51 protein-coding genes, 1 tRNA gene, 2 pseudogenes and 1 riboswitch (1 of these 55 only partly in view) are annotated in these 57,031 nt (G+C 60.5%); of the genes and pseudogenes, 22 read left to right on the top strand and 32 right to left on the bottom strand.

Features of this window, described 5'->3' with window-relative positions; genetic code table 11:
• From IB244_RS04205 to tesB, 6 genes are all read right to left on the bottom strand, one after another.
• A protein-coding gene (locus IB244_RS04205) for an exodeoxyribonuclease III (protein WP_018855836.1) crosses the window boundary here: on the bottom strand, positions 1-463 show its 5' portion. It extends 341 nt beyond the left edge of the window; only the first 463 of its 804 coding nucleotides appear in the window; the start codon lies at positions 461-463; its stop codon lies off the left edge, out of view.
• Between the two features lie 126 nt (positions 464-589).
• On the bottom strand, positions 590-1,261 hold the full coding sequence (locus tag IB244_RS04200) for an outer membrane lipoprotein carrier protein LolA (RefSeq protein ID WP_025658123.1): 672 nt from the start codon (positions 1,259-1,261) through the stop codon (positions 590-592).
• Positions 1,262-1,397: 136 nt separating this feature from the next.
• Entirely contained in the window at positions 1,398-4,058 is a 2,661-nt protein-coding gene (locus IB244_RS04195; RefSeq protein WP_026371600.1) for an FtsK/SpoIIIE family DNA translocase, read from the bottom strand.
• A 241-nt stretch (positions 4,059-4,299) separates the two neighbouring features.
• A complete protein-coding gene (locus IB244_RS04190; RefSeq protein WP_192241916.1) occupies positions 4,300-5,733 on the bottom strand; it encodes an ammonium transporter in 1,434 nt (477 codons plus the stop codon).
• A 28-nt stretch (positions 5,734-5,761) separates the two neighbouring features.
• Positions 5,762-6,112: a P-II family nitrogen regulator gene (locus tag IB244_RS04185; RefSeq protein ID WP_018855840.1), complete on the bottom strand. Its 351-nt coding sequence runs from the start codon at positions 6,110-6,112 to the stop codon at positions 5,762-5,764.
• A gap of 211 nt (positions 6,113-6,323) precedes the next feature.
• Positions 6,324-7,208, bottom strand: coding sequence for an acyl-CoA thioesterase II (gene tesB, locus IB244_RS04180; protein WP_018855841.1), 885 nt, complete (start codon positions 7,206-7,208; stop codon positions 6,324-6,326).
• Positions 7,209-7,294: 86 nt separating this feature from the next.
• Here tesB and IB244_RS04175 point away from each other — a divergent pair, with 86 nt between their 5' ends.
• Positions 7,295-8,509 (top strand): ubiquinone biosynthesis hydroxylase, encoded by a 1,215-nt coding sequence (locus IB244_RS04175; protein ID WP_018855842.1) that lies wholly within the window; start codon positions 7,295-7,297, stop codon positions 8,507-8,509.
• Here the strand turns inward: IB244_RS04175 and IB244_RS04170 are convergent, their stop codons facing one another.
• The 4 genes from IB244_RS04170 to IB244_RS04155 all read right to left on the bottom strand — a co-directional run bounded on the left by IB244_RS04170 (position 8,510) and on the right by IB244_RS04155 (position 11,014).
• A complete protein-coding gene (locus IB244_RS04170; RefSeq protein ID WP_007794429.1) occupies positions 8,510-8,698 on the bottom strand; it encodes a Trm112 family protein in 189 nt (62 codons plus the stop codon).
• A 9-nt stretch (positions 8,699-8,707) separates the two neighbouring features.
• A complete protein-coding gene (locus IB244_RS04165) occupies positions 8,708-9,373 on the bottom strand; it encodes an LON peptidase substrate-binding domain-containing protein (RefSeq protein ID WP_018855843.1) in 666 nt (221 codons plus the stop codon).
• Between the two features lie 112 nt (positions 9,374-9,485).
• A complete protein-coding gene (trxA, locus tag IB244_RS04160; protein WP_018855844.1) occupies positions 9,486-10,451 on the bottom strand; it encodes a thioredoxin in 966 nt (321 codons plus the stop codon).
• 53 nt (positions 10,452-10,504) lie between these two features.
• Positions 10,505-11,014 (bottom strand): prolyl-tRNA synthetase associated domain-containing protein, encoded by a 510-nt coding sequence (locus tag IB244_RS04155; protein ID WP_026371601.1) that lies wholly within the window; start codon positions 11,012-11,014, stop codon positions 10,505-10,507.
• A gap of 253 nt (positions 11,015-11,267) precedes the next feature.
• Between IB244_RS04155 and IB244_RS04150 the strand changes: the two genes are divergently transcribed.
• Positions 11,268-11,342: transfer RNA gene (locus tag IB244_RS04150), tRNA-Gly, on the top strand.
• A 173-nt stretch (positions 11,343-11,515) separates the two neighbouring features.
• Here the strand turns inward: IB244_RS04150 and IB244_RS04145 are convergent.
• The 7 genes and pseudogenes from IB244_RS04145 to IB244_RS04115 form a co-directional block, all read right to left on the bottom strand.
• Positions 11,516-11,689, bottom strand: a complete 174-nt coding sequence (locus IB244_RS04145; protein ID WP_162745720.1) for a hypothetical protein — start codon at positions 11,687-11,689, stop codon at positions 11,516-11,518.
• 115 nt (positions 11,690-11,804) lie between these two features.
• The gene (locus IB244_RS04140; protein WP_192303216.1) at positions 11,805-12,854 is read right to left on the bottom strand and encodes an Ldh family oxidoreductase; all 1,050 of its coding nucleotides are present in this window, start codon (positions 12,852-12,854) and stop codon (positions 11,805-11,807) included.
• A 37-nt stretch (positions 12,855-12,891) separates the two neighbouring features.
• Positions 12,892-13,853, bottom strand: a pseudogene (locus IB244_RS04135) (hydroxyacid dehydrogenase).
• A 77-nt stretch (positions 13,854-13,930) separates the two neighbouring features.
• On the bottom strand, positions 13,931-14,920 hold the full coding sequence (pdxA, locus tag IB244_RS04130) for a 4-hydroxythreonine-4-phosphate dehydrogenase PdxA (protein WP_018855849.1): 990 nt from the start codon (positions 14,918-14,920) through the stop codon (positions 13,931-13,933).
• A 32-nt stretch (positions 14,921-14,952) separates the two neighbouring features.
• Positions 14,953-16,086: an iron-containing alcohol dehydrogenase gene (locus IB244_RS04125; protein WP_113469716.1), complete on the bottom strand. Its 1,134-nt coding sequence runs from the start codon at positions 16,084-16,086 to the stop codon at positions 14,953-14,955.
• A gap of 350 nt (positions 16,087-16,436) precedes the next feature.
• Positions 16,437-17,624: a sialidase family protein gene (locus IB244_RS04120; RefSeq protein ID WP_169683153.1), complete on the bottom strand. Its 1,188-nt coding sequence runs from the start codon at positions 17,622-17,624 to the stop codon at positions 16,437-16,439.
• A gap of 11 nt (positions 17,625-17,635) precedes the next feature.
• On the bottom strand, positions 17,636-18,541 hold the full coding sequence (locus IB244_RS04115; protein WP_192303214.1) for a dihydrodipicolinate synthase family protein: 906 nt from the start codon (positions 18,539-18,541) through the stop codon (positions 17,636-17,638).
• A 306-nt stretch (positions 18,542-18,847) separates the two neighbouring features.
• Here IB244_RS04115 and IB244_RS04110 point away from each other — a divergent pair, with 306 nt between their 5' ends.
• The 13 genes from IB244_RS04110 (at position 18,848) to IB244_RS04050 (ending at position 32,500) form a co-directional block, all read left to right on the top strand.
• Positions 18,848-20,497 carry an ABC transporter substrate-binding protein gene (locus IB244_RS04110; RefSeq protein WP_018855853.1) on the top strand — a complete coding sequence of 550 codons (1,650 nt, stop codon included), beginning with the start codon at positions 18,848-18,850 and terminating at the stop codon, positions 20,495-20,497.
• A 142-nt stretch (positions 20,498-20,639) separates the two neighbouring features.
• Positions 20,640-21,596: an ABC transporter permease gene (locus tag IB244_RS04105; RefSeq protein ID WP_192303293.1), complete on the top strand. Its 957-nt coding sequence runs from the start codon at positions 20,640-20,642 to the stop codon at positions 21,594-21,596.
• 2 nt (positions 21,597-21,598) lie between these two features.
• On the top strand, positions 21,599-22,558 hold the full coding sequence (locus IB244_RS04100; protein WP_192303212.1) for an ABC transporter permease: 960 nt from the start codon (positions 21,599-21,601) through the stop codon (positions 22,556-22,558).
• Positions 22,558-23,565, top strand: a complete 1,008-nt coding sequence (locus IB244_RS04095; RefSeq protein ID WP_018855856.1) for an ABC transporter ATP-binding protein — start codon at positions 22,558-22,560, stop codon at positions 23,563-23,565. Before IB244_RS04100 ends, IB244_RS04095 begins: the two co-directional genes overlap by 1 nt.
• A complete protein-coding gene (locus IB244_RS04090; protein WP_113469714.1) occupies positions 23,565-24,557 on the top strand; it encodes an ABC transporter ATP-binding protein in 993 nt (330 codons plus the stop codon). Before IB244_RS04095 ends, IB244_RS04090 begins: the two co-directional genes overlap by 1 nt.
• Complete coding sequence (locus tag IB244_RS04085; RefSeq protein WP_113469713.1) at positions 24,554-25,618, top strand: four-carbon acid sugar kinase family protein; 1,065 nt, start codon at positions 24,554-24,556, stop codon at positions 25,616-25,618. Before IB244_RS04090 ends, IB244_RS04085 begins: the two co-directional genes overlap by 4 nt.
• Before the next feature lie 24 nt (positions 25,619-25,642).
• Complete coding sequence (locus tag IB244_RS04080; RefSeq protein WP_018855859.1) at positions 25,643-26,407, top strand: FCD domain-containing protein; 765 nt, start codon at positions 25,643-25,645, stop codon at positions 26,405-26,407.
• 47 nt (positions 26,408-26,454) lie between these two features.
• A riboswitch (TPP riboswitch) is annotated at positions 26,455-26,566 on the top strand.
• A gap of 93 nt (positions 26,567-26,659) precedes the next feature.
• The gene (thiC, locus tag IB244_RS04075; RefSeq protein ID WP_113469712.1) at positions 26,660-28,486 is read left to right on the top strand and encodes a phosphomethylpyrimidine synthase ThiC; all 1,827 of its coding nucleotides are present in this window, start codon (positions 26,660-26,662) and stop codon (positions 28,484-28,486) included.
• Position 28,487: 1 nt separating this feature from the next.
• Entirely contained in the window at positions 28,488-29,462 is a 975-nt protein-coding gene (gene thiO / locus IB244_RS04070) for a glycine oxidase ThiO (RefSeq protein ID WP_018855861.1), read from the top strand.
• Positions 29,459-29,656 (top strand): sulfur carrier protein ThiS, encoded by a 198-nt coding sequence (thiS, locus tag IB244_RS04065; protein ID WP_018855862.1) that lies wholly within the window; start codon positions 29,459-29,461, stop codon positions 29,654-29,656. Before thiO ends, thiS begins: the two co-directional genes overlap by 4 nt.
• 2 nt (positions 29,657-29,658) lie before the next feature.
• Complete coding sequence (locus tag IB244_RS04060) at positions 29,659-30,432, top strand: thiazole synthase (protein WP_113469711.1); 774 nt, start codon at positions 29,659-29,661, stop codon at positions 30,430-30,432.
• Entirely contained in the window at positions 30,429-31,112 is a 684-nt protein-coding gene (locus tag IB244_RS04055; RefSeq protein ID WP_113469710.1) for a thiamine phosphate synthase, read from the top strand. The genes IB244_RS04060 and IB244_RS04055 overlap by 4 nt, the downstream gene beginning before the upstream one ends.
• 62 nt (positions 31,113-31,174) lie before the next feature.
• Positions 31,175-32,500 carry a glucoamylase family protein gene (locus IB244_RS04050; protein ID WP_113469709.1) on the top strand — a complete coding sequence of 442 codons (1,326 nt, stop codon included), beginning with the start codon at positions 31,175-31,177 and terminating at the stop codon, positions 32,498-32,500.
• Here IB244_RS04050 and IB244_RS04045 read toward each other — a convergent pair whose 3' ends face one another.
• From IB244_RS04045 to IB244_RS04020, 6 genes and pseudogenes are all read right to left on the bottom strand, one after another.
• Positions 32,501-33,541 (bottom strand): ABC transporter ATP-binding protein, encoded by a 1,041-nt coding sequence (locus IB244_RS04045; RefSeq protein WP_025658098.1) that lies wholly within the window; start codon positions 33,539-33,541, stop codon positions 32,501-32,503.
• Positions 33,538-35,155, bottom strand: a pseudogene (locus IB244_RS04040) (ABC transporter permease). Before IB244_RS04040 ends, IB244_RS04045 begins: the two are co-directional and overlap by 4 nt.
• A gap of 115 nt (positions 35,156-35,270) precedes the next feature.
• The gene (locus IB244_RS04035) at positions 35,271-36,299 is read right to left on the bottom strand and encodes an iron ABC transporter substrate-binding protein (protein WP_113469743.1); all 1,029 of its coding nucleotides are present in this window, start codon (positions 36,297-36,299) and stop codon (positions 35,271-35,273) included.
• Positions 36,300-36,431: 132 nt separating this feature from the next.
• Positions 36,432-37,421, bottom strand: a complete 990-nt coding sequence (locus IB244_RS04030) for an Ldh family oxidoreductase (protein ID WP_018855869.1) — start codon at positions 37,419-37,421, stop codon at positions 36,432-36,434.
• A 71-nt stretch (positions 37,422-37,492) separates the two neighbouring features.
• Positions 37,493-39,031, bottom strand: coding sequence for an aldehyde dehydrogenase family protein (locus IB244_RS04025; RefSeq protein WP_113469708.1), 1,539 nt, complete (start codon positions 39,029-39,031; stop codon positions 37,493-37,495).
• A gap of 17 nt (positions 39,032-39,048) precedes the next feature.
• Complete coding sequence (locus tag IB244_RS04020) at positions 39,049-40,332, bottom strand: NAD(P)/FAD-dependent oxidoreductase (protein WP_062374004.1); 1,284 nt, start codon at positions 40,330-40,332, stop codon at positions 39,049-39,051.
• A gap of 218 nt (positions 40,333-40,550) precedes the next feature.
• On the opposite strand from IB244_RS04020, the gene IB244_RS04015 reads away from it, so the two are divergent.
• Together IB244_RS04015 and IB244_RS04010 are read left to right on the top strand one after the other, a co-directional pair.
• Positions 40,551-41,441: a LysR family transcriptional regulator gene (locus IB244_RS04015; protein ID WP_113469707.1), complete on the top strand. Its 891-nt coding sequence runs from the start codon at positions 40,551-40,553 to the stop codon at positions 41,439-41,441.
• 67 nt (positions 41,442-41,508) lie between these two features.
• The gene (locus IB244_RS04010; RefSeq protein WP_007794587.1) at positions 41,509-41,745 is read left to right on the top strand and encodes an Lrp/AsnC ligand binding domain-containing protein; all 237 of its coding nucleotides are present in this window, start codon (positions 41,509-41,511) and stop codon (positions 41,743-41,745) included.
• A 42-nt stretch (positions 41,746-41,787) separates the two neighbouring features.
• Here IB244_RS04010 and IB244_RS04005 read toward each other — a convergent pair whose 3' ends face one another.
• From IB244_RS04005 to epmA, 7 genes are all read right to left on the bottom strand, one after another.
• Positions 41,788-44,262: a glycoside hydrolase family 2 protein gene (locus IB244_RS04005; RefSeq protein ID WP_018855873.1), complete on the bottom strand. Its 2,475-nt coding sequence runs from the start codon at positions 44,260-44,262 to the stop codon at positions 41,788-41,790.
• Positions 44,263-44,278: 16 nt separating this feature from the next.
• Positions 44,279-45,241 (bottom strand): DUF1839 family protein, encoded by a 963-nt coding sequence (locus IB244_RS04000; RefSeq protein ID WP_192241235.1) that lies wholly within the window; start codon positions 45,239-45,241, stop codon positions 44,279-44,281.
• A gap of 8 nt (positions 45,242-45,249) precedes the next feature.
• Positions 45,250-46,158: an amino acid--[acyl-carrier-protein] ligase gene (locus tag IB244_RS03995; RefSeq protein WP_018855875.1), complete on the bottom strand. Its 909-nt coding sequence runs from the start codon at positions 46,156-46,158 to the stop codon at positions 45,250-45,252.
• A gap of 4 nt (positions 46,159-46,162) precedes the next feature.
• Positions 46,163-47,344 (bottom strand): acyl-CoA dehydrogenase family protein, encoded by a 1,182-nt coding sequence (locus tag IB244_RS03990; protein WP_113469705.1) that lies wholly within the window; start codon positions 47,342-47,344, stop codon positions 46,163-46,165.
• Entirely contained in the window at positions 47,345-47,596 is a 252-nt protein-coding gene (locus IB244_RS03985) for an acyl carrier protein (RefSeq protein WP_018855877.1), read from the bottom strand.
• Between the two features lie 261 nt (positions 47,597-47,857).
• Positions 47,858-48,910, bottom strand: coding sequence for a lysine-2,3-aminomutase-like protein (locus IB244_RS03980; protein ID WP_113469704.1), 1,053 nt, complete (start codon positions 48,908-48,910; stop codon positions 47,858-47,860).
• Entirely contained in the window at positions 48,907-49,974 is a 1,068-nt protein-coding gene (gene epmA, locus IB244_RS03975) for an EF-P lysine aminoacylase EpmA (protein ID WP_018855879.1), read from the bottom strand. The genes IB244_RS03980 and epmA overlap by 4 nt, the downstream gene beginning before the upstream one ends.
• Before the next feature lie 150 nt (positions 49,975-50,124).
• On the opposite strand from epmA, the gene efp reads away from it, so the two are divergent.
• Positions 50,125-50,694: an elongation factor P gene (gene efp, locus IB244_RS03970; protein ID WP_018855880.1), complete on the top strand. Its 570-nt coding sequence runs from the start codon at positions 50,125-50,127 to the stop codon at positions 50,692-50,694.
• A gap of 150 nt (positions 50,695-50,844) precedes the next feature.
• Here the strand turns inward: efp and IB244_RS03965 are convergent, their stop codons facing one another.
• Together IB244_RS03965 and IB244_RS03960 are read right to left on the bottom strand one after the other, a co-directional pair.
• Entirely contained in the window at positions 50,845-51,108 is a 264-nt protein-coding gene (locus IB244_RS03965) for a YMGG-like glycine zipper-containing protein (RefSeq protein WP_018855881.1), read from the bottom strand.
• Between the two features lie 26 nt (positions 51,109-51,134).
• Positions 51,135-51,290 (bottom strand): DUF3309 family protein, encoded by a 156-nt coding sequence (locus IB244_RS03960; RefSeq protein ID WP_018855882.1) that lies wholly within the window; start codon positions 51,288-51,290, stop codon positions 51,135-51,137.
• Positions 51,291-51,802: 512 nt separating this feature from the next.
• Here IB244_RS03960 and IB244_RS03955 point away from each other — a divergent pair.
• From IB244_RS03955 to IB244_RS03940, 4 genes are all read left to right on the top strand, one after another.
• Positions 51,803-54,841 carry a helicase-related protein gene (locus IB244_RS03955; protein WP_113469703.1) on the top strand — a complete coding sequence of 1,013 codons (3,039 nt, stop codon included), beginning with the start codon at positions 51,803-51,805 and terminating at the stop codon, positions 54,839-54,841.
• A gap of 4 nt (positions 54,842-54,845) precedes the next feature.
• Positions 54,846-55,250 (top strand): RNA-binding S4 domain-containing protein, encoded by a 405-nt coding sequence (locus IB244_RS03950; protein WP_113469702.1) that lies wholly within the window; start codon positions 54,846-54,848, stop codon positions 55,248-55,250.
• A 194-nt stretch (positions 55,251-55,444) separates the two neighbouring features.
• Positions 55,445-55,783, top strand: a complete 339-nt coding sequence (gene fdxA / locus IB244_RS03945) for a ferredoxin FdxA (protein WP_025658085.1) — start codon at positions 55,445-55,447, stop codon at positions 55,781-55,783.
• Positions 55,784-56,181: 398 nt separating this feature from the next.
• The gene (locus IB244_RS03940) at positions 56,182-56,754 is read left to right on the top strand and encodes a CarD family transcriptional regulator (protein ID WP_007528356.1); all 573 of its coding nucleotides are present in this window, start codon (positions 56,182-56,184) and stop codon (positions 56,752-56,754) included.
• Positions 56,755-57,031 lie beyond the last annotated feature (277 nt).

Below are 57,031 nucleotides of genomic sequence, written 5' to 3'. Positions count from 1 at the left end.
GGTCGCCGACAAGGATTGAGGATGTATTCGCCTCGCCATTTGCCTTGAGCTGCTTCATTTCCTCGATGAAATCGAGCTTGTGGCCGAACTTCGGATTGATCTCCCGATCCGGTTCGTCGCCTCCGGCCGGCACGTAGAAGTTATGCAGGCGAATGCGCCGGCTACCGCGCTCGAAGATGGCCGAGATGTGCCGCGCGTCACCGACGTTGCAATAGTCCTGCCGGTGGTCCTCGACCAATGGAACGCGCGATGCAATCGCAACGCCATGATAGCCCTTCTGGCCGTGGATGATGATGTGTTCGTAGCCCATCGCGCGCAACGGCGAGGCAGGAAACAAGTCGTTCGGAACCTTCGTTTCCTGGAAGCAAAGGATGTCCGGCTTATGTTTGAGGACGAATTGCTCGACGATCGGCATGCGCAGCCGCAGAGAGTTGATATTCCACGTCGTAACCGAGAAGCTCATTCCATCTTTGCCTTTCAAAACCGGACGAACTGGCTTTAGAGCAAAGGCTTTGCCGATGGAACGGATACGCGCAAAGAAAAACGCCCCGCGAGATCGCGAGGCGTTCTTCTCATAAAACAGCTGAAATCAATCTCGGTAAGCGGCCGTTCCCGGGATCACTTCATAGGGCACCCTGAACACCTTGTCGTCGAACTGGACGCCCGTCTTGACGTTGAACACCATCACCGAGGTGTCCTTGCCTTGGTTGTCGGTAATCGTCCACTGGCGGAGATCGTAGGTCTTCGGGTCGAACATCATCGTAATTGTCGAGTTACCGAAGATCGTGTTGTTGCCAAGGGCGATCGTCGTCAGGTCGGACTCCTGCTTCACGCTCTTCACCGAGCCGGCCGAGAGATCGATCCGTTGCGCCAGCAGCAGGCTGAGCGGCGTCTTCGACAATGGGTAGAGATCCCACGTCTTGAGCTTCATATTTCCAACAGCAACGTTCTTGCCGTCCGCGATGACACGGATCGGTGACGGATTGTCATAGTTGAAGCGCAGTTTGCCGGGGCGCTGAATGTAGAACTTTCCGCCGGTCTGCTCGCCACGCGGGCCGAATTGAACGAATTCGCCCTGCATCGTAGCGACGCTCGAAAAGTGATCCGCGATCGCCTGCGCGGTGCTGGCACCTGAAGCAGCGGATGCCGCTTGCGCATAGGCAGCAATCGGAATCGCAGATGCCGCAGCGGCGGCCAGCGAGCCGAGAAGATGGCGCCGGCTCAGCGAGATGCGATCCAAGATGGAATCGGAGTTGTTCATCTATGTCTCCTTTATGCAATTCGAATGCTGCGGAAACGCGGCGCCTTCATGGCGTAGTTCGCAGACCTGCATAAACTAACGGTTTCAGCGCGATCAGGTTTCCGTGATCCCGGCATCATTTTGATCGCTGTCGACCTCAACGGTCGAGAATATCGTCTTCGGTCGGAACCAGGATCTCGCGTTTTCCAGCATGGTTGGCGGGACCGATGATGCCTTCCTGCTCCATCCGCTCGATCAGTGATGCGGCGCGGTTGTATCCAATGCCAAGTCTACGCTGAATATACGACGTTGACGCCTTTCCGTCACGCAGAACGATGGCGACAGCCTGGTCGTACGGATCGTCGGAATCGGAGAGATTGGACGTCCCTGCCGGACCGCCGCCGTAGTCGCCGTCTTCGTCGTCATCGGCGGTGATGGCGTCGAGATATTGCGGCGAGCCTTGAGTCTTCAGATAGGAAACGATCTCCTCCACTTCCATATCGGCAACGAACGGACCATGGACGCGCTGAATGCGCCCGCCGCCGGCCATATAGAGCATGTCGCCCATGCCGAGGAGTTGCTCGGCGCCCTGCTCTCCGAGGATGGTGCGGCTGTCGATCTTCGACGTCACCTGGAAGGAAATGCGCGTCGGGAAGTTTGCCTTGATCGTGCCCGTGATGACATCGACGGACGGACGCTGGGTCGCCATGATGACGTGGATGCCGGCCGCGCGTGCCATCTGCGCCAGGCGCTGCACAGCACCTTCGATATCCTTGCCGGCGACCATCATCAGGTCGGCCATCTCGTCGATAATGACGACGATGTAAGGCATGGGCTGCAGGTCGAACTCTTCCGTCTCGTACATCGCTTCGCCGGTATGGCGGTCGAAACCGGTCTGGACGGTGCGCGAGATCACCTCGCCCTTGGCAAGCGCCTGCTCGACGCGGCTGTTGAAGCCGTCGATATTGCGGACGCCGATCTTCGACATCTTCTTGTAGCGCTCTTCCATCTCGCGGACGGTCCACTTGAGCGCAACGACTGCCTTCTTCGGATCCGTCACAACAGGCGAGAGAAGGTGCGGAATGCCGTCGTAGACGGACAATTCGAGCATCTTCGGATCGATCATGATCAGGCGGCACTGCTCCGGCGTCATGCGGTAGAGCAGTGACAGGATCATGGTGTTGATGGCGACCGACTTACCGGAACCGGTCGTACCGGCAACCAGCAAGTGCGGCATCTTCGCCAGATCAGCAATCACGGCCTCGCCGCCGATCGTCTTGCCGAGCGCCATGGCAAGCTTGGCCTTGGAGCCCTCGAAGTCACGGGAAGCGATGAGTTCACGCAGATAGACGGTTTCGCGCGTGGAGTTCGGCAGTTCGATGCCGATCGCGTTGCGACCCGGCACGACGGCGACGCGGGCAGCGATCGCGCTCATCGAACGGGCAATATCGTCGGCAAGGCCGATGACGCGAGACGACTTGATGCCAGGCGCAGGTTCCAGTTCGTAAAGCGTGACGACCGGACCGGGACGAACGTGGATGATCTCGCCCTTGACGCCGAAATCCTCGAGCACGCCCTCGAGCATGCGCGCATTCTGTTCCAGCGCGTCGGCAGATAGTGTTGAATCTCGCACGACATTCTTCGGTTCCGCGAGAAGGTGCATCGACGGAAGCTGGAAGCCCTCGGGACGAATGAACGATCCCTGCTGCTCCCGTTCGAGACGCGCACCAGGTTTCGGCCGCGCCGGAGGCTGCACGACGCGCGGTTCCGCGCGCCCGGTCGCCTTGGCCGGAGCGCGAATCATCCAGTCATCGTCATCAGGCAGGATATCGGCCGGCCGCGGCGGCATGTCGTCGAACGGCAGATCGTCGTCATCGTCATCATTGTTCAACGAAATGGACGGCGTAGAAACAATGCGGCGCTGCGAGGCAGCGCGCGGCTCCATTGATGGCTCCATGCGATCGCCGCGCCCGGCCGGCGCCTTTGCGCGAACCGGTTCGTTCAGCTTGCCAAACTCGTCGTCGTTGAAGTCGTACGGCGACTCGAAATCATCCTGCCGGCGCTTGCGCGGACCCATGCCGAGCAGCCGGCGCATTCGGGCCTGGCTCATGTACCAGGCGTGCGTCAGCGCACCGAAGGCAAGCCAGCCGCCTTCATCGTCATCTTCATCTTCGTCGCCGACCGAGCGCAGCTTGGAGCGAGTGCTTGCGTAGGCTTCCTCGGCCTCCTCTTCATCGTCCTCGCTGCGACCGACGATGCCGGCAGCAAACAGCATCATCCAGACGGTCGGGACAGCGAACACGCAACCGACGGCGGTCGCAAAAGCGCCCGTCGGATAGGCACCGACGAACAAGGCAGGAAACCGCAGGATCATATCGCCAATAACGCCGCCGATGCCATTCGGGATCGGCCAGGTGAGTGGTGGCGGGAAGCAGCCAATAACGGCGGAGGAGAGCACGGAACCCAAGCCCCAAGCTGCGGCGCGCGCGGGAATGCGGCTGAAACGCCTGCCTGAGATCAGAGCGAGAGCCCAAGCGACAACCGGCAGAAGCGCCACGACACTGGCCAGGCCAAAGAATTGCATGGCGATGTCGGCGAACGCGGCGCCGCCATAACCCAGGATGTTCGTCGGTTGGTTCCCGGTCGCATAGGAATAGCTCGGGTCCGCGACGTTCCAGGTCGCGAGCGCTGCGACCGCCAATGCGAGCAGCAGGAAGATGGCGAAGCCAAAAAGGGTCTGCGCCTGCCGGAACATGAAACCCGAGAGGGAAAAACGGTCCGGCCGGCCATCCATTGCTGGCGATGTGCTTCTTGCCATGTGTGTACCCGTCCAATGCGTGAGAGCGTTCGAATCGCCAAGCGTCTGCGCTCAGTACCTTCGCCCCACCTAATCAGAGGACAGTTAAAGCGGTATTAACCATGCCGCCCCCACATCTTGCAGCGGAAAATAAAAAAGCCCGAACCTATGGAGGTCCGGGCCAAGAGCGGTCTATTCGGATGAATAGGCCGCGACGGGCTGTTCAGCGGCGCCGGCTTGCGCCAGCGCCGCAATGCCTTGATTACGCGTGGTAAGCGGCTTCGCCGTGGGTCGAAAGGTCGAGACCTTCGCGCTCGGCTTCAACAGAGACGCGCAGACCGATAACGACATCAACGATCTTGTAGAGGATCAGGGAACCGATACCCGACCATGCGATCGTTGTCAGGACGCCCTTCAGCTGAGCGAAGACCTGCGTCGCCGTGCCCGGATAGCCGGCGGCGAAATCGGCCGTCGAGTAATCGACAATGCCTGCGCCGCCGAGTGCCGGGTTGACCAGGATACCGGTGCCGATGGCGCCGAGGATACCACCGATGCAGTGAACACCGAAGACATCGAGCGAGTCGTCGTAGTTGAACTTGTTCTTCACGACGTCAACGAAGAAGTAGCAGACCGGCGAGACGATGAGGCCGAGAACGATCGAACCCATTGGGCCGGCGAAGCCAGCTGCCGGGGTAACGGCAACGAGACCAGCGACAGCGCCCGAAGCTGCACCGAGCATTGAAGCCTTGCCGCGGGTGAAGTTTTCAACGAGGCACCAGGACACAGCGGCAGCAGCCGTTGCGACAAAGGTGTTGATCATCGCGAGCGAGGCGTAGGCATTTGCTTCGAGGTTCGATCCGGCATTGAAGCCGAACCAGCCGACCCACAGAAGCGAAGCACCGACCATCGTGAGGGTCATGGAGTGCGGTGCCATGATTTCCTTCTTATAGCCCGTGCGCTTGCCGAGCATGATGGCGCCGATCAGACCGGCAATACCGGCATTGATGTGGACGACCGTGCCGCCGGCGAAGTCGAGCGCTCCGTAGGAGAAGATCAGGCCAGACGGCGAAGTGTAGGAGCTTGGGCCACCCCAGAACCAGACCATGTGTGCCATCGGAAAGTAGACGAAAGTGACCCACAGAACCACGAACAGCATGACGGCCGAGAACTTGATGCGCTCGGCAAAGGCGCCGACGATCAGGGCTGGCGTGATGCAGGCGAAGGTCATCTGGAAGCAAACGAAGGTCAGCTCGGGAATTGCAACGCCCTTCGTAAAGGTCTCTGACAGGGTGGTCGTGTCGACGCCTGCAAGGAATGCCTTCGAGAAGCCGCCGACGAAGCTGTTGAGCGAACCGCCGTCCGTAAAGGCCAGCGAATAGCCGTAGGTAACCCAGATGATCATGACCACGGCCGTGATCATGAAGACCTGCATGAGAACGGAAAGCATGTTCTTGGCGCGGACGAGGCCACCGTAGAACAGGGCGAGGCCCGGAATTGTCATCAGCAGGACAAGCACGGTGGAGATGAGCATCCACGTGTTGTCGCCCTTGTCGACCGTCATCGCAGGAGCAGCAGCGACGGCAGCAGGCGCAGCGGTCGTGGCGGCATCCTGCGCGAAGGCGGCAACCGGCGCGAGCAGCGCGGCAGGCGCAGCAGCAAGCCGCGCATATGTGGAGGAAAATTTCGAGATTGACATTGAAAGAGGCTCCCTTGCTCTGCCGCTCTTACAGCGCTTCTGTGTCGGTTTCGCCGGTGCGGATGCGCACGGCATGGTCGATCGAATAAACGAAGATCTTGCCATCGCCGATCTGGCCGGTCTTGGCGGATGACACGATGGCCTCAACGGCCTTGTCGACGAGTTCGGAAGCAACCGCGATTTCGATCTTGAGCTTCGGCAGGAAGCTCACCGCATATTCAGTGCCGCGATAAATCTCAGTATGCCCCTTCTGGCGCCCGTAGCCCTTCACTTCGGTCACGGTCAGGCCCTGGATGCCGATCGCCGTGAGGGCTTCGCGCACCTCGTCCAGCTTGAACGGCTTGATAATGGCCATCACAATTTTCATCTGGTTTCCCATCCTTCGTTATCCTCGGCGCGGAGCCGACTCTCCTTGCCGCTGACGTTCACGAACAGCGACCGGGGATATACATTCAAGGAGCGTGCCAGATTCCCACGAGGAAGCTAACCTATTGAAATATAATGGTTATATAAAGCGGCACTAATAAACAGGCAAATGACTGCCCGATAATCGCTCAAAAAATACCCAAATGAACAAATGTGCCTACAATTTATTCATTTGCCCTTTTACGAATCAGCCCCTCCTGCGCCACCGACGCAATCAGGGTACCGTCCCTCGTAAACAAGCTACCGCGAGTGAGGCCCCTCGCGCCGGAAGCCGAAGGACTGTCCTGCGTATAAAGAAGCCAATCGTCGAGTTTGGTTGGCCGATGGAACCACATCGAGTGATCGAGGCTCGCAACCTGGATCGTCTGATCGAAGATCGACGTTCCATGCGGATAAAGCGATGTATCGAGCAGGGTCATGTCGGAAAGATAAGCCAGGATCGCCGCCTGATAATAGCGATCGTCGGGAACCGGCCCCGTCGCCCGCACCCAGACATGCTGAACCGGATCGAGCTTCTCATCCGAGAAATAATGCGTCAGCGATATCGGCCGGATCTCGATCGGCCGTTCACGCTCCCAATATTTGCGAATCGGTGCCGGCGCGTTGGCAAGAAACTGTGCTGCGATCTGCCGTTCATCGAGCAGCTTCTCAGGAGCGGGAACATCCGGCATGAGGATCTGGTGGCCGAAGCCGGGCTCCTCGATCTGGAATGAGGCAGAGAGAGCGAATATCGCCTCTCCATGCTGGATGGCGACGGCGCGGCGTGTATTGAAACTCGACCCATCGCGAATCCGCTCGACCTGATAGACGATCGGCACCGAAGGATCGCCAGGGCGCATGAAATAGGCGTGCAGCGAATGTACAATGCGGTCGCGCGCCACCGTGCGCTGTGCTGCCATCAGCGCCTGCGCGATCACCTGACCGCCAAAAACACGCTGCCAACCAACCTGCGGGCTGCGTCCACGAAAGATGTCGACCTCGATCGGTTCAAGGTCCAGCGTGGAAAGCAGCGTCTCCATCGCAGTCGGTTTTTCGGTGTCACGCGTCATTTTGTTTAGCTCCGGACGGTAGGAAGTGCGGCAGCGATGATCTATATAGATCAATACGATATTCACAAGAAACGGAACGGAACTCCATGCGGGACATGCTGGTTGTAGGCGCGGGTTATGTCGGTCTTTCCGCGGCCGTAGCGGTCAAGCAGGCAGCACCTCATCTCGATATCGTGGTCGTCGAGGCAGCACCTGCGGGCGTCTGGCAGAAGGACATGCGTGCCTCGGCGATTATCGCCGCCGCCACCCGGATGCTCGAGGTTTTCGGCATCTGGGATGAGATCGAGCCCGAGGCGCAGCCGATCACCAAGATGATCGTTACCGATTCGAAAACCGCAGATCCCGTACGGCCGGTTTTCCTGACCTTCGATGGCGAAGTGGAGGATGGACGGCCCTTCGCGCACATGATTTCGAATGTCACGCTCGTCCGGGCGCTGCGGGGCGCATGCGAGCGCCTTGGCATCGAAATTCACCACGGCTTCAGCGCAACCGGTCTCTCCGTGGAAGATACGCACGCAACCGTCACCGCCTCGGATGGCAGCGTGTTGGAAGCCCGACTTGTTGTCGCCTGCGACGGCGTCCGCTCACACTTAAGGGATCTGGCAGGCATCAAGACCGTGTCCTGGGACTATGGTCAGTCGGGAATTGTCACAACAGTCGAGCATGAGCGTCCGCATCACGGCTGCGCCGAAGAGCATTTCCTTCCGTCTGGCCCGTTTGCGATCCTGCCGCTGAAAGGAAACCGCTCTTCGCTCGTCTGGACGGAGCCAACGCCGGAAGCAAACCGTCTGGTCACGTCCGACGATCTCATCTTTGAAGAGGAACTGGAGCGCCGCTTCGGTCACAAGCTTGGCACGTTGAGAACTGTCGGTGACAAGCGCGCCTTCCCGCTCGGATTGACGCTGGCGCGGGCATTCGTCGCTCCGCGTGTGGCGCTCGCCGGCGATGCGGCTCACGGCATCCATCCGATTTCCGGCCAGGGCCTGAACCTCGGCTTCAAGGATGTCGCAGCCCTTGCCGAAACCGTTGTCGAGGCCGACCGGCTTGGCCTTGATATCGGCTCGATCAACATTCTCGAGCGCTATCAGGCATGGCGCCGCTTTGACACCTTCCGTATGGGCGTCACGACCGACGTACTCAATCGGCTCTTCTCGAATGACCTGGCGCCGCTGCGCATCGCCCGCGATTTCGGCCTCGGCATCGTCGATCGGCTTCCCGGCCTGAAGTCGTTCTTCATCGGCCAGGCGGCCGGCACCACAGCCAAGGACAATCCTCGCCTGCTCGCAGGACAGACGATCTAGTCAGTCGTCCAGTCCACGGGCCTCCGAGACCAGCATGATCGGAATGCCATCACGGATCGGATAGGCGAGGCGCGCCTTCTCCGACACGAGTTCATTGTGCTCGCGGTCATATGTTAGCCGACCCTTTGTCAGGGGGCATACCAACAGTTCGAGAAGCTTCGGATCAACGCGGCTGAGTTTTTCGTCCATGAATCCGTTTTACTGCAGAACGGTGTCCGAGTCACCGAAGACACGCGCCAGCACGATCTCGGTGATCGCGATCAGCGTTTCCGCTCGTGTCTTTAGGTCGGGCGCCTCCAGGAGCGCCTGCTTCTCGGCAGGCCCGAAGGGTGACATCATTGCCAGCGAATTGACGAGCGTCAGGTTGCTGGCGCGCTCGACGCTTTCCCAATCGGCCTCGAGCTTGTTTGCATCGAGATAGGCCTTGAAAGCAGCCAGAAGCGCGGCGCGATCGACAGCGTCCTCCTCATCGCGTGCCGAGAGATCGGCAATGAACGGTGCTATGCGGAAGGTCCGGAACGGATTGTGCGTCTCGCGCTCCTCTAGAAGGCGAAAACGGCAGATGCCGGTGAGGGAAACGATGTAGCGACCATCCCCTGTTTCGGCGAAGGATGTAATGCGTCCAAGGCAGCCAACCGGGGCCAGAACCTCGCCCTGCCCTTCCTGGTCCCCCAACGCGGGCTGGACCATGCCGATCAGTCGATTTCCCGACAAAGCGGCGTCGAACATCGCGAGATAACGCGGCTCGAAGATATTGAGGGGTAGCTGGCCTGTGGGCAACAGAAGCGCACCGCCAAGCGGAAAGACAGCGATCGTGTCGGGCAGATCACCGGGCTTTAAGTATCGTGCATTCCCCACTTGCATAGAGACTGGTCCTGCGTCACCCGCGGGCGCGACAGGATGCGCCCGCACAATCGGGAATGTGGGGCCCGCCCCCGAAAACGCAAGGGCGGGCGATCGAAACTTGAAGCCCGAATTACGAAAATAGCATGGCCGAGAGCTTGCGCCGTGCCGAAACCGTCGCAGGATCCTTGAAGCCCCAGACGTCGAAGAACTGCAGCAGTTGCCGGCGAGCGCCATCGTCGTCGAAAGCGCGGTCCTTGCGCATGATATAAAGCAGATGCTCTGCCGATTCTTCGCGCCGACCCTCGACGTTGCGGATTTTGGCAAGCTTCAGGCGGGCCTCATGATCGTCGGGATTTCGCGCTAGGTCCTGCTCCAGAGCGACGGGATCACCAAGCTTGCGCGCCTCCTCGATCTGATCGAGCTTCGTCGATACAGCCTGGATCGCCGGGTCCTTCGCCATCTCCTCAGGCAGGTCAGTCAGCGCCTCGCGCGCACGCTCGTGCTGGTTTGCGGCAATCATGCATTCGGCCATTCCCGCCAAAGCCTTCGCATTCTCGGGATCGGCCTGCATGACGGCGCCGTAAAGCTGTGCGGCACCATTGATATCGCCCGATGCCAACAACTCGTTCGCCTCCTTGAGGACGCCTTCGATTTCGGCCGCCTGGTCGGCGCCGGCCGGACCGGCGATCCGATCGATGAACTGGTTGATCTGGCTCTCCGGCACAGCGCCCATGAAACCATCGGCGGGACGACCGCCGACGAAGGCGATTACGGCCGGAATCGACTGGATACCAAGCTGGCCTGCGATCGACGGATGGTCATCGATGTTCATCTTGACCAGCTTGACGCGCCCTTGCGCTTCATTGACGACCTTTTCCAGCACTGGGGTCAGCTGCTTGCAGGGACCACACCACGGTGCCCAGAAATCGACCAGAACCGGCTGGTTGCGAGATTCCTCGATGACATCCTTCGCGAAATTCGCGGTCGTCGTATCCTTGATGTAACCGCCCGCGCCCGCAGCCGGGGCCGCCCCATAATTCGCCGTTGCCGTCATCTGGCCAAAGGAATTGCTGTAAGGATTGTCGTTGCCGCTCATGGATATCTCCCGCCGTGCCGGTCAGCCGGCTTTTCTAGCGCTAAAATCGTATGTCAGGACGTCACTTTCAAGACAAGCGGCTTATGTCCCGTCGCTTCCATAAAGCGAATAAGATCTCCGCTTGCAATCGAAGTCGTTGCATCATTGGACAGTGGGTGGCAATTGATGATCTCGTCCTTCATCAGATCGGCATCGAGAACGAACGTCACATTTCCACCGGTGTCATTGATGGCCCCAAAGGCCGTGACCGAACCGGGCGCAACCCCAAGATACTCCATCAGCCTTTCCGGCTTTCCGAAGGAGACCTTGCTGGCGGCGCCGATCAGCGTGTGCACCGTCTTCAGATCTACAGTCGCATTTTCTTCAACCGTCAGCAGGAAGAACTGATCCTTTTTGTCTTTGACGAAGAGGTTTTTCGTGTGGCCGCCGGGGATCTCGTCACGCAGTGCGACCGATTCGGCAACCGTAAAGACAGGCGCATGGTTTTTGGTGCTGTGCTTGATATCCAAGCCATCAAGAAAGGCAAAAAGGTCGTCTCTCGTCTTCGGCGTCTCGTCGGTCATCGGAAAATCCATGCGGTCGGGAAAGTGGATGCATGCCTGATTACGTCCCGCCATCATCTTTTGCAACGCTCCCGGTCGACGCTTTGCCCTGCATTTGCGGCACTTCCGATGTCTCCGAACGAGGCAGGCAAATTTTTCTTCGAATTTCCGTCATTTCCCTGTTGCATTTGAAAATCGTTTGGGCGATATAGCGCCCGTCGCCGCAAGGTGGCGCCCACGGTCCTCACAACTACCCCGGACCGATGCGGATTGAGCGGGTGTAGCTCAGGGGTAGAGCACAACCTTGCCAAGGTTGGGGTCGAGGGTTCAAATCCCTTCGCCCGCTCCAAATTTCCTTCTAACAAGTGATCTTTTTTCAGGCTTTGGCCTGACGATCGCTTGTGTTTTCAAGACATTAGAAATGCGTGCTGGGGCTTGGCGAGATCGCCGGGCAGCAAAAACCCGACGTTCGGCCGCGCCAAAGTCGTCGGTTCTCGGATCTCGAAAAACGGCCAGCGGAATTTAGTTGCGAGGCGATGTCCAGGCATCCTCCGCGCCTTTCTTGGTTGGGGCGGTTTCGCGCTCGTCACCACGCTCGGCATTGCCGCGATCCGCTTCACCTTGCCGGTCGGCGATGTAGGGTGCGAGCATTTGCTCCAAATGAGCTGCGGTCAGACCTGCTGCAAAACTTCTCACCTCATCCCTCCGACTGTTTACGCTTTGTAAACACTTAGCGGCTGTGAGCGGTGATCGAAACGGCTCGATCGAACTCTCCACGTGCTTTTGTTCCAGATGAGCGTTGGCCCCGAAGCTAGGGCATTGCGACGCCGAGCCGCTCGGCATGGGACGCGAGCGATGCCATGATGTTGGAGTGCAGGGCGACCCCATCCGCCAGGGCAGAGCGTTTGCGCGCCAGGCCGTTTTCCCCGGGCAGCCGAACGCGGGCAACGCCGGGTCGCGGCGGATTGCTGCGACACGCATCGGCGAGCCAGCCGGTCTGCCGCAGAAAGGCATCGCGACCCCCAAATGCGTCAGGATCGAAAACCTGGACGGTGACAGCAGCATTGGTACCCTTCAGCCCGTCGACGCGGCCAAGCCCTGAAAGACCTTGGGTGAAGGCTTCGACATGAAGCGCCATGCCATAGCCCTTCTGGCCATGATCGAGCCCTCCGACCGGCATAAGCGTGCCACCGCGTTCGATCACTCGCGGATCACGGCTGGGCTCGCCGTTCTCGTCCATCAGCCACGCATGATCATATTGTCGGCCCTCGCGGACCAGACGTTGCGCCATGTTGACCGTCGTGATCGAGGCGCTGATATCGATCAGGATCGGATCGCCGGGCGTCGGAATGCCATGGGCGACGGGATTCGGCGTGTAGATGCCCTTTCGCCCGCCGAAGGGCGCGACCTGCGCCCCCGATGGACTGGAACTTGCGATGCTGACCATATAGCCGCGATCGGTCGCGATGGTGAGATATGCGGCAAGGCAACCGATGTGATGGCTGTCGGCGATTGCGATCGTCGCCGTGCCGTAGGTCGCCGCACGCTCGCAGGCAAGCTTCACCGCCTCCGATGTCAGCCAGGCACCGGGCAGGCGCTGCCCCTGCCACGCAATGGCCGGCCCGCGGTCGGAGACCACCTCCGGCAGACCTTCGCGCTTCATCACGCCATCGGCGATACTTTGGAGATACCAGCCGGCCAATGCCAAACCATGCGTCGTGTGTCCCATCAGATCGGCTTCGAGGAGATAGTGGGCGACGGCGGCCGCTTTCTCCTCCTCGAGCCCGGCAGCGGCAAACACCGCCCGTGCAAATTGGCGCAGCCTATCCGGCGCATAGCGGATGTCGGATGTCCCGCCCATGGCTTACTCCATTATTTGCCGGCACCGGGCCGCCGGGTCAGCGCGCCAGAAAGCGCGGGTGAAGCGTCACACCGTCGAGCGCGGCAAGCACGTTCTCGGCCGACATGATGGAAACGGCGCGTTTCGCGTCGAGCGTCACGCCCGCGACATGTGGCGTGACGAGCGTGTTCGAAAGCTCTAACAGGGGATTGTCGATGCCCGGCGGCTCGACGGCGAAACTGTCGAGACCGGCTCCGGCGAGGTGCCCATCTTCGAGGGCAGCGACCAATGCCTTCTCATCGACGACTTCGCCCCGCGCCGTGTTGATCAGGAACGCACCTTGTTTCATCAGGCCGATGCGGCGGGCGTCGATCAGGTCTTGCGTCTCAGGTGTCAACAGTGCAAACTGACGATATCGGAGTCCGCAAGAAGCGTATCGAGATCTGTTTCGCGGCTGACCTCATCGCCAAAGGCGCTGTCCGGCGCGTGCGGATCGAAGGCTGAGACGCTCATGCCGATCGCGCCGGCCATTTTCGCCAGCGTCTGGCCGATGAAGCCGAAACCGACGAGGCCAAGCCGCTGGCCGCGCAGCTCGCGTCCCTTGTACTGGTTCTTGTCCCAGATGCCGTCCCGGATCAGCGCGTCCTGGCGCGGCAGATCCTTGACCAGCGCCATGATCAGCGCGAGCGCATGCTCGGCAACGGAGTGCCCGTTGCTGCCCGTAGCCATCGACACCGGAATGCCGAGCGCAGTGGCTGCCTTCACATCGATGTCATTCGTCCCGACGCCGTGCTTGGCGATGTGCCGGAGCTTTCCGCCCGCCTGCATTTCCTCCGAACTAAGAAGATCGGCCAGCAATCGCACGATGACGGCATCCGGTCGGTGGGCCTTCATTGTTTCGATAACGGCTTGCCGGTCGATATAGGGCGGTGTGGCAATGACGCTTGCTCCGGCCTCTTCCAGAAGCGAGCGACCTTCCGGCGCCAGTTCGCCACCGAGAATGACAACAGTCTTTTCCATCGCTCATTTCCTCCAACGAGCAAAGCGGCAGGCGGCGCAACGCTGCGCCGCTGACAATGCAACAAGCACCCGAAGCGTTAAGCCGCCCGTCGGCGTGGAGACCGCGCCATCAGCCGCGCATAGGCAATGGCCGAGAGCATATTCACGTGGTTGGCCTTGCCCGTTCCGGCAATATCGAAGGCCGTCCCGTGGTCGACCGACACGCGATCGATCGGCAAGCCGAGCGAGACGTTGACCGCCGTGTCGAAGGCAATGAGCTTGATCGGGATATGGCCTTGATCGTGATACTGCGCGATGACGAGATCGAAGGCGCCGTTATAGGCACGGGCAAAGACCGTATCCGCCGAGATCGGACCAACGACATCGATCCCCTTCGCCTGCGCCAGCTCGACGGCCGGGGCCAGGAACTCGGTATCCTCGGTGCCAAACAGACCGTTTTCGCCGCAGTGCGGATTGAGGCCCGCGACCGCAATGCGCGCCTTCTTGCCAAGGCGCATGAAGTGGTTGTGGCCTGCCTCGATCGTCGCCAGCACGCGCTCGGTCCTCGCGCGCTCGATCGCGCCCTTCAGCGAAATATGGGTCGAGACATGGATGGTGTTCAGCCGCTCCGAGGCGAGCAGCATGAACGAGCTCTTGGAGCCCGTCAGGTGCGCCAGCAGGCCGGTGTGACCATCATAGTGGTGGCCAGCAAGGTTCATTGCTTCCTTATTGATCGGCGCGGTGACGATGACATCGGCGTCGCCCGACATCGCAAGATCGACCGCGCGGCTGATGTAGCGAACCGAGGCATCGCCCGCCACGGGGCTCACCTTGCCGATCTCCGGTAACGGTGCGCCGAGGTCCACCTCGTCGACGGCAATCTTGCCGGCGACCGCTGCATCCGCCGGCGCAAAGGAAAGTCCGGTTGCTGCCGTTCGATTGGCGCGCTCGAGCGCCTCCGTGTTACCGACGATGACGAAATCGCGCCGCTCCTGTTCCGGCATCGTGGCGAGCGCCTTGACGATCACCTCGGGGCCGACGCCCGCCGGATCGCCGAGCGTCACGGCGACTTTCGCATTTCTGTCCATCACTCACGGTCCTCTTTGAATGGAAGCGCGCCTTAGAAGGCGGCTTCGTAGATCGAGCGGATATCGGCGCGCGACAGGTCGCGCGGATTATTGTCGAGCAGGCGGCGGATGGCAAAGGCATCCTCGGCCATCGCATCCAGATCGCTTTCCGGAACGCCGAGGCAGGAGAGTTTCATCTCAATCCCGAGTTCGGCGCAGAAGGAGTAGGCGGCATCGAACACCGACGCGATCTCGTCGGAGGTCTCGCGACCAAGCGCGTCCATGACGGCACGGGTCTTTGCGGGCACGGCCGGGGTGTTGAATGCGAGAACATGCGGAAAGATCAGGGCGTTTGCCGCGCCATGCGCGACATGCCAGCGTGTACCGAGCGGATAGGCGAGTGCATGGCCGCCAGCCGTATTGACCGGGCCAAGACAGAAGCCGCCATAGAGCGAGGCAAGCGACAGGCCCGCACGCGCCTCGGCGTCGGATCCGTCCTTGACCGCCCGCGCGAGATACTTTCCGACCAACCGCGTACCCTCGATGGCGTAGAGATCAATCATCGGATGCGCCTTGCGATTGGTGAATGCCTCGACACAATGTGCCATGGCATCGACGCCCGTCGCTGCGGTCGTGCGCGCAGGCACGCTGAAGGTAAGCGCCGGGTCGACAACCGCGATATCGGCCAACATGTGCATGCTTTCGACGGCGAGCTTCGCCATCGTCTTCGGGTCTGTGACCAGAGCTCTGATGCCGGCCTCGCTTCCCGTGCCTGATGTGGTCGGCACCTGCGCCAGAGCAACGCGGCGCGGTCCGTGGACCTTGTTCGGTCCTACGACGTCATGAAGCGTTTGCGATGAGCCGGCGAGAACAGCTGCGAGCTTGGCAAGATCCATGGCGCTCCCGCCGCCGAAGCCGACCACAAGCTGCGCATCCGCCGCGTTCGCCGCCGCCAGCACCTTGTCGAGATTGGTAATGTCGGGCTCGGGCGTCACATCGGCAAACACCGTGACCTCACCCTTGAGGGCAAGCGCATCGACCCGCGTCGCATTGAAGGCGTCGGAAATGACGAGAGTCCGGCGATAACCCTTCTCGCCGGCCCACTTGCCGAGCCGCTCCGCCGTACCGACACCGAACTCGATCAGATGCGGCCGAACGATTGTGATAGGCGAATCCAAGCTAACCACCGGACCAGTCCTCCCCTGCAAGTGCTAGCGACACATCAGGTCGCAAAAGATGTAAATTTGTTATACAATGATCGTGTATTTGGCAAGCGACACATTCGATAGTGTCGAAATAAATCGCATTTCTCCTCGAAACCATCGCAGGAAAGAAGATACATTGCATAAGCTAACATATTGAAATTGATTATAACACTCATGCGATCCGTTGTTTGGCGGCGCCGAGAGAGCCAGCACCGAATCGTCGGAAGTAGGGCGCAAAAGTTGTCAAAAAAAACACGCAATCCAACGCGTTTCATGCTCTGATGAAGCCGGGTCGGATCGATGAGGTTCACAACTGACAACCTGTGAAGGCGTCAGGCAATCATATCCGCCGAAAGCCGGACGTATTTGATGGCTCGGCGATAGTAGGTATAGGCGATGTGCACGGCGCCATCTGGTCCCTGGACAATCGAAGGGTAGGAAAACTCGCGATTCACCGAGTCCTTCGAGTTGTTGCTCAGGCAATATCCATCGCCGGTATCGAGGTCGATACGACGTGGGAAGCTTGCGCCGCCGTCGTTGGAGAAGGCGAGACTGAGCGGGGCGCGGGGAACGCCCCAGACGGCCTTGCGGCGCTCGATCGCCGGTGCCGACGCCGCCTTGATCTCATCGTCACCTTCGATCTCATCGTAGAGCGAAAGGCGCCGAGCGTCCGACATCGACGCATTGGAATGGTTATAAACCATTGCTATCACGCCGTTTTTGAGCTTTGTCGCCTGAATTGACGAGTTGTTGTTCGGCAGATCGATCGGCTGCGGCACACTCCAGTGCTCGCCGCCATCACTCGAGCGACTGCACAAGACGGATTCGGCGAACCGATTTCGATAGAAGGCGACAAGGTTGCCATCGTCTGTCGGAACGATGTTCATATGGACCGCCCCAATGCTATCAGGGACCTCGGTCATAGCCCAACTCTCACCTTGGTCGCGGGAGATCAGCACGCCTGCCGTGTCCACGTCGCCAGTCCAGCGCTCGCCGGGCAATCCGATGCAGCGAAAGACCGGCAGGAGCCAAGCGCCGGCCTTGTTGACGATGATCGGCTGGCGAACAAAGGTGCCTGGGATGTCGCAGAGAAGGCGGACCTCTCCGAAGGTTTTGCCGCCATCCTCGGAGGTCCGACATTTGACAACAGAACCATCCTGATTCCCCGAGGTCTGCGAGGTGTAAAGCAGCCAGACTTTTCGATCTGGAGCCGTGAAAATCAGCGGATTCTGCTCGGATTTGGTCGGGTCGTCGGACATTTTCTCCGGCTGCGACCAAACATTGGCATCCGGGGCAAGCCGCGACATGTAAATGGAAATGTCGCCCATCCCCTCCATCGTGCCGCCAAACCAAACGCAGGTGAGCGTCCCGCCAGGCAGAAAGGCGAGGTTGGCGGCATGGTTCTGGATGCAAGGGGAGGGCAGATAGGCATCTGCGCGCCCCCTTTCGTTCGCGTTCGCGACGATCTCTCCGGTCATCAGCGCCGGAACGGCCTCGGCTGGCAAAGCTGTGGAACTCATGGTCGCGCTCCCTACGGCAGCTTGGCGTAGGCTTCGGAAAGCGCGACGTAGTCGGCATCGCTGATCGGCATCAGCGGCGCACGCGTGCGCTTCCAGGCAGCGTTGCCGGTCTTCAGCCCGACCATGGCCTTGATGGTCGGGATCTGCACGTAGGAATTGGAAAGCGTTCTATAGGCGTTGATGCGAGCCTGGGCGGCCTCGACGGCGCCGGCCTGCGTCTCGTCATGCACCTTGTCGTATACGGTTCGCAGCGAATTCGCGACGAGATTGGAGGTTGCCGTGATGCAGCCCGCACCTCCGGCCTTCAGCAGCGGCAAGAGCAGCGGATCGGCGCCCGCCAACACGGAGAAGCCCGGATAAGCTCCGATGATCGCCTGCATGTTATTGAAATCGCCGGCCGATTCCTTGATCCCGACGACAGTGTCGGGGAAGGCTTCTATCAATCGCCCGATCAGCGGAATCGAAAGCGGAACGCCCGAAACCTGCGGGATGTGGTAGAGAATGACCTGCAGCCGGGCGTCGGCGATCTTTTCCAGGACCTGCGAGTAGGCGGCGAATAATCCGTCGTCGGAGACTCCCTTGTAGTAGAAGGGCGGCAGCATCACGACCTTCGTCACGCCGAGCGAAAGGGCGTGCTTGGTCAATTCGACGGTTTCAGGAATGGCAACGACACCCGTCCCCGGGAGCAGCTTGTCGGCCGGCACGCCCGCCTTGAGCGCTGCCTCGAGAATTGCACGGCGCTCGCTCGAGGAGAAAGAGTTTGCTTCCCCCGTCGTGCCCAGCAGGGCGATGCCGTGGCACCCTTCCTGCAACAGTCGCTGGCAGTGCTCGGTGAAAAGGCTGAGATCCGGGGTGCCATCCGCATTGAGTGGCGTCGCGGCCGCGCTAAATACGCCTGTAATCTTGTGATTGCTCATATCGTCCTCCTCGGATGAACGCCGCGAAAAAAGCGGCAGCGACCGGAAATCCGGCCCGCAAGATGGCGTTTTCTTCATCCCCTGAAGCTTTGTTGTCAATATGACAATACAGAGAGCGTCAGTTGTGATTTTTTAACATGTTGAAAAAACTAAAGAAAATATTTCGTTCGTTTTGCCGAGAGCGCCATCGATTAATTTATGTTGACATATTTACATTATCGAGCGAGTGTCTGCGCCATGTCGTGACGCACTTTCGGGAACAGAGTGAAAGTGGTGCCGTCACTGATTTTGTCATGGGAGGACACGATGACTGATCGGAATGAAGGGAATATTGCGCAGAAAGCGCAGATGTCGCGTCGCGACGCGTTGAAGCTTGGCCTCGCCGCCGGCGTCGGCCTCACAATCTTCGGCATGAATGCTCGCATCGTGCTGGCCGATGACGGTCAGGTGTTGAAGGTTGCCAATCCGGCCTTCAACCAGGATTGGTCGCCGTTGCGCGGTGGCGGCGTTCCGTTCCGCTGGAACTCGATCTGGTGGGCCTCGCCGATGTATTTCGACAGCGAAGGCAAGATCAAGCCATACGTCTTCACCAGCTGGGAGTCGCCAGACAACAAGGTCTGGACCTTTAAGATCGATCCCAAGGCTGTCTTCTCGGATGGCAGCAAGATCACCTCGGCTGATGTCAAGGGATCCTGGGAAGTGGCCTCCATGCCCAACACCAAGAGCCAGCGTGCCGACCAGGTACTGAGCAAGGTTCAGGGTTACAAGGAAATCGGCGCCGGTTCCGGCAACGAACTGACGGGCGTCGCCACGCCTGACGAAGGCACCGTCGTTGTGACGCTGGCGGAAGCCGACCCGATCTTCTTCATGCGCCTTGCCAACCATATCGCACCGATCACCAAGGCCGCGCAGTCTCGTGGTAGTGACGGCGAGGAAGTGGCGGACTGGTACAAGCCCGACAGCAGCGCCGTCTATTCCGGCCCGTTCAAGCTGACGAGCATCGACATCGACGCCGGCAAGCTGGTGTTCGAGCCGAACGAGAACTTCTTCGGGCCTAAGCCGAAGCTCGCGCGCATCGAAATCACCTCGATCGAAGACAACGTCACCGCGACGTCGCTCATCAAGTCCGGCGAGTTCAACGCACATACGGAACTGGTCACCTCGACGATTATCCAGGACCTCGGCCCCGAATTCTCCGCCGGTCCGCTGATCCCGACCAGCCAGCACTTCTGGTTCAACGTCACCCGCGCACCGATGGACGATCCGAAGGTTCGCCAGGCATTGATCATGGCGATCGATCGCGACGGCCTCTTCAAGGCTTCCTATCCTGACGGTCCGCACAAGAAGGCCGACCAGATCCTGAATTCCGTTCCCGGCGCCGAAAATTCCGGCTTCGAGCCCTATCCGTACGATCCGGCCGCGGCAAAGAAGCTGCTTGCCGAATCGACCTACGGTGGTCCGGAGCGCCTGCCGAAGATCCTCTTCGTCGGCATTTCCGCCCCGGCTATCGAGGCTGCGGCCCAGTTCATTGCCGAGCAGTGGCGCCAGAACCTCGGCATCACGGCCGTCGACATGAAGCCGCAGCAGGACTCCTATGCCGGTCCGGACCAGAACGCCGTCCAGATCTTCCGCGACGACGTCGGCACTCGTGTTCCCGATGCCGTTTCCTATCTCGCCGGCTGCATCGCCTCGACCTCGTCGAACGCGCAGAACAAGCTTGGCGGCTACAAGAACGACAAGGTCGATGCGGCACTTGCCGAAGCGGCAACGAAAGCCGTCGATGATCCGCAGCGCGTCAAGCTCGCCCAGGATGCCCAGAAGGCATTCCGCGACGATTGGGCATTCATTCCGTGGTATTCTCAGGCGATGTCCCGCTGGGCCACCAAAGAGGTCAAGGGAATGGAGAAGAACCTCGACTGGCAGGTCGTGGCGCCCTGGGACATTTCGATCGGCTGAGCCGGCACGAAACTCTGAAACAGATAGCCCTCTGGCATATTAGCAACCGCGCGAAGACCGCAAGGCCTTCGCGCAAGTTTCAAGAAGACATCGCATGTCCGCCTTGACGCGGAAGGTGTCTGCCAACCGGTGGGAGATGACCTTGCTACGCTACGTGCTGACCCGGTTTGCCATCTGGATTCCGTCCGTGCTGATCGTGATGCTGGCCGTCTACGCGCTGGCTTTCTACGGCGCCGGCGATCCAATCAAGTTGATCTTTCTGCGCGCACCCGGCGATGTCGCCTACAATCCGCAGCGCATCGAAGCCATCCGCGAAAGTGCCGGCCTGAACAGGCCCTTCATCGAACAGTTCGCCCTTTACATCTGGAACCTGCTGCATGGCCAGTTCGGCAATTCGCTGACATCAGGCCGCTCGGTCTGGGCGATGGTGTCGGCTGCAGCCCCCGTTTCTTTCAAGCTTGCGCTCTGTTCCATCATCCTGACGACTGTTATCGCCATTCCGCTTGGCATGATCGCCGCGATGAACCAGAACAGCCGCCTCGATTATACGATCCTCGGCAGCGCGCTCTTTCTGTGGGCGATCCCGGCCTATGTCGCCGGCCCGCTGCTGATGGTCGGCCTTATCGCGCTGCTGCCGATGGTCAAGGTGCCGTATGGCTGGGGTGGTGTTTTCGATGTGCGCATCCTGTTGCCGCTCATCGTGCTCTCATTTCAACCAATCGCGCTGATCGTCCGCCAAACGCGCGCCGCCGTCATCGAGGTGCTGTCTGAAGATTTCGTCCGCACCGCCCGCGCCAAGGGCGTGCCAGAGATGGTCGTAGCGCTGCGCCATATCCTGCGCCCGGTGCTGACGCCCGTCGTGACACAGCTCGGCCTGATCATGATCACCATTGTCAACGGCGCGATCTTCGTTGAGCTCGTCTTCGGTCTTCCCGGCCTCGGTCGCCTGACCGTGCAGGCGCTGACCAATTCCGACTACCCCGTCATTCTGGCGATCACGCTCATCGGATCCTTCCTGGTGATGATCTCGAACCTTCTGGTCGACGTTCTCTATCCGCTGCTTGATCCGCGTGCCAACGATGCAAGAAGGAGCCGCTGACCATGTCCGCCATCCCTCTCTCTCCCGTCGCAGCTCAGGAAGAAGCACCCGTCAGCCTGTGGCGCGACGCCTGGTATCGCCTGAAGCGCAACAAGCTTGCCGTCTTCGGCCTGATCGTCGTGGCAATCCTCGCCTTCACCGCGATCTTTGGCCCGTATCTGACGCCCTATGACTACCTGAGCCAGAATCTGCAGGCCCGCAACGCCGTTCCATCGCTGCAACATCTCTTCGGTACCGACGACCTCGGCCGCGATGTGTTCAGCCGTGTCGTCTTCGGCACCCGCACGGCCTTCCTGGTCGCGGTCATCGTCACAGTCATCGCCGTATTTATCGGCACGATCCTTGGCGCGATCGCTGGCTTCTTCGGCAATCCGTTCGACCGCGTCATCATGTGGCTGACGGACATGACCATGTCGGTGCCGAACCTGCTCCTCGTCGTCGTCATCAATGCATCGCTGAAGTCCCCCATCACCAAATGGATGGAGGCGCAGTATCTGGCGACGCTCAATCCCTTCTATCGCCAGACCATCTGGGTCGACTTCATTCTGGTCTTCGGCTCGATGGCGTTGATCTCCTGGCCGCCCTATGCGCGTCTCGTTCGCGCCCAGGTGCTGTCGATCCGCAGCCGGCCCTACATCACGGCCGCGCAGGCGCTCGGCCTTTCGAACTGGATCATCATGAAGCGCTACGTCGTTCCGAATGCGCTTGGCCCGTTGATCGTCTCCGTCAGCGCCGGCCTTGGCACCGCGATGGTTCTGGAAAGCGCCTTCAGCTTCCTCGGCATCGGCGTCAACCCGCCGACCCCAAGCTGGGGCAACATGATCTCGGACGGTCTGCGCGTCTGGCAGCACTATCCGCATCTGCTGGCCGCCCCGGCAGCCGTTCTCGGCCTTGCCTCGGTCGCCTTCAGCTTCCTCGGCGATGGCCTCAACGACGCACTCAATCCGCGGGGTTCGAAGTGATGAACACCACCCGATCCAACGAAAAACTCCTCGATGTCCGCGGCCTGACGGTCGAAATCGATGGCAGAAACGGCCCGGCGGTCGTGGTCGATGGCATCGATCTGCACGTCAACAAGGGCGAGACGCTTGGCGTCGTCGGCGAATCCGGCTGCGGCAAGAGTCTGACCATGCTGAGCCTGATGCGGCTTCTACCCAACAAGATCAAGGTCACCAAGGGATCCGCGAGCTTCGACGGCCACGACCTGCAAAAGATGTCGAACAAGGAACTGCGCAAGGTGCGCGGCGGCGACATCGGCTTCGTCTTCCAGGATCCGATGACCTCGCTCAACCCGGTGATGCGCATTGGCGACCAGATCTGCGAGCCCTTGATCTATCACCGTGGAATGAAGAAGGCCGATGCGCGAGTCCGCGCTGTCGAACTGTTGCGCCTCGTCGGCATTCCCGGGCCGGAAGAGCGCCTGCAAGCTTATCCGCATGAACTCTCCGGCGGCATGCGCCAACGCGTGATGATCGCGATCGGCCTTGCCTGCAATCCGAAACTGCTGATCGCTGACGAACCGACGACGGCGCTCGACGTCACCATTCAGGCGCAGATCGTCGATCTGGTGAAGGATCTGCGCGCCAAGCTCGGCATGTCGGTTGTCTGGATTACCCATGACCTGGCGCTGATTGCCGGTCTCGTCGATCGTGTCGCCGTGCTTTATGCCGGAACCGTCGTCGAGGATGCCCCGGTTGACGAGCTTTATGCCCGCCCAAGCCATCCCTATACGCGCGGTCTGCTCGCCTCGATTCCGAAGCTCTCGGATGCGCCCGCAAGCCGGCTCTCGTCCATCGGCGGTACGCCGCCGGAGCCGGGTCGCCGCCCCAAAGGCTGCCCCTTTGCCCCACGCTGTCCGCTGGCGGAAGCCATTTGCCACGAGCGCGTACCGAAACTCGAACCGCTGTCAGGCGCCGGAAACCACCGTACGGCCTGCTTCGTCGTCCAGAAAATGCAGGAGGCAGCGTGATGGGTGCACAACCGCTGCTCAAGGTCGAAAACCTCGTCAAGCATTTCCACGTCAAGCTCGGCGCCTTCGGCGAGCGTTCGGCGACCGTCTATGCGCTGGACAACGTCAATCTCGACATCATGGAAGGCGAAACCCTCTCGCTCGTCGGCGAATCCGGCTGCGGAAAGTCCACCACCGGCTTCACCATCCTCAACCTCTACAAGGCGACATCAGGCAAGGTCGTCTACAAGGGCCAGGACCTGGCGACCCTTGATGAAAAGCAGATGCGGCCGTTCCGCCGCGACCTGCAGATCGTCTTTCAGGATCCCTATTCGACGCTCAACCCTCGCATGACGATCGGTGAGGCAGTCGGCGAACCGATCCTCTTCCACAAGCTCTGCACCAAGGCGGAGCTCAAGGACAAGATCGCCAACCTGCTGACCGACGTCGGCCTGCCGACGCGCTTTGCGCAGCGCTATCCGCATGAACTCTCCGGCGGCCAGCGACAGCGCGTCGTCATCGCTCGCGCACTTGCCTGCCAGCCTAAATTCATCGTCTGCGACGAAGCGATCTCGGCGCTCGACGTCTCGATACAGGCGCAGATTATTAATCTCCTGCTCGATCTGCAGGAGAAGTATGGCCTGACTTACCTCTTCATCGCCCACGACCTGGCTGTTGTCCGACATATCAGTACCCGCGTCGGCGTCATGTATCTCGGCCGCCTGGCGGAACTTGCGACGCGCGAGGAGCTGTTCGAGAACCCGCTGCACCCCTACACCAAGGCACTGCTGTCAGCCGTTCCGGAAACCGATCCGGAGCTGGAGCGCACGCGCAAGCGCCAGATCCTGCAGGGCGACGTGCCGAGCCCGCTCAACCCACCGAGCGGCTGCCGCTTCCACTCGCGCTGCCCGATCGCCATGGACGTGTGCAGCAAGGTCGTGCCGGAATGGAAGGAAGCCAAGCCTGGCCATCTCGTCGCCTGCCACGCTGTCAACTCAGGACAGACTGCATGACGGTGAAGGTCGCGATCATCGCTGACGATTTGACCGGCGCGCTCGACACGGGAACCCCCTTTGTCGACGCCGGACTTTCCGTCGCTGTCGCGATCGACGTCAGTGCCATATCGGAAACGCTTGCGACCGGTTGCGAGGTCGTGGTGGTCAACACGGCTTCGAGAGCTCTCCCGGAGGAGGAAGCGGCAGGAAGGGTCAGCGCTGCGGCGAAGGCCCTTCTTGCCGCCTCGCCTCAAATCGTTCTGAAAAAGATCGACTCCCGGCTCAAGGGGAACGTTGCAGCGGAAAGCGTAGCTTTGGCTGCCGTCTTCGGTCACGAGACAATCGTGGTGGCGCCGGCCATTCCCGATCAGGACCGTTTGACCCACAACGGTCACGTCGTCGGTCGTGGTGTCGACAAGCCGCTGCCGATTGCCGAGCTTTTCGATGCAAGTGGTGGAACCGAAGTGCTGGTCCGCGATGCCGAAACGGACAGCGATCTCGACCAAGTGGTTGAGGCACGCGATTGGAAGAGGGCCCTTGCTGTCGGCGCCCGCGGTATCGGAGCTGCACTTGCCCGCAAGATCGGACAGTCGAACAGGACAAGCAACGCTTTTGCCGCATCGAGCCGGACCGTCTTTGCCTTCGGCTCCCGCGACCCGATCACAACAGCACAAATGGCCAGGCTGGAGGGTACCGGCTGCCTCGCCGCTGCCATCGATGCATCCATGGGAGCAGTGCCTTCCGACGCACAAGTTGGCTTGCCGTTACTCGTCCGCTGTACTGGCGAAATCAGCGGCGAAGCCGTGGCAGTTGCCGACCGCTTCGCAAAAGGCGTAAAATCCATCATAGAGATGACGCGCCCGGACATGCTGATGGTCGGCGGTGGCGATACGGCACTGGCAGTTTTTCGCGAGCTCGGCATTCGGGTTCTGAGGCCGCAGGGCGAAATCGAGGCGGGTATTCCGTGGTTCGACGTCGTAACGGCAGACGGCCTGCGTCTGCGCTGCGCGGTGAAGTCCGGGGGCTTCGGTAATTCGGATAGTTTGGTAAGACTGATCGCGCAGAATCAGGCGGCATAGGACATGCCGACGGGGAGAGTGAAGGTGGACGAAGCAAACGGTGTACCGGCGAATGCGCAAGCGGCGCCTGCGGCAAAGCCGGAGCGCGGCAAGGCCGTCAAGCTGGTCGATCGCGTCTTCGACCAGTTGCAGGAGCGTATCCGCTCGGGAAACTATCCGCCGGATTCGCGGCTTCCCGGTGAGCATGAGCTTGCATCGATGCTCGGCGTGTCGCGTCCGATCGTGCGCGACGCCTTGGCACGGTTGCGCGATCAAGGCATCGTCTATGCCCGTCAGGGAGCCGGCACCTTCGTCAGCGCCCACGGTTCGCCGACGACGCAGCTTTCCTATTCGCCGGTCAAGACGATCGCCGATATCCAGCGCTGCTACGAGTTTCGACTGACGATCGAGCCTGCCGCCGCCTACTTTGCTGCCAAGCGCCGTGACGAAGCGGCGATCCAGAGGATTGCCGCAGCGCTCGCCGATCTGCGCGAGGCGACCAGCCACCAGCTCCATCGCACCGACGCCGACTTCACCTTCCATCGGGCCGTCACCGAAGCCGCCAACAACCACTATTACACAGCCTCGATCGATGCCCTGAAGGCCCACATCGCCGTCGGCATGCACCTTCACGGCCTATCGCTGCTTGGTCCGCGTCAGGGCCTCGAGCAGGTCTACGAGGAGCACAACAAGATCTACCTCGCCATCGTCGAAGGACGTGCGGAAGACGCGCGGGCTTTGATGAAGGCGCATCTTGAGGGTTCGCAGAGCCGCCTCTTCGAAGGCCGCGCTCTGGACCTTTCCATGTAGTTGCGGCAGTCGGCTTGACAGCTTTGCTGCTCTGGCTCTAACCTTTTGACATTCACCAGGGGGGTCCCGGCAAGGGGCTGAGATACTGCTATCGTGCGCAGTGACCCGTTGAACCTGATCCAGTTCATACTGGCGTAGGGACGGTGCAAGCGCTCGAAAGCATTGGATTCACGCGTGGAATCCGTGCCGGCGTCTTTTCATCATTCCGGCTGAGGACTGGGTCTCCAAACTTAAAACTTGGAGCCTCAAACCATGAATATTGCCGCAAAGACCATCACCCCGACCGTCACAACAGGCCCCCTACCGGCCTCTCGGAAAATCTACATCCCTGGGGACATTCACCCCGATGTCCGCGTGCCGATGCGCGAAATCAGCGTCCACCCGACATCGGGCGAGCCACCGGTCACGGTCTATGATTCCTCCGGCATCTATACGGTCGAAGGCGCTGACATCAGCATCGAGCAGGGGCTTCCGGAACTGCGCCGCAGCTGGGTGCTCGCGCGCGGCGACGTCGAAGCCTATCGGGGTCGCCAGGTGCGCCCCGAGGATAACGGCTTTGCCAGCGGCGAGCGGCTGACGCCGGAATTTCCCGCCAAGCGCCAACCGCTCCGCGCCAAGGACGGCAAGGCCGTGACCCAGCTCGCCTATGCGCGCGCCGGTATCATCACGCCCGAGATGGAGTTCATCGCCATCCGCGAAAATCTCGGCCGCAAGGCTAAGGCCGAGGCAATTGCGCGCGACGGTGAGAGCTTCGGCGCCCATATTCCCGATCACGTCACCCCGGAATTCGTCCGACAGGAAGTCGCCGCCGGCCGCGCCATCATCCCCGCCAACATCAACCACCCGGAAGCCGAGCCGATGATCATCGGCCGGAACTTCCTGGTGAAGATCAACGCCAATATCGGCAACTCCGCCGTCACCTCCTCGATGGCCGAAGAGGTCGAGAAGATGGTCTGGGCCGCGCGCTGGGGCGCCGACACCGTGATGGATCTCTCCACCGGCCGCAACATCCACAACATCCGCGAATGGATCATCCGCAACTCGCCGCTGCCGATCGGCACCGTGCCGCTCTATCAGGCGCTGGAGAAGGTCGAGGGTATCGCCGAGAACCTGACCTGGGAGGTCTATCGCGATACGCTCATCGAGCAGGCGGAGCAGGGCGTCGACTATTTCACGATCCATGCCGGCGTGCGGCTTCACTACATCCCACTTACGGTCAACCGCGTCACCGGCATCGTTTCACGCGGCGGCTCTATCATGGCCAAGTGGTGTCTTCATCACCATCGCGAAAGCTTCCTTTACGAGCATTTCGAGGAGATCTGCGACATCTGCCGCGCCTATGACGTCTCCTTCTCGCTCGGCGACGGCCTGCGTCCGGGTTCGATTGCCGACGCCAACGACGCCGCACAATTCGCCGAGCTGGAGACCCTCGGCGAACTGACGAAGATCGCCTGGGCCAAGGACTGCCAAGTCATGATCGAGGGCCCGGGCCATGTCCCGATGCACAAGATCAAGGAAAACATGGACAAGCAGCTCGCCGTCTGCGGCGAGGCGCCTTTCTACACGCTGGGACCACTGACGACAGATATCGCCCCGGGCTATGACCACATCACTTCGGGCATCGGTGCTGCGATGATTGGCTGGTTCGGTACGGCGATGCTCTGCTACGTCACCCCGAAGGAGCATCTGGGTCTCCCCGACCGCAACGACGTGAAGACCGGCGTCATCACCTACAAGATCGCCGCCCACGCCGCCGATCTCGCCAAGGGTCACCCGGCAGCTCAATCGCGCGATGATGCGCTGTCGCGCGCCCGCTTCGAATTCCGATGGGAGGATCAATTCAACCTGTCGCTCGATCCGGAGACGGCCCGCAGCTTCCACGACGAGACGCTGCCGAAGGAAGCGCACAAGGTGGCGCACTTCTGCTCCATGTGTGGCCCGAAGTTCTGCTCGATGCGGATTTCGCACGACATCCGCGCTGAAGCGCAGAAAGAAGGGCTCGACGCCATGGCGGCGAAATACCGCGAGGGTGGCGATCTCTATATGCCGATCGATACCATCCAAGAGTCGCGTGACTGAGATGCACGTCCTCGTCAAAGGGGCCGGCGTTGCCGGCCTCACGGTCGCGCACGAACTCACTCTTCGAAGTGCTGACGTCACCGTTATGGATCCGAATCCAGATTTCGGCCAGGCAGCATCATGGCTCGCGGGCGGCATGCTGGCACCGTGGTGTGAGCGTGAAGGCGCGGACGAAGCCGTCTTGCTGCGTGGCCGCGGTGCCATCGATCGGTGGGACATGATGCTGCCCGGCGAGGTACACCGAAACGGCACGCTGGTCGTTGCCCCCGCGCGCGACCAGGGTGAACTCGATCGCTTTGCCAGCCGCACCAGCGGCCATGAATGGCTGGGCGAGGAGCAGATCGGCCCATTGGAGCCGGCTCTCGCAGGCCGCTTCAGGCGTGCTCTGTTCTTCCCGCTGGAAGGACATCTCGATCCGAGACGAGTGCTGGGTCTACTGCGAGAAAAGCTCGCCGCTCGGGGCGTAGCATTCATCGACCAAGTGGCCGAGACCACCGGCTACGACGACATCGTCGATTGCACGGGCGCAGCACGCATTGGGCGAACGAGTGGGCTTCGCGGCGTGCGCGGCGAAATGCTCTATCTACACACGCCCGAGGTCGACCTCGCCAGACCCGTTCGCCTGCTGCATCCGCGCTTCCCCGTCTATATCGTTCCGCGTGGAAATGGCCTGTTCATGGTGGGCGCCACCATGATCGAGACCGAGTTCGCCGGTCCCATCTCGGCGCGTTCGATGATGGAACTGCTGAACGCCGCCTACGCTGTGCATCCCGCCTTTGCGGACGCTACCGTTATCGAAACCGGCGCGGGCATCCGGCCGGCATTCGCCGACAATTTTCCACGCGTGACCCGCGAGGCCGAGGCGGTCGTGCTCAACGGCCTCTATCGCCACGGCTTCCTGCTGGCGCCTACCATGGCGCAGGAAGCTGTGGACCTTGTCTTCTCCAGAACCGAACCAGGAGGAAATTGCCGATGAAACTGATCGTCAACGGCGAGTATCACGACCTCGCTGCGCCAACCTTGTCCGAACTGCTGACGCTGATGGAATACGAAGGCGACTGGCTGGCGACCGCCGTCAACGGCGAAATCGTCCACCGTGAGGACCGCGCCGACCACGCGCTCAACGACAACGACCGGATCGAAATCCTGTCGCCGATGCAGGGAGGCTGACCATGCTGACGCTCTACGACACCGTAGTCTCCTCCCGCCTGCTTCTCGGCACCGCACGGTATCCTTCACCTGCGACCCTCGCGGAGGCCGTCAAGCGATCGGGAACGGAGATCGTCACCGTCTCGCTCCGCCGCGAGACCGCGGGCGGACGGAGCGGCAGTGCCTTCTTCGAGATGATACGGGCATTCGGCGTTCGAGTTCTGCCGAACACCGCGGGCTGCCATGGCGTCTCCGAGGCCGTGCTGACAGCCAAGATGGCGCGCGAGCTCTTCGGCACCAGTTGGATCAAGCTGGAGGTGATCGGCAATCACGATACGCTTCAGCCTGATGTTTTCGGCTTGGTGGAAGCCGCCCGCATCCTTTCCGCCGAGGGCTTTGAGGTCTTTCCCTACACGACCGACGACCTCGTGGTGGCCGAGAAGCTGCTCGAAGCGGGTTGTCGGGTATTGATGCCATGGTGCGCCCCGATCGGCAGTGCGGCGGGACCGCTCAACCTCTCGGCGTTGCGTTCAATGCGCGCACATTTCCCTGACATTCCGCTCATTATTGATGCCGGGATCGGGCGGCCATCACATGCGGCGACCGTCATGGAGCTCGGCTTCGATGCCGTCCTCCTGAACACCGCCGTCGCCGGTGCCGGCAACCCGGCTACCATGGCGGGCGCGTTTGCCAAGGCGATCGAGTCCGGCCGCGAGGCTTTCGGTGCGGGCATGCTCGAACCGCGCGATGTCGCGGTTCCCTCGACACCCATCATCGGAAAGGCCGTATTTGCATGATGCTAGATCCCTTCTATCTCATCGTCGATAGCGCCGAATGGATCGCACGGCTGGTGCCGCTCGGCGTCAAGCTCGTGCAGCTCAGGATCAAGGATAAAGAGACGGCCGAGCTGCGCACCGAAATCCGAACCGCGAAGGCGATTTGCGCTAAGCATGGCTGTCAGCTCATCATCAACGACTACTGGCAGCTTGCCGTCGAAGAAGGATGCGATTTCGTCCACCTCGGTCAGGAAGATCTGGAAGCGGCCGATCTCGGCGCCATTCGTGCCGCCGGCCTGAAGCTTGGGCTGTCCACCCACGACGATGCGGAACTTGCGACGGCGCTAGCGGCAAAGCCGGACTACATCGCGCTCGGTCCGATCTATCCGACCATTCTCAAGCAGATGAAATGGTCGCCGCAAGGACCGGAACGCCTGCGCCTATGGAAGTCGCGCCTCGGCGACCTGCCGCTCGTCGCCATCGGCGGGTTGAACGTCGATCGAATCGAGGGCGTTTTGTCTCAGGGCGCCGACAGCGCTGCCGTCGTGACCGATATTACCCTGAACCCCGATCCGGAGACACGAACGCGGCAGTGGCTTGCTGCCACCGCACCTTGGCGCAGTGTGGAAATGCCATTGGGTCGGTTGCAGAATAGAACGGTCGATGGATCGTTCGGTCGCAACACCTTCAAAAATGATTGATTTGCGGATCGTGCTTCACCATGTTGAACCGGGGACTGGACAACAAGTTGGGCTTGGCACGTATGTTACAACGGACCGAGGAAACGGATGCCGCGCTGATCGACAGGCTTCAGCAAGGCGCATTCAATTATTTCCCGAAGCACTACAATCCCGAAAACGGGCTGGTCGCGGACACCTCCATCGCGGGCGTTCCCTGCAGCATCGCCGCGGTCGGCTTTTCCCTGTCGTCCTATCCCGTCGCAGTCGAGCGCGGCTGGATGCAGCGTTCCGACGCGATCGAATACACGCTGAAGACGCTATGCTTCTTTGCCAACGGCCACCAAGGTCGTGAGCGGCACGCGATCGGCTATCGCGGTTTCTTCTATCATTTCCTGCACATGGACACCGGCCACCGCGCCTGGAACAGCGAGTTGTCGACGATCGACACCACGCTTCTCGTCGCAGGCATGTTGACCGCGGCGGCCTATTTCGACCGCAACACCGAAGACGAGACGGAGATCCGCAGGCTCGCGAGTTTGGTCTACGAGAGAATCGACTGGCACTGGGCGCTGAACAAGGGCCAGACCGTCTGCATGGGCTGGAAGCCGGGCAGCGGCTTCCTGCGCTGGCGCTGGCAGGGCTACGACGAAGCGATCCTGCTTTATACGCTGGCCCTCGCTTCCCCAACACATCCGATCCCGGCGTCGAGCTACGATGCCTTTACCGCGAGCTATTCGTGGATGCTGTTCGGCGACCAACCTTATGTCTATGCCGGCCCGCTCTTCATTCACTTCTTCTCGCATGCCTGGATCGATTTCCGTGGAATCCAGGACAAGGCGATGGCCGAACGAAACTGGGATTATTTCCGCAACACGCAGATATCGATCGCCGTGCAGCGGGACTACGCCGAGCGCAATCCCAGCCACTTCGTCGGCTACAACAAGGACATCTGGGGACTGTCCGCTTCGGATGGTCCGCCTCCGACCCGCAACATGCGCGGCGGTCGCCATCCGCGCGTGCTCGGCTATGCCGCGCGTGGCGCACCGCTCGGGCCCGATGATGGCACAATCGCACCGTGGGCAGCGCTTGCATCGCTCCCATATGACCGCCAGGCCTCGCTCGATGGCCTTCGCGCCCTGATGTCCACCTATCCGAACCTGCTCTACGAGGATCGCTTCCCCGGTGGATTCAACCCGACTGTCAAGACCAAGCGACCTGAAGGTTGGGTCGACGATCGCTGCGTCGGCATCGACCAAGGCCTACTGGTCATGACGATCGAGAATGACCGCTCGGACTTCATCTGGGGTCTGATGCGACGCTCACCGGTCATCCGCCGCGGCCTCGAACTGGCAGGCTTTAGCGGTGGCTGGTTGTCGGAAGGCGAGAGTTCCGAACGTAAGATCGCCTGATCAGCGGCTTCCAAGAACATGAGCCTTGCCGGCGATGTCGAGGCGGACATGATCTCCGCGCTCGGGAAGCGCCACGCTTGACGTCTTGATCATGATCGGCGGAAGGGCAACGCCTTCAAGCGACACGGCGACGGTGCAGGTCGCCCCGCCGAATTCCACTTCGACGACCCGTCCGCGATAGGTCTGCGCGCTTTCATCGGGAACGACCCTAATCTGTTCGGGCCGCAGCATGATCTCGACCTTGCCTTTATGGCCGCCGTCGACGGCGACCCGGCCGAGCGCACAATCGGCAAAGCCGTCGCGAACGATGGCTGGAAGCATCACCGCGTCTCCGAGAAACAGAGCTGTCTCCCGATCGAGGGGCTGCAGGTAAACCGATTGCGGCGACCCTGCCTGGATCAACTTCCCTTCCCGCAGGACGGCAACCTGATCCGCAAAGGAGAGAGCCTCCGCCTGATCATGCGTGACGAGGATCGCGGTGATGCCTGCGGACTGAAGAACGCGGGCCACGGCCTTGCGCATATTCTCACGCAGACCGGTATCGAGCGCCGAAAACGGTTCATCGAGCAACATCAGACGCGGCTTGCGGCCGAGCGCGCGGGCAAGTGCCACACGCTGCTGTTGGCCGCCAGAAAGCTGGTGTGGCCGACGGGTGAGCATGTTGCGGTCAAGCTCGACCATATCGAGCAGGTCGATGATGCGTCGTTCGCGATCGGGCGCGCCGCGCTCGAAGCCAAAACCGATATTGTCGGCAACGCTCAGATGCGGAAACAACGCCCCGTCCTGCGACACGATCCCGATGCCTCGCTTGTGCGCAGGCACCGCTACCGGTCCATCCGCCAGCAGCTCGCCGTCAAGCGTCACACGACCTTCGTCGGGCTGCTCGAAGCCGGCGATGATGCGCAGCAGCGTCGTCTTGCCCGACCCTGATGGCCCGACAACGGCCGTGCGGCTTCCGGCGGCGACATCGAGTGAGATGTCCTGCAATGCCTGGACATGCCCATAGCGCTTGCTGATGCGATCGATCGTAAGCAGCGTCATTGTCCGGCAGTCCGTTTCGATTGGGCATAGAGAAGAAGGGTGAGGGGCAGCGATAGCACGACCATCATGAATGCGTAAGGCGCCGCCGCCACGTAGTCGATCTCGCTGGTCAGCGACCAGAACTTCGTCGCAAGTGTCTCCACCCCATTTGGCGCCAGCATCAATGTCGCGGTGAGCTCATTGGTAATGCCGAGACCGACGAGCGCAACGCTGGCGGCCGCGCCTGGCGCGGCCAGCCGCATGGTGATCTGTCGCACGGCCTGGGCAGGTGTCCGGCCAAGACCCATTGCAGCACGCTCAAGCTCCACGGGCGCCTGGGCGATGCTGGCGCGCAGGCCCACCATGGCGCGCGGCAGGAACAGCAGGATGTAGGCAGCAACGAGGGTCGCGAAGGTCTGGTACAGGGGCAGAACAAGCCGGACGGTAATCGTCACCAGCGCGAGCGCGACGACCACGCCCGGCAGCGAACCGACATAGTAGTGGCAGGCCTCGAGCAGGCGCTGCAGACGCCCTGGCGCCCGGACCGAAAGCCAGGCCATCGGCGCGGCGGCAATCGTGGCAAGCACGCCGCCGGCGATCGCAAGAATAATGGTTTGCACAAACGCATTGCCGACCGTGTCGACGCGCCAGACCTCGAGGCCGCCGAGATAGAGCCACCGCACCAGCGTCACCAAGGGAACACCGAGCGTCAAAGCCGCCAGACCCACCTGCAGTATGATCGCAGGCACTATGAACCCGCCGAGCCGACGGCGATCCGCGGGCCGCGCAGAACCGGATCCAACGCGGGCATACCGCTCATTGCCGCGCAACAGGATTTCGAGACCCAGCAGAAGCAGGCAGCAAGCGACGAGAACGCCACCCAGCATGTTGGCGGCCGGGCTATTATAGGCGGATTGGAACTGGTCGACGATCGCGGTTGCGAAAGTGTCGAAACGGATCATCACGAAGAGGCCGTACTCCGAGAGCAGGTGCAGCCCGATCAGCAGCGAACCGCCACAGATGGCGAAACGCAACTGCGGCAAGATGGTGCGGAAGAACAAACGCCAGGGGCCGAGGCCAAGGGAAGAGGCCGCATCCTCAATGGCTGGATCCAGCCGGCGCAAGGCAGCGACGACCGGAAGATAAAGAAACGGAAAGTATGCCAGTACGGAGACGAAGACACCGCTCTGCAGCCCACGCATGCCGGGAACGACGCTGATCCAGGCGTAGCTATGGACAAAGGCCGGCACCGCCAGCGGCGCAACCGCCAACCACGACCAAAGCCGGGCGAAGGGGATGTCCGTCCGTTCGACCAACCAGGCCAGCGTTACGGCAAGGGCGATCGACAGCGGAATGGTAAAAGCTTCCAGCAGCACCGTGTTGACAAGCAGTTCGCCAACGCGCGCACGAAACACCAATTCCTTGACGGTCTGCCAACCGACATCAAAGGTTATCCAGCCGATGAAACCAAGCGGAACCAAACTGAACAGCGCCACGACGGAAGCAAAGAGGATGACGGAAGCGTGGGGCAAACGCGCCCGCAGCCGATCTATTCCCGCCACCGGCCGCACCATCGGCCTTTCATGACCGGGAACAAGCAATCTGTTGTCCTGCAGCAAGGCCTGCCGCCTTTATACGCTGAAAAAGGAAGGCAACCGCCTATGAAAGGCGGTTGCCGATTTCGTCATGCCCTACGTTTTTCTTGAGCCAAAAGCAACAGTTTTAACCCCCGGGCCCGTGACAGAAAGACTTAGATGATGCCGGCGGCAGTCATCAGTTCCGTCACCTTCTTGCTGTTCAAGTTGGCTGCATCGACCGTCGGTGCATCGAGATCAGCCAGCGGAACGAGCTTCTCATTCGATGCTGCATTTTTGCCGACCGCATATTCGTAGGACGTGCCGTTCTTGAGGATGTCCTGGCCCGGCTTGCCGGTGACGAACTTGAGGAAGGCCTGAGCCTCCTTGGCATGCTGGCTCGACTTCAGAACGCCGCCGCCGGAAATGCTGACGAAGGCGCCGGGATCCCGGTTCTTGAAGTAGTGGAGGGCAACGTTCTTGCTGTTCTCACCGGTCTTCGCCTGATCGCCGAACCAGTAGTAGTGATAGATCACCGCACCCTCGACTTCGCCGGCATTGACCGCCTTCATGGCGACGCTGTTGCCCTTATATGGCGTGGAGTTTTCCTTGAGCGCCTTGAGCCAGGCCGCGGTCGCCTCCTCGCCCTTGAGCTCGAGCAAAGCGCTGACGATCGCCTGGAAGTCAGCACCAGCAGGCGCAGCGCCCCAACGACCCTTCCAGACCGGATCCGCGAGGTCGAGCAGCGACTTCGGCAACTTGTCTTCGGTCAGCTTCGTCTTGTCGTAGGCAAAAACCGTCGAACGGGCGGCAATGCCGGTCCACATGCCATCAGACGGACGATATTGCTCTGGAACCTGCTCGAGGGTTTCCTTGTCGACCGGTGCAAATAGGCCGGCGGCATCGACCAGCGTCATGGCCGGAGAGTTCTCGGTCAGGAATACGTCGGCCGGCGACGCGTCGCCTTCCTGGACGATCTGGTTGGCGAGCTGCATGTCGCTGCCCTGGCGCACCGTTACCTTGATGCCGGTTGCCTTGGTGAACGCATCGATCCACTCGCGCCCGAGGCTCTCGTGTTGCGCATTGTAGACGACGATACCTTCGGATTCCTGCGCGACAGCGGCGCCGGTGGCCAGCGAAGTTGCGGCAACGAGCGAGGCGGCAAGCGCCAGCGCGCCGGAAAGGCGATTAAGGGAAGTTGTCATGAAGCCCTCCATTGTTTCACCGGGGATCCCGGGATGATGAGCCGTATATTTTTGTTGATTTGGAATTTCAAGTTTTAGTGATGGCACAAATATCACAAATACTTGAAACCATTGATCAACTTTAGAATCGTTCTAGAGCTCGCAGATCGTCGCAATCACTTCGTCCTCGACATCGATGCCATGCTCCAGCGCCTGGCGTCGGGCAGTCTGGCCGCGACGCCCCGGAAGCCGCACTCCGGGGTCGGATGAAATCTCGTCCACCAGCCTGGCCAGCCGTTCCGCCACGCCCTTTCCACCGCTGGCGACAGGGTTGATCACGACAAGCATCTGCCCGAGGCCGGGCGCCGAACCCTTGTCGTCAAAAAGCGAGGAGGACTCGAAAGAGAAATTGGCCCCGGTCAGTGCGCCGGCGAGGAATTCGACGATCATAGCCAGCGCTGCCCCCTTGGCTTCGCCGGATGGGGCCATCGTCCCCTCGAGTGCCGCAACCGCATCCGTCGTCGGCTGGCCATTGCGGTCAAAGGCCCAATCCGCAGGGATAGCGACGCCTTTCTGGCGCGCAGCCATCACCTTGCCGCGGGCGACGCGCGAAAGCGCCAGGTCAATAACGAGCGGGTCGGCTGCCGGGATCGGCGCGGCGAACGCGATCGGATTCGTTCCAAAGACGGGTTTGCGCCCGCCCCAGGCGGCCATGGACGCCGTGGCGTTGGCAACCATCAGAGCGACAAACCCCATGTCCGCAAAGCGCTCGACGGTCAAGGCAAGCACGCCGGCGTGGTGCGAACGATGAACCGCTGCCAAGGCGATACCCTGCTCCCTGACGATCTCCGGAAGCGCCGCAGCGGCAAGATCAAAGGCTGGATAGGCGTAGCCATGGCAGGCATCGATGCGCACGACGGCGGGAAACTGCCGTTCGAGCTGCGGCCTGGCAAATCCGTCGACCTTGCCTGCCCTCGCCTGCTTTGCGTAGGCCTCGACCCGGCGCAGGCCATGACCGCCTTGTCCGGCAGCTTCGGCGGCAACGAGTGCCCTGGCGACCGAGCGCGCATTGGCCTCGTCCACACGATTGCGCGTCAAGGCATCGACAACGAGCGTTTCCGCTGCAGCTAGGGTGAAATGCATGGCAACCTGCAAAACGAAATAGGGTGATGACGTGTTATGTCATCACCCTTTCGGCTGCAATGCAGCAATGATCATTCGACGTCGAACTTGACGCCCTGGGCAAGCGGCAGCGTCTTGCCGTAGTTGACCGTGTTCGTCGCCCTGCGCATGTAGGCTTTCCAGGCATCCGAACCAGATTCGCGACCGCCGCCAGTTTCCTTTTCACCGCCGAAGGCACCACCAATTTCGGCCCCGGACGGACCGAGGTTGACGTTGGCAATACCGCAGTCCGAACCGCGAGCAGAAACGAAGGTCTCGGCCTCCCGCATATCGTTCGTGAAGATCGAAGAAGACAATCCCTGCGGCACCGCGTTATGGAGTTCCAGAGCCTCATCGAAATCCGTGTACTTCATCACGTAGAGGATCGGCGCAAATGTCTCATGCTCGACGGGGCCGGCCTGAACAGGCATTTCAACGAGCGCCGGCCGGACGTAGAAGGCGTCTCCCGCACCGTTCTCGACGCGCTCGCCACCGGTAACCTTGCCACCGGCAGCCTTCGCTTGCTCAAGAGCCGACTGCATGTTCGCAAAGGCCTGCCTGTCGATCAGAGGCCCGACAAGCGTCCCCGTTTCCAGTGGGTTGCCGATCGACACCGAGCCATAGGCCTTCTGCAGGCGTGGAACGAGCTTGTCATAGACGCTCTCGTGCACGAACAGGCGACGCAGCGTCGTGCAGCGTTGACCGGCCGTGCCCATGGCCGAAAAGGCAACGCCACGCAGCGTCAGGTCAAGATCGGCCGTTGGGCAGATGATCGCTGCATTGTTGCCGCCGAGTTCGAGGATCGATCGCGCAAAGCGCTGTGACAGGCGGGGACCGACAACGCGGCCCATGGCCGTCGAACCGGTCGCCGAGACGAGCGGCACCTTGGGATGGTCGACGAGCACTTCCCCGACATCGCGGCCACCAATGAGCAACGTCGACAGGTTCGAAGGTGCTACGCCCCCTTCGGCAACGAACCGCTTCAATGCCTTCTCAAACAGTGCCTGAACGGCAAGCGCTGTCAGCGGCGTCTTCTCAGAAGGCTTCCAGACTGTCGAGTTACCGCAAACCAACGCCAGGGCAGCATTCCAGGACCAGACGGCGACCGGGAAATTGAAGGCCGAGATGATGCCGACCACGCCCAAGGGGTGCCAGCTTTCCATCATCCGATGCTCTGAGCGTTCGGTGGCAATGGTCAGACCGTAGAGCTGACGCGACAAGCCGACGGCAAAGTCGCAGATGTCGATCATTTCCTGGACTTCGCCGAGCCCCTCGGAGGCGATCTTGCCAACCTCGATCGAGACCAGGCGGCCGAGTGCGGCTTTTGCCGCGCGGAGTTCTTCGCCGAGCAGGCGGACGAGTTCGCCGCGCTTCGGAGCCGGGACAGCCCGCCATTCGAGGAATGCCTTGTGTGCCGCCTCTATGGCGTCCTTTGCTTCCGAGGCAGAATGCTCCTTCAGCGCACCGATCTCCTTGCCGGTTACCGGCGAGGTAACGCGAAGGGTGCCGCCGGTATAGCGGTCGGCGCGGACGCCCAGTTCCGTGAGCAGTTTTTTCGTCTCAGTGGCGAGATCAAGTGCAGAGATGGTCATGGGGTCAACCTCGGTTCTCAAAATCGGGCGTCTGCGAAATGGGCCACTTGGGCGCCGGCTTCGTACCACATTTCCTTCACCGCGCGGAAGCTAGGTTCGGACGGTGCTGTAAGGGGCAGTGGCAAGTCCGCTTCCGTCGTCTGCCCCAGGATGAGCTGGGCGAGCGTGCGGCCAAACACTGTGCCAGGCGCGATCCCGCGACCGTTGTAGCCGGAGAAGCCCACAACATTCGGCGCAAACCTGTGGAAGCGGGGCAGCGCATTGTCGGTCATCCCGATCTTGCCGTACCACTCGCATTCGAACTCGACATCGCCAAGCTGCGGAAAGAGCTTTTTCAAGGACCGTTTGGCCCAGGCCGTGTGGATTTGAAGCCCGGTGTTGCGCAGCGCACCGACGCTGCCGAAGACCAAGCGTCCCGCCTGGTCCATGCGGTAGGAGGAGAGGATTTCCTTCGTATCCCAAACGCCTTCGCGCCCGGCAAGGATCGAGCGGCGCAAATTGTCGCTGAGCGGCCGGGTTGCAAGATTGAAATAGGGCAGATGGACCTGCTCGTTGCGTACCGCTTCCCAAGGGCCGGTGCTGTAGGCGTCCGTCGCCACGATGATCCAGTCGGCCGTAACCTCTCCCTTTGCGGTCCTCACGGTCCAGCGATTGCCCTTCCGCTCAGTTCCGATGACCGGGCTCGACGTGTGGATTGAAACGCCAGCCTTGACGGCCGCATGCGCAAGCCCGCGGGCGTAGGCGAGCGGCTGCAGCGTGCCTGCGCGCATGTCGAGCAACGACCCGGTATAGGCGCTGCTGCCGACGCGCTTGGCCGTCTCCGCCGCGTCCAGCAGCGTCACCGGAGCGCCGCGTGCCGCCCATTGCCGCGCGCGATCCTCGATTTCCTTCAAGCCACTTTCGCCAACGGCGACGTGAAGCGTGCCGTTTCGTTCAAGCTCGCATGCAATGCCGTGCTTGTCGATCAACTCCATCACGAGCCGCGGCGCGTTGCCCAACAGGTCTAACAACCGCTCGCCATAGACCGGGCCGAGAACACCGGGAAGGTCATCAGGCATGACCCACATGCCGGCATTGATGAGGCCGACATTGCGGCCCGCACCGCCGAAGCCGATTTCCTTGGCTTCCAGCAACACGACCTTCGAGCCCGCTTCCGCCAGATGGAGACTTGAGGAAAGGCCTGTATAGCCTCCGCCCACGACTACGACGTCGGCGTTCACAGCGCCTGCGAGCGCCGGTGTCACGGGCGGCTGAGGAGCGGTTTTTTCCCAGAGGCCGTGGGAGCGGGGATCGTTCAGCATCGATCAAAATCCATCCATTAAGCAGGCGGCATTCTAGCGCCGTGCGATTGCTTGTTAAACCGCTGATCAGGTTGCCGATCGTAGCCAGGAGTGCGTAACAGGCAGTTCGATCGTATTTTCAGTTCATTCCGATTCTGTCAGATGGATGACTTTACAAAGCCGAATAAGGCGTAAATATCGACATTTAGGAAATAGCTTATTCTGAAATGGAATGATTGATGCTGCCATCACGACGTTTTCTTCCGTCGACATCCCTGCTTATCGCCTTCGAGGCTGTATCCCGCACCGGCAGCGTGACGGCCGCCGCGCGCGAACTCGACCTTACTCAGAGCGCTGTCAGCCGCCAGATCAAGGCATTGGAAGAGCAGCTCGGGGTCGAACTCTTCGTGCGCGAGCGCCAAACCGTGCGGTTGACGCTGGCCGGCGACGGCTATGCCCGCGAGATACGCGAGGCGCTGCGGCGCATTTCGAGCGCATCACTCAATCTTCGTGCCAATCCGCATGGTGGTACGCTCAACCTGGCGATTCTTCCCACCTTCGGGACGCGCTGGCTGGCACCCCGGCTGGGAGGTTTCCTTGCCGCCAATCCGGGAGTGACGATCAATCTTGTCACCCGGCTGTCACCCTTCGACTTCCGGCTCGATTCGATCGACGCGGCCATTCACTTCGGCCACGCTCATTGGCCGGGCGCGGAGCTGACATTTCTAATGTCGGAGAAGACAATTCCGGCCTGCAGCCCCGAATTCCGCAGCCGACATGCGATCAACGCGGCACAGGATCTACTCGAAGCCCCGCTGCTGCACCTGACGACGCGCCCGGATGCATGGGAGCGCTGGTTTGCGGACAACGGCGTGAGCTTTCAAACCGTGCACGGCATGCTCTTCGATCAGTTCGCGACGGCAGCCCAAGCAGCGATGGCCGGTCTCGGCGTTGCGCTGCTGCCGACGTTCCTGATTCAAGATGAATTGAAACGCGGCGACCTTGTTGCAGCCGTTGATCGCGAAGCGGAAAGCAGCGAGCACTACTATCTTGCCTATCCGCCAGAACGGGCCGACTACGCGCCGCTGGATGCATTTCGCGACTGGATCGTTCGAGAAGCGGCGATCTGAAGCCTTGCGCCGACATGGCGCTTTCGATCATTATGCGCCGAACCAGAATATGATGCAGGAAACTCCGATGAAGCCAATTTTCGTTCAGCTCCAGTGCGCGCCAGGCAAGACCTACGAAGTCGCCGATGCCATCTACCAGACCGAGCGCGCTTCGGAGCTCTATTCGACGAGCGGCGACTATGATCTCCTGCTCAAGGTCTACATCGAAGAGGGGCAGGACATTGGCAAGTTCATCAACGATAACATCGCCAACATCCCCGGCATCGTGCGTTCCCTGACGACACTGACCTTCAAGGCCTTCTGAACTGCCGTTCCAGTCCGCTCAACAAGGAGCAGGCTGGAGGTGTCAAAAGGAAAGCGCCCGCGTGCCGCCAAGGCTTGTGACCTCACCCGAGGGTGCCTCTCCGTCTGTCCTTCCAGCCGTCGGAAGCAGACTGACGCGTTTGCTAGCGCCAGGCGCAAGATGAAACCAATCATCCTCCGGCCGATAGCCATCGACGTTGAGGTGGACCGACTGGGCGAACCTGTCGGCTGCGAGATCGACGACCCACCCTTCGTCCTGTGGCGCCACCGACACTTGGATTTCGGCGTCGTGGAGGGCCTTGGAGCGCCCCAACGGAAAATGAAAGGCATCGGCGACCACAGGACCTCCGTCCGGCAGACGCAAGCGCGCGACGGTGACGTCGTGAGACGGCGGGCCGAAGCGGAAGGCGTAAGTCGTGTCAAAAAAGGCGCCAAAGAGATCAGTGGCGGCAAAGGTCTCACAGCTTCTCGGCGCCAAGGTCAGAATGCGGCCGCCGCTGACGGCGTGCTGCCTGCCATGCCGCAAGCAAACCAGCTCGAGATCAAGCTGGAGAGCATGCTCGGTCTCATTCAGGACGTGAACGTCGAGGCCATTTGTGCCCTCGTCGGTCACGACGACCTGCACAGGCCGGAAAGCGCGGCGCAGGGCATACCACACCGGCTTGGGCTCGCCGGTTGAATCGATCACACCCCAACCAGCTCCGGGCATTAGATCCTGCAGGGTCCAGACCAGCGCGCCGTTGCAGCTCGACCCCTTCCGGCGCCATTCGGCAAACGTCGCTTCCGCAACTTCACCGGTGACGACGCGGGAGAGATCGAGGTATCGATCACGATCCTCACGACGGAGACGCGCCGGATCCTCGCCATAGAGTTCCGCCAGATAGAAATCCCTGACGTCCTCGAAATCCCACGATGCGCCGCGATCGCGGGGGACACGTGATTTCCATAGCGGACTATGGACCGGCGGTACGTCCAGATGGCGTTGCAGCGTTCGCTGCTGTGGAACATGGGCGAAAGCCAGGCTCTCGGCCGCGAAGCTAACGTTGGCACGGCGCGCGTCGTCAAGCGGGCGCATATAAGCGCCGACCCCGTAATAGTGGGTAACTCCCGCATTCGGAGAAAACGGCATCGCGCCGCCCGAAGGCGAATTTGGCACATAGGGGACGTCGGGGCGCATACGCCCGGCGATCGCCGGAATAATCTCCTCCGTGATCGGACCCGACCAATAGTCCTGCGGCAATCCCAGCATCGCGGCCTGCTGATAGATCTCGCTGCCGCCGCAAACCACCGCCAACGACGGGCACCCCTGAACGGCATGCAACAATTCCTCGACTTCCGCGTGGACTTGCGCAGTGAGAGCCTTGTCGTTCTTCGGATAGTCGAAATTGGCAAACATGAAGTCCTGCCAGACGAGCAGACCAAGCTCGTCGCAGAGCTCAAAGAACTCCCGCGTTTCGTAGGCCATCGTGCCGCCAATGCGGAGCATGTTCATGCCTGCCTGCGCGGCAAGGCGCAGGAACGGCTCATAGTCGGCCTTGCCACCCGGCAGCCGGACGATATCCGCCGTGGTCCAGACCGCACCGCGGCAAAAGATGCGCTCGCCGTTGATCAACAACGCAAAACCCTCTCCGTCTTTTCCGCGGTCGACGTCGATGCGCCGAAAGCCGATTCGGCTGGCGTGATGCTCAACGCCGTCGACGAGGATCGAGAAATCATAGAGGCACTGTGCGCCGTGAGTATGGGGCCACCAGAGATCGACGTTCTCCAGCCTGACGATTGCCGAATAGTGATTCTCGCCGATCTTCTCGAATGTCTGCTGAACGCCTCCGCACCGGAGCACTAGATCCGGATTGTTGACATTTGCATGAAGCGAAACGCTCAGTCGCCCGGTGTTATCCGCCTCGAGCACGGCGCGGACAGAGACGTTGTCAATCGAAACGACATCGCGCCGGACAAGCGTGATGGGGCGCCACGGACCGACAGCATGAACTTCCGGACACCAACCCGGCATGCGCCCGAGCAGCGTTGTTCGAATATTCTTCAAGCCTTGCGGCGTGATCATCTGCGGCCGCCAACGAGCGCGCGGGCCGGGCTCGGCAAGCCGCGGTGCCAGCGCCCGGAAGCAAAGCGCCAGTTCGTCGCCACCGGAAAGCGTCACCGGTATCTCGTGCATGGTGAACATGCTTCCCGATGACAGGATCTCCTGCCCATTGAGGAAAACATGACACAGCGTCGCCAAGCCCTCGAAGCGAAGAAGCGCGTCGCCGGGTTGTACGTCAAAAAGTCGGCAAAGATACCACGCATCGCGCGTGTCGAGCGGCTCCGGGTTTTCACGATCGAAGTGCCCGGCCTTCTCCAATGCCGCGGCAACGGTCCCCGGCACCTCGGCGGCGATAAACTGCGCGGACAACGGAATGTCATGCGGCGTCGCACAAGCGCCCGGTTCCGTCAGAACCAGATTCCAACCTTCGGCGAGCAGAGTTTCCTCCGCACCGACACTCGCCAACCGTCCCCGCATGCTTAGACTCCCGGCTTCACAAGCGCTCCTTGAGAGAAGCTATCATGGAATCCCACGCATCGGCTGCCGGATCAAGCGCCGTGCGTAATGGCTCGTATTTCTTCCGGGTGACCGCCCGGGCGAGCTGAAACTGCACGGACTTCGCGACTTCGGAAATTCGGCACGCGTCTTCAATTGCGGACGCGAATTCGCTCGCAGAAAGCCAAGCCAGGTGATCTCCGGCAAGCTCGAAATTGGCACCGAACTGGCGCAGCGTATTGAATGCGTACTTGTGAAAGAAGCCAAACGGCCGCTCTGCGACTGCTTCCACCTGCTGCGGAAACACTTCGGCAAAGGCGCGAATCGGATTCGAGACTGGGCGGCGACCGAAGTGAGTTCCTAGAAGCCTGCGTGCCATAGTGCTGACATGCGCCGTATCCGGCATGCGAACCGGAAATTTCGCGAACTCGGTGTAGGGAAGGAACGACGGATCGTCCGCCGTCAGTTGCAGCTGGAACAGCCCCTCGAAGTCTTCACCCTCAAGCTGGAAATAGCCGCCATTGTGGAAATACTCCACGCGCTTGCCGGTGAGATCGAGCCTGTTGATCGCCACGGTGGTCTTGCCATGCTCGGTCCGATAGGCGGTACCCTGCGTATCCGGCATATAGAACGAGTCCATCTCGATCAGGCAAAGGCGCCCGCGTGCGATCTGCACCTCGATATGCCGTTCGACGCGGTCGAAAATGGCAAGCTCAGTGACGCGGATGTCATAGAGTGACTCGAGATCCTCGAGCGGCACCTTGAAGAAGGTGAACTGATCGCCCTCGAAGTCCTGTGTGAGCGTGAAACCGAGCATCGCCTCCGGTACTGCACCGCAGCCGCTCAGCACTTCGATCCAGAGGTCGACATAGCAATTGGTTTCAGGCCACATGCGCTCGCCGGAATGGAGCGGATGCGGTTGATAGCCGTCCGGGCGGACCCGCGGAAAGACGGCTCTCATCGTTTCATTCAGCCCCACAGCGCTTGACGCACCTTGGAAGGCCAATGCTTGACCTCGAGCCCGTGGTGATGAAACAGCGCGAGCGCGATGCGCTCAAGCCCGAAGCCGACGCAAGCGGTGTGCGCAACGCTCTCGTCTTCGAGGTACAGGCCCCATTTCGCACCAAATGCGTCCTGGTGGTAGTTGAAGCTCATGCAGGCCGTCGGCTTGGCAACCGAGGTGATCGGGATAAGCAGCTCGAACTTCAGGTTCTGATCGCGCTGATTATTGGCCAGCATCTTGCCGGCACGGCCGAAGAACGGGTCGTTCGCGACATCAATGGTCACGTCCAGACCGACCGCCTGCATCATTTCGACGCCGCGATCCATCCAGCGTTGACGGAAATCCGTGACGTGCTGCTCGGTCCCCATGCAAATATATTCGCGCATGCGGAAAAGCTGCTGCCTCGCAGGATCCTGCGAAGGCTCGTGGCGGAAGCAATAGGATTGCAGATCGAAGAGGCCGCCGCTCATCGGCAATTTGCCGCGCCGAGCGACAGTCGGATAAAGCGGATAGCAGGCCGCAGGCGTCAACACGATGTCGGTTGCCTGTTGATCCTTGGTCCAATCATCGCCCACTTCCATGCATTGAAGGAGGCTGATGTGGTCGAGTTCGCTGCCGCAGAAACTGTGAACGGTGCCGGCAAGCTGCGGGAAGCTCTTCATGTAACCGCTCTTCTCGAAGAAGGCGCGGTTCATCCCGGGCGGAAAGCGCATCGCTTCCGCACCATCGGCGCCGCCGAACCTGTCGATCAGGCGCTCGAAGGCGGCGATCACGTCTTCGAATTGTCCGCTGCGCCCGTAAAGACCGTCAACGCCCGTATCGATCAAGAGGCCCGATTCGAAGAGCCTGTCCAGAAACGTTGTCTGCACGTCCATATCGTCACCCCAGTAAGCTAGTGTCCTGCTTGTGAACAAGAAGCATGCTCGACGTATTGCCGAGGATGCGGTCGTTCGAGATCATGAGTTGCGCGGAGTGGGCATCGCGCAGATGGCGGCCGACGCTGAATGGCGTGCCGTTCTTGTAGCCCATGATCCCGCAAATCAGCATCACGTGATTGACGATCTCGAGGATCGTCTCAGATGAGGCAATCTTTACGTTGTTCATCGTGACGGCGAAGCCCATGGAAGAAAGCTTGTCGGCGTCGCTCCTGGCGTCCTCGTAGGCCTTCAGACCGGCGACAACGTTCGATCGAACCATCTGCAGCAAGTTTGACACCTCGGCGAGCCTCAAGGCTCCGGGCGGTGGCGTACCCGGCGACTTGCGCGCTGCGGCGCGCACGAACACCTGTGCACGGCCAACCGCGTCGACCGCGATGCCATACCACACGCTGCTCCAAAGAAGGTGCGACGATGCCAGCATCGATTGCGCCGCGATCTCTGCGAAAGGCTTCGGCAGGATCTGTTCGGCCGCAGCCTCGCCCTTGAAGAGGAAACCATCCGAGCAGGTACCGCGCATGCCGAGCGTGTCCCACGTATGCGTTTTTTCCAACGTGTACTGCTCCTTCAAAAAGACGGTCAGCACCTGATCGGAAGAGGCGGCAGTTGCGTGGGCACGCGAGGTAACCATGATCGCATCGGCGTGGGAGCCGTAGGATATGACGGTCGCATCTTTCTCCAGACGGCAAATGTCACGATCCACCTCGATCGCGCAGATGCTATTCCTGAGATTGCCGCCGATCCCGCCTTCCGTCGTTGCCGACGCGACCAGCAATTGCTCGGCAGCAACACGTAGCATGAAGGCCCGATGCCACTCGCTCTCGCCGCCGTGCTCAACAAGGCTGCAAAGCTTGATGTGATGCATGGCGAAGACCATGGCAGCCGCAGCACAAGCCTGACCAAGCATCGAGCATAACTCGGCGATCTGTGCGATCGTCGCGCCTTCGCCACCGAAATGGCGTGGGATCTGAACGCCTAGCAAGCGCTCGGCCCTCATTGCTTCCACGGCTTCGTGCGGGAACCTCCCTTCAAAATCGACGGAGTCTGCATGCTTTGCCGCAATCGCTGACACGCGCGCGGCTCTGGCGGCAAGATCCTCTTGCGCGATTTTGACCGGAAAGTTCATTCAGGCGACCTTCCGGCTATCTTTGATCTGGTCAACGGTCCTTGCGATCGCCGCGATGCTGGCGAAAGACTTGCGATTCAAGAGATTGTCGGGAAACTCGATATCAAAGGCTTCTTCGATGCCAAGCATAAGCTGCACGGAAGCGAAAGACGTTAGGCCGACCGCATAGAGGTCGGCATCATCGGCGACCTGGTCGACAGAGACAGGGAGCTTTCCAAATTTGACCAGGAGCTCACGGATCGTAGTATTCATTATGACTTCTCCAAGATGATCATATCTCGAGTGGCGAAACCGCCTTGTTCTCGGAGTACGCGTAGTCTGGAAAAGACAAAATTGTCCTAAATGACGTAGTTAAAGTCAGCTAAGCTTCTCAGCTAAATTCCTACGAAAGGAACAGGGAAGAGGGGAGCTTGTGTTAGATTTCAACATCTTGCTCGCGAGCTGTATTTTTGGGTGACCAACGGATCTTGTGACACATTGTCCAATAACAACACTTCTTTCGCCCATTTTTGACTAGGCGACCGGCGGATACAGGTGCTCGCCGCCGCGATAATCCGAAACCGAATAGCAGCCTTCGCCCATCTCACTGATCGACTGAGGAGCGATCACTGCTTTGCCATGGCCACCGGGTATGTCGAGTATGTAGGTGGGCTGGCAAAGACCTGAAATCCGGCCACGCAATGCGGCGACGATCTTCTGCCCCTCTTCGATCGTCAGCCGAAAATGGCTCGTGCCGGGCGCCAGATCGGGATGATGCAAATAGTACGGCTTCACACGCGTCTCGACGAAGGCCTTCATCAACTCCGTCAGCACCGCCGGATCATCATTGACGCCCTTCAGAAGCACCGATTGGCTGACCATGACCAAGCCGGCATCGATCAGGCGAGCGCATGCTGCGCGCGCCTCGGCGGTCAGTTCGCGAGGATGATTGGCGTGCAGCGCCACGTAGACGGTCTTGCCACCCGCTCTCAGGGCCGCAATCAGGGCCGCATCCACCCTCGATGGATCAACCACGGGAACCCGGGTATGGAACCGCACGATCTTGACGTGGTCGATCGATGCCAGTTCGCGAAGAATTTCTTCCAGCCGTCGCGGCGACAACACGAGCGGATCGCCGCCCGTCAGGATCACTTCCCAGATTTCCTTATGGTCACGGATATAGGCAAAGGCCGCAGACATTGCCTTGGGGTCAAGCGTGCCCAAGCCTTGCGGACCAACCATCTCGCGGCGAAAGCAGAAGCGACAGTAGACGGGGCACACATGCACGGCCTTCAACAGCACCCGGTCGGGATAGCGATGAACGATCCCCTGCACGGGACTATGGGCTTCGTCGCCGATGGGGTCGGCGCGCTCTTCGGGCGCAACGATCAGCTCGGCTGCGTCAGGCACGAATTGCCGGGCAATCGGGTCCGAGCCATCGGCGCGGTCGATCAAACCTGCAACGGTCGGAGTCAATGCAACGGCGTAGCGTGCGGCGACATCAGCCAGCGCGTCCCGGTCACTCTGACCCAGCAGCCCTGCGCGTTCCAGCCCTTCGACGGTCTTGATAGGCCCGATACTGTTCATCTGCCGTACTCCGCGACCGGCGCCCACATTACCTGATCGATCCGCGACGCACCGGTTGCCAGCATCACCAACCGATCGAAGCCGAGAGCGATGCCACTTGCCTCGGGCATGATGGCAAGCGCTTCCAGAAAATCCTCGTCCAGGGGATAGCTCTCGCCGTAGATGCGAGCTTTTTCAGACATCTCGATCTCGAAGCGACGGCGCTGTTCCGCCGGATTGGTGAGCTCGCCGAAGCCGTTTGCAAGCTCGACGCCGCAGGCATAGACCTCGAAACGTTCCGCAACACGGGGATCAAGCGCCGATGGGCGCGCCAGTGCCGCTTCCGACACCGGATATTCGTCAAGAATGGTCACACGGTCGAAACCCAGATGAGGCTCGACCTTTTCGACAAGCACGCGGCTGAACAAATCCGCCCAGCCATCGTCGTCTGCAACGCGCATGCCGATCCGCTTCACTTGGTCAGCGAGATGCGCCCGGTCCGTCGCACCATCGGCGGAAACGGATGCCAACAAATCAATGCCGGCATAGCGCTCGAAAGCCGCGGCGACACTGATCCGGTCCGGTCCGGCAAACGGATCGCAATCCCGGCCCTTATAGGTGAGCCGCGTCGTCTTCATGGTTTCCGCAGCAAGCGCCAGGATCCGAACGCAGTCCATCATCAGGCTCTCATAGCTTTCGCCCACGCGATACCACTCGAGCATGGTGAATTCCGGGTGGTGCAAGGGGCCGCGCTCGCGGTTGCGATAGACGTGGGCGAAACAGGTGATGCGCTTTTCGCCGGCCGAAAGCAGCTTCTTGCAGGCGAACTCAGGCGAGGTATGCAGGTAAAGCGGCGCCGCCGTCTGGCCGTCCGTCGTCAAGGCTTCGGTGGCAAATGCATGGAGATGCGCCTCGTTGCCGGGCGAAACCTGCAGCGTCGCGGTGTCGACCTCCAGAAAATCCTCGCGCAGGAAATAGCCGCGCAGCGCGGACTGGATCGCATTGCGCCCGATCAGGACCGGACGGCGGTCCAAATGCACGCTCGGCGTCCACCACGGCGATACTTTGGCGATCGAGGGATTCATTGGCATCGTCCTGACCGGCCTTCCAACGCTAGGGCTGGCTATTTGCCGGATTTTAGGTTAGTTGCGCCCCCAAAGAACAATCAATCGCGTCTTCGGGGCAGTATCGACAGTCCTCTACGACGCCAAAAGCCGAGTTACAAGGAAGTCTTAATGGTCAAGGTCATCGCCTCTTCCGTCCGCAAGGGCAACGTTCTCGACGTGGACGGCAAGCTCTACGTCGTTCTGACGGCCCAGAACTTTCATCCGGGCAAGGGCACGCCGGTTACGCAGGTCGACATGCGTCGTATCGTCGATGGCGTCAAGGTCTCCGAGCGCTGGCGTACGACCGAACAGGTCGAGCGCGCCTTCGTCGAAGACGTGAACTTCCAGTATCTCTACGAAGATGGCGAAGGCTTCCACTTCATGAACCCGGCGACCTACGACCAGGTGGTCGTGAACGATGAAACGATGGGCGATCAGAAGGCCTATCTGCAGGAAGGCATGACCTGCATCCTGTCGATCCATGAAGGCGTTCCGCTGGCTCTCGAGCTGCCGCGCCACGTGACCCTCGAAATCACGGAAACCGAACCGGTCGTTAAGGGCCAGACGGCTTCGTCCTCTTACAAGCCGGCAATGCTGTCGAACGGCGTGCGCACTATGGTGCCGCCGCACATCAACGCCGGCACGCGCGTCGTGATCGCCACGGAAGACAATTCCTACGTCGAGCGCGCGAAGGACTGATCGTCCACCGCATGCACTGAGAAAATTATGCCGCTTCGGAAACGAGGCGGCTTTTTTGTTGTCGGCAGTTACGCTGATCCGGCGGGTGTTCAAACAAAAAGCGCCGGTCGGGCCGGCGCTTTCGATCTCAAAAATAGTAATCCTATCGCCTTAGTAGCGCGGGCAACGTGCCTCGTAGCGGCGGCCGTAGCGGTCTCTGTAGACACAGTAGCCGCGACGTTCAACGGACTGGCCGATCAGTGCGCCAGCGAGACCGCCGGCAACAGCACCGATTGCAGCACCGCCCCAGCTATGGCTGACGGCACCGCCGATAATAGCGCCGGAACCCGCGCCGATTGCGGTTCCCTGTTCCGTCGCCGTGCAGGAAGCAAGTGCGCCGACGAGGGCGCCAATGAGCACAATCTTCTTCATCATGACATAACTCCCAGTTTTTTCGTCGCTTAGATGCGACCCATTAGCACAAGAATAACAATAATCAGGAGAACTAGCCCTAAACCGCCGGAAGGTCCATAGCCCCATCCGCGGCTATAGCCCCAATTTGGTAAGGCGCCGATCAAAAGCAGAATAAGGATAATGAGCAGTATGGTGCCAAGCATGGTTCAAGTCCTCGAGGTCATTACACCTGGAATGGACGAGAAACACACCTCACCGATTTTTGTTCCATCTGTATCAAATGTTTGGATTTAAGGGCAAAACGATCTCATCGTGCGCCGTTTTCCGTCCCGCCGCGTAATATTAACCCATGACAAAAGATACGGCAGATGTCGCTCGTCTTTTTCGGGCAAAACGACATTGACAGCCTGGACATAGATCGCGTTGCACGTATGCCGCGAATTTCGCGATTCAGCATCTTGTGGGAAAAAGTGATTCAAAATCAATACTTAGCCGTGAACAAACACTGAATCATGCGGAGTCTGCGATTCGTCTCCGATTCGTTCTCAAGCTGTTCCGAATCGCAAAACGAGCAATCTGCAAGCTATTCGCGCAACAGAAAACTGCAGAGTAAATTCAAATCGGCCCTTGCGTTTGAGACAACGGCTGTCCATGTGTGTGCTGCTCGGAGAGGAGCTGACTTGACCTGGGGCACCCTCGCCTCATCTGCAGGACCATGACACTGACATCGCAGCCGATGATACTGAGTGGGCGCGGAGTAACCGCGGTGCTCGGACCAACCAATACCGGCAAGACGCATTATGCCATTGAGCGCATGGTTGCCCATGGCACCGGCGTGATCGGGCTGCCGCTTCGGCTGCTGGCGCGCGAGGTCTATACACGCGTCGCCGAAAAGGTCGGAATTCAAAACGTTGCGCTGGTAACGGGCGAAGAGAAAATATCGCCTCCCAACGCCCGCTTTTCGGTCTGCACCGTCGAGGCAATGCCACGCGAGACGAAGGCGGCGTTCGTCGCCATTGACGAGGTTCAACTCGCCGGCGACCTCGAGCGAGGGCACATCTTTACGGACCGGATCCTTCATCTGCGCGGCCGCGACGAGACGCTGTTGCTCGGCGCCGGTACAATGCGTCCGATCCTGCAGCAACTGCTCCCTGGAATTACCATCGTCGAGCGTCCCCGGCTTTCCCACCTGTTCTATGCCGGACAGAAGAAGATTACCCGCCTCCCGCAGCGCTCGGCGATCGTCGCCTTCTCTGCCGACGAAGTCTATGCGATTGCCGAGTTGATCCGCAGGCAGCGCGGCGGGGCCGCCGTCGTTCTCGGGGCCCTCAGTCCGCGCACCCGCAATGCGCAGGTGGCACTCTACCAAGCCGGCGATGTGGAATATCTGGTCGCCACGGATGCGATCGGCATGGGCCTCAATCTCGACGTCGACCACGTCGCCTTCGCGCAGGATCGCAAATTCGACGGCTATCAGTTTCGTAACCTCAACCCCGCCGAACTTGGGCAGATTGCCGGCCGTGCCGGTCGACATGTTCGCGACGGGACGTTTGGCGTCACCGGTCAGGTCGATCCCTTTGATGAGGAATTGGTTGAACGCATCGAAGGCCACGAGTTCGACAATGTGAAAGTGCTGCAGTGGCGCACGAAGAACCTCGACTTCAGCTCCCTGCATGCGCTCCGCGTGAGCCTTGAGACCGGCCCTACGGTTTCTGGCCTGACACGCGCGCTCCCCGCCGTCGACCAGCAAGCGCTGGAACAGCTGTCGCGCTACCCCGAGATCATCGACCTTGCGAACAATCCGGCGCGCGTCGAGAAACTGTGGGAAGCCTGCGCGCTTCCTGACTATCGCCGCATTACACCGGCCCAACACGCCGATCTGATCTCCACCCTCTTTTCCGATCTCGTCCGCTATGGCACGGTAAACGAGGACTTCCTTGCCGAGCAGGTATATCGCGCGGATCGAACAGACGGTGAGATTGACACGCTTTCGGCGCGAATCGCGCAGATAAGGACTTGGACCTATGTATCGAATCGGCCCAATTGGCTTGCCGATCCGACACACTGGCAGGAAAAGACGCGGGAAATCGAAGATCGATTGTCCGATGCGTTACATGAAAGGTTGACGAAACGCTTTGTTGATCGCAGGACATCTGTGCTCATGAAGCGCCTGAGAGAGAATGCGATGCTGGAAGCTGAAATCAGTGTAAATGGCGATGTCTTCGTAGAAGGACATCATGTGGGGCAACTGTCGGGATTCCGGTTCACGCCCATTTCGGGAGCGGAGGGACCGGACGCTAAGGCTGTCCAGTCTGCTTCGCAGAAGGCGCTCGCTCTGGAATTCGAGGCACGTGCGGCTCGCCTCCATGCGGCCGGCAATGGCGATCTCGCGATCAGCTCCGACGGTTCGATCCGTTGGTTGGGCGACCCGGTGGCGCGCCTGGCAGGCAGCGATCATGTCATGCGCCCGCGTGTCATCATTCTCGCCGACGAGCAGTTGACCGGCAATGCCCGCGACCACGTGGCCGCTCGGATCGAGCGCTTCGTAAATCATCACATCAGCACCGTTCTGAAGCCGCTTGACGATCTGTCCCGCGCAGAGGACCTGCAGGGCCTTGCAAAGGGCCTGGCATTCCAGCTTGTCGAGAACCTCGGCGTACTGTTCCGGCGCGACGTGACCGAAGAAGTGAAGTCGCTGGATCAGGATGCGCGGGCCTCAATGCGCCGCTACGGTGTCCGCTTCGGCGCCTACCACATCTTCGTTCCGGCACTTCTCAAGCCCGCCCCGGCAGAGCTCATCACGCTCCTCTGGGCGTTGAAGAATGATGGCCTCGACAAGCCAGGTTATGGCGATCTCATTCCCGTGCTGGCGGCAGGCCGTACCTCGGTCGTTACCGATCCGGGCTTCGAGCGCACCTTCTACAAGCTGGCCGGCTTCCGGTTCCTTGGCAAACGCGCGGTCCGTATCGACATTCTGGAGCGCCTGGCCGACATTATTCGCCCGCTCCTTCAGTGGAAGCCGGGCCAGGCCAATCGTCCCGAAGGCGCTTATGACGGTCGCCGTTTCACGACGACAACCGCCATGCTTTCGATCCTCGGCGCAACGCTGGAGGACATGGAAGAGATCCTGAAGGGGCTCGGCTATCGCGCCGATGCCGTCAAGGCGGAAGAGGCAGCTGCCCATCTGTCGGCTCAGGACGCTGCCGCAGCGCCGGCGACCGAGACGGCGGTTGAGGATAATGCAGAGAAGGCAGATCACGACGATGCCGACAGCGCATCGGAGGAAGCCCCTTCCGAAGCCCCAGCTGCTGTTGAAGCAGTGGCAGCCGAACAGCCGGTCATCGCAAATTCCGAAGAAGCCGAGGAGCCGAAGCCGGTCCTTCTCTGGCGCCTTGGTGGCCGTACGGACAACCAGCGTCAGGCTCGCAGCCCGGGCGAACGCCGTGGCGGCAACAATCGCGGCCAGGACCGGGGGTCCGAACATCGCCGCCAGGGTGCTGCGAATGGCGAGGGCCGCGACGGCAACCGCCAGCATCGCGGCAAGGATGGCGGCAAGCCACAGCAGGGACGCGGTGACCGCAACGAACAGCGTGGCGACCGTCAGGACCGTGGCGACCGCAAGGATCGCAACAACAACCGTGGCGGACCACAGCCGTTGCGCTTCGAGGCAAAGCCACCGCGCAAGGAAAAGCCGATCGATCCGGATTCTCCTTTCGCCAAGCTCGCTGCCTTGAAGGAGCAGATGAAGAAGTAAGCGGATGAGCAGTGAGACACAGCCAGGAAGCGGTTCGCGGCAGCGCATCGACAAGTGGCTGTTCTTCACGCGCATGATAAAATCGCGCTCGCTGGCACAAAGCCACATTCAATCCGGGCATGTGCGGATCAATGGCGAGCGCGCCCTTCAACCGAGCCAGATGGTCAAGACGGGCGACAGGGTCGAGCTGGCGCTGGAGCGCCGCGATGTTGTCCTCATCGTCAAATCGGGCGGCGAGCGACGTGGTCCCTACGAGGAAGCCCGACTGCTCTATGAGGACCTGACTCCGCCACCCGACGAGGCAAAGCGCCTGACACCTTACGAACAGGCGATGCGCGCTACGGGCACGGGCAGACCCACGAAAAAGGACCGCCGTGCAATCGACAAGCTGATGTCGGACGACGATTAGAAAACTCTGTCCGAACAGCCGGGTTTTGCGACGTCTTTATTCTTGAAATCCGCAGACAAAGCCGATACGTCACAATCAACTTGCCGGATAGCGTAAATGCCTCCCCCGCATTTCACTGCTTCCTTTCCGGTTAGGGGAAAGGCGCGACGTTCCAGGTTGCCCGGCCCCATTGTGTGGAAGTCCTGGAGTTCTTCATGACCTATGTCGTGACCGACAATTGCATTCGTTGCAAATATACCGATTGCGTGGAAGTCTGCCCCGTCGACTGTTTCTATGAAGGCGAGAACTTCCTCGTCATTCATCCTGACGAATGCATCGACTGCGGCGTTTGCGAGCCGGAATGTCCTGCCGAAGCCATCAAGCCGGATACGGAGCCGGGCCTCGACAAGTGGCTCAAGGTCAACGCCGAATATGCGAGCATTTGGCCGAACATCACGATCAAGAAGGATGCCATGCCGGAAGCCAAGGAAATGGACGGCGAAACCGGCAAGTTCGAGAAGTACTTCTCGGAGAAGCCCGGAGCGGGCGACTGATCCTCCGGCCCCAAACCTCGGCCTGAAAACCGGGTTCAGTGACGTAGAAAATGCCTGAAGCGTGCCTGCAGCATATGGGTGTCATGTGTTGCGCGCATGACTCAGGTGCAGCAAATTATTGATTTCGTCATATTTTTGTGATAGCTTGCCGACACTGATCCATTTGCGGCATGAAGTATGCCCAAACCACCACGAAAGCAAAACAAATCCAAAAACGCGGTTTCCGTGACATATCAACGCCTTGAGCTGTGAGGCTCTAAGCTTGTGCGCATGGAGATGTTTGTTTTTGTCCGGTGGGACCAGAAGTAAGTCACCCGACGGATCCGACCGTCTCATCCGGGCTTGACTGACCCGGCTCCGGCTGCAGCCGGGAGCGTAACAGGGAGTGTTTGAATAGAATGACGACCCAGCAGAAAAAACCTTCTTCCGCACGTCACGGCTTCAAGACCGGTGAATCGATCGTGTACCCCGCACATGGCGTCGGTACCATCAGCGCCATCGAAGAGCAAGAAGTAGCAGGCATGAAGCTTGAACTTTTCGTTATCGATTTCGAGAAGGACAAGATGCGTCTGAAAGTGCCGGTCGCCAAGGCCATGAGCATCGGCATGCGTAAGCTCTCCGAAACCGATTTCGTCGAGCGTGCATTGAAGGTTGTGCAGGGCAAGGCGCGCGTCAAGCGTACCATGTGGTCCCGTCGCGCCCAGGAATATGATGCGAAGATCAATTCCGGCGACCTCATTTCCATTGCTGAAGTTGTCCGCGATCTCTATCGCGCCGAGAACCAGCCGGAACAGTCCTATTCCGAACGCCAGCTGTATGAAGCTGCACTTGATCGCATGGCACGCGAAATCGCTGCCGTGAACAAGATGTCGGAAACCGAAGCCGTTCGCCTCGTCGAGACCAACCTCAACAAGGGTCCGAAGCGCGGCAAGGCAATCGAGGAAGACGAATCTCAGGATGAAGCTGCATAAGCTCTCCTTGTTTTTCCTGCAAAAAAACCCGGCCTTGTGCCGGGTTTTTTATTGGAACTTTTTCCGACGTGGCGCGTTTTAAAGATGTAGCTGCGGACCGCGTCGGGAACTGACATTACCCTCCTCGAACGCTCGCATCCTGGAAACGATCGATGAGGAGCGGATCATGCCTTCCACGTTCTGCCTATCCGGCAACTTGAAGAAACTGGTCCTACCCGGCCGTATTACCGGCGCATAACCCTAAGCTAGGGCCCCATCTGGAAACGTCCAGAGTTCG

The sequence above is a fragment of the Rhizobium sp. RHZ02 genome (assembly GCF_014851575.1).
GTDB classification, from domain to species: Bacteria; Pseudomonadota; Alphaproteobacteria; order Rhizobiales; family Rhizobiaceae; genus Rhizobium; species Rhizobium altiplani.
The sequence above is the reverse complement of the archived record's forward strand: the minus strand, read 5'-3'. Positions and strand labels throughout refer to the sequence as shown.

What these genes read in the sequence shown, in the direction of transcription:
- IB244_RS04060 (WP_113469711.1), top strand. Translation starts at nt 29,659, where the DNA reads ATGCTGACGCTCTACGACACCGTAGTCTCCTCCCGCCTGCTTCTCGGC.
- IB244_RS04170 (WP_007794429.1), bottom strand. Translation starts at nt 8,698, where the DNA reads ATGGACGAAAAACTCAGCCGCGTTGATCCGAAGCTTCTCGAACTGTTG.
- IB244_RS04000 (WP_192241235.1), bottom strand. Translation starts at nt 45,241, where the DNA reads ATGAGAGCCGTCTTTCCGCGGGTCCGCCCGGACGGCTATCAACCGCAT.
- IB244_RS04165 (WP_018855843.1), bottom strand. Translation starts at nt 9,373, where the DNA reads ATGCAAGTGGGGAATGCACGATACTTAAAGCCCGGTGATCTGCCCGAC.
- IB244_RS04140 (WP_192303216.1), bottom strand. Translation starts at nt 12,854, where the DNA reads ATGGGCGGGACATCCGACATCCGCTATGCGCCGGATAGGCTGCGCCAA.
- IB244_RS04100 (WP_192303212.1), top strand. Translation starts at nt 21,599, where the DNA reads ATGTCCGCCATCCCTCTCTCTCCCGTCGCAGCTCAGGAAGAAGCACCC.
- IB244_RS04055 (WP_113469710.1), top strand. Translation starts at nt 30,429, where the DNA reads ATGATGCTAGATCCCTTCTATCTCATCGTCGATAGCGCCGAATGGATC.
- efp (WP_018855880.1), top strand. Translation starts at nt 50,125, where the DNA reads ATGGTCAAGGTCATCGCCTCTTCCGTCCGCAAGGGCAACGTTCTCGAC.
- IB244_RS04085 (WP_113469713.1), top strand. Translation starts at nt 24,554, where the DNA reads ATGACGGTGAAGGTCGCGATCATCGCTGACGATTTGACCGGCGCGCTC.
- IB244_RS04050 (WP_113469709.1), top strand. Translation starts at nt 31,175, where the DNA reads ATGTTACAACGGACCGAGGAAACGGATGCCGCGCTGATCGACAGGCTT.
- IB244_RS03980 (WP_113469704.1), bottom strand. Translation starts at nt 48,910, where the DNA reads ATGAACAGTATCGGGCCTATCAAGACCGTCGAAGGGCTGGAACGCGCA.
- IB244_RS04120 (WP_169683153.1), bottom strand. Translation starts at nt 17,624, where the DNA reads ATGAGTTCCACAGCTTTGCCAGCCGAGGCCGTTCCGGCGCTGATGACC.
- IB244_RS04005 (WP_018855873.1), bottom strand. Translation starts at nt 44,262, where the DNA reads ATGCGGGGACGGTTGGCGAGTGTCGGTGCGGAGGAAACTCTGCTCGCC.
- epmA (WP_018855879.1), bottom strand. Translation starts at nt 49,974, where the DNA reads ATGAATCCCTCGATCGCCAAAGTATCGCCGTGGTGGACGCCGAGCGTG.
- IB244_RS03960 (WP_018855882.1), bottom strand. Translation starts at nt 51,290, where the DNA reads ATGCTTGGCACCATACTGCTCATTATCCTTATTCTGCTTTTGATCGGC.
- IB244_RS04110 (WP_018855853.1), top strand. Translation starts at nt 18,848, where the DNA reads ATGACTGATCGGAATGAAGGGAATATTGCGCAGAAAGCGCAGATGTCG.
- IB244_RS04025 (WP_113469708.1), bottom strand. Translation starts at nt 39,031, where the DNA reads ATGACCATCTCTGCACTTGATCTCGCCACTGAGACGAAAAAACTGCTC.
- IB244_RS04035 (WP_113469743.1), bottom strand. Translation starts at nt 36,299, where the DNA reads ATGACAACTTCCCTTAATCGCCTTTCCGGCGCGCTGGCGCTTGCCGCC.
- IB244_RS04010 (WP_007794587.1), top strand. Translation starts at nt 41,509, where the DNA reads ATGAAGCCAATTTTCGTTCAGCTCCAGTGCGCGCCAGGCAAGACCTAC.
- IB244_RS03955 (WP_113469703.1), top strand. Translation starts at nt 51,803, where the DNA reads ATGACACTGACATCGCAGCCGATGATACTGAGTGGGCGCGGAGTAACC.
- IB244_RS04030 (WP_018855869.1), bottom strand. Translation starts at nt 37,421, where the DNA reads ATGCATTTCACCCTAGCTGCAGCGGAAACGCTCGTTGTCGATGCCTTG.
- IB244_RS03995 (WP_018855875.1), bottom strand. Translation starts at nt 46,158, where the DNA reads ATGGACGTGCAGACAACGTTTCTGGACAGGCTCTTCGAATCGGGCCTC.
- IB244_RS04190 (WP_192241916.1), bottom strand. Translation starts at nt 5,733, where the DNA reads ATGTCAATCTCGAAATTTTCCTCCACATATGCGCGGCTTGCTGCTGCG.
- IB244_RS04090 (WP_113469714.1), top strand. Translation starts at nt 23,565, where the DNA reads ATGGGTGCACAACCGCTGCTCAAGGTCGAAAACCTCGTCAAGCATTTC.
- IB244_RS03940 (WP_007528356.1), top strand. Translation starts at nt 56,182, where the DNA reads ATGACGACCCAGCAGAAAAAACCTTCTTCCGCACGTCACGGCTTCAAG.
- IB244_RS04175 (WP_018855842.1), top strand. Translation starts at nt 7,295, where the DNA reads ATGCGGGACATGCTGGTTGTAGGCGCGGGTTATGTCGGTCTTTCCGCG.
- thiC (WP_113469712.1), top strand. Translation starts at nt 26,660, where the DNA reads ATGAATATTGCCGCAAAGACCATCACCCCGACCGTCACAACAGGCCCC.
- IB244_RS04155 (WP_026371601.1), bottom strand. Translation starts at nt 11,014, where the DNA reads ATGACCGACGAGACGCCGAAGACGAGAGACGACCTTTTTGCCTTTCTT.
- IB244_RS04095 (WP_018855856.1), top strand. Translation starts at nt 22,558, where the DNA reads ATGAACACCACCCGATCCAACGAAAAACTCCTCGATGTCCGCGGCCTG.
- IB244_RS03965 (WP_018855881.1), bottom strand. Translation starts at nt 51,108, where the DNA reads ATGATGAAGAAGATTGTGCTCATTGGCGCCCTCGTCGGCGCACTTGCT.
- tesB (WP_018855841.1), bottom strand. Translation starts at nt 7,208, where the DNA reads ATGACGCGTGACACCGAAAAACCGACTGCGATGGAGACGCTGCTTTCC.
- thiO (WP_018855861.1), top strand. Translation starts at nt 28,488, where the DNA reads ATGCACGTCCTCGTCAAAGGGGCCGGCGTTGCCGGCCTCACGGTCGCG.
- thiS (WP_018855862.1), top strand. Translation starts at nt 29,459, where the DNA reads ATGAAACTGATCGTCAACGGCGAGTATCACGACCTCGCTGCGCCAACC.
- IB244_RS04020 (WP_062374004.1), bottom strand. Translation starts at nt 40,332, where the DNA reads ATGCTGAACGATCCCCGCTCCCACGGCCTCTGGGAAAAAACCGCTCCT.
- IB244_RS04195 (WP_026371600.1), bottom strand. Translation starts at nt 4,058, where the DNA reads ATGGCAAGAAGCACATCGCCAGCAATGGATGGCCGGCCGGACCGTTTT.
- IB244_RS04185 (WP_018855840.1), bottom strand. Translation starts at nt 6,112, where the DNA reads ATGGGAAACCAGATGAAAATTGTGATGGCCATTATCAAGCCGTTCAAG.
- IB244_RS03990 (WP_113469705.1), bottom strand. Translation starts at nt 47,344, where the DNA reads ATGAACTTTCCGGTCAAAATCGCGCAAGAGGATCTTGCCGCCAGAGCC.
- IB244_RS04115 (WP_192303214.1), bottom strand. Translation starts at nt 18,541, where the DNA reads ATGAGCAATCACAAGATTACAGGCGTATTTAGCGCGGCCGCGACGCCA.
- IB244_RS03985 (WP_018855877.1), bottom strand. Translation starts at nt 47,596, where the DNA reads ATGAATACTACGATCCGTGAGCTCCTGGTCAAATTTGGAAAGCTCCCT.
- IB244_RS04045 (WP_025658098.1), bottom strand. Translation starts at nt 33,541, where the DNA reads ATGACGCTGCTTACGATCGATCGCATCAGCAAGCGCTATGGGCATGTC.
- IB244_RS03950 (WP_113469702.1), top strand. Translation starts at nt 54,846, where the DNA reads ATGAGCAGTGAGACACAGCCAGGAAGCGGTTCGCGGCAGCGCATCGAC.
- fdxA (WP_025658085.1), top strand. Translation starts at nt 55,445, where the DNA reads ATGACCTATGTCGTGACCGACAATTGCATTCGTTGCAAATATACCGAT.
- IB244_RS04015 (WP_113469707.1), top strand. Translation starts at nt 40,551, where the DNA reads ATGCTGCCATCACGACGTTTTCTTCCGTCGACATCCCTGCTTATCGCC.
- IB244_RS04200 (WP_025658123.1), bottom strand. Translation starts at nt 1,261, where the DNA reads ATGAACAACTCCGATTCCATCTTGGATCGCATCTCGCTGAGCCGGCGC.
- trxA (WP_018855844.1), bottom strand. Translation starts at nt 10,451, where the DNA reads ATGAGCGGCAACGACAATCCTTACAGCAATTCCTTTGGCCAGATGACG.
- pdxA (WP_018855849.1), bottom strand. Translation starts at nt 14,920, where the DNA reads ATGGACAGAAATGCGAAAGTCGCCGTGACGCTCGGCGATCCGGCGGGC.